A 55772-nucleotide genomic window follows, 5' to 3' on the forward strand; every position below is an offset into this window, starting at 1 on the left:
CCGCCACCGGCCGCGGCTCGTGCGGCAGCCGGTATTCGGGCCCCTTCGCCGGCGTGTCACGACAGATTCGGCAGGACGCGATCTCCCGCCGCAACGTCTCCAGCGTGGCTTCATCGTTCATGGCTTCACTCCCATCCGGAAATCTGCCCGATGAAGCGCAGGACGCCGTCGAAACCGGAACTGTGGCGCGCATGGTCGCGCACATCGCGCGGTCGCTCGAAGGTCCCGGCCCAGAGGCCCGCCTTCCGAGCCTTCGCCTCGGCCTCTTCTTTAGCATAACCGCCATAGGAGATGGCCATGCCCCGCCGCACCATGGCGGCATTGATGTCACCGTCCGCTTCGCTCCGGCAGACGACGAGCAGCCTGTCGTAGCGGTCGCGCCGGCTGCCCTGGCACAGCGTTCCGGATGCCAGCATCATGTCCTGCAGCGCCTCGCGCGCCGACCGGCCGCAGGCCCAAGCCTTCCCTGCCCGCTGGCAGCTCTGATTGAGTTCCGGCGCATCGATGCCTTCGAGGCGCAGACGTTCGGCTCCCAATGTCAGACTGTCACCGTCGGCCGCGTGGAAAGCACCCATATGCTCGATCTTTGCTGCGTCGTTGAGCTTGGCGGCGATCAGCGCCACGAGCACCAGCAGGGCAAAAGCGGTCACGCCGTCGCGAATCAGGCGCAGACCCCGTGTCACGCTTTTGCCTCCTTAAAAAACAAATCCTTGGCAAAGATGGCAAACATCTTCTTAAGAATTGCCGGTTAAGCTCTTATCCACCCTGGGATGAAGTTTCAACGTGCACATGAGTACCGGCGTAAGCACATCGACCGACAAGATCATCGTCGACAGGTCGCGCAGCCACCGCAACAAGGCCGTTTCCAAGGCCGTGCGGCAAACGCGCGAACGTCTTCAGTCCGGTCATGCGTCCAATTCCTCCTTCGACCGTGACGTGCTCAAGATGTATGTGACGTCGATGCTGCAGGGCGCGACGATCATGCCGCTGTTTGTTGTCATCATCACCGCGCTTGGCGTCTATTTCACCCAGAACACCCAATTGCTCTTCTGGGCGCTGCTGACGCTCACCTGTCACACCGGCAATATCCTGCTCGCACGGCGCGCGCGCCGGCAGGAAATCACCCCCGAGAGCGCCCGCAAATGGCGCCGCATGCTGCTGCTCGGCCAGTTCCTTCTCGGCTGCTGCTGGGCCGTCTTCGCCCTGCAGGGCTGCGACACTTGCGAGCCGTCGAGCTTCATTCTTTATAAGGGCGCCACGCTGCTGATCGCGCTCTCCGTCACGGCGATGTCGAACTTCATGCTGACGCCTGCCGTGCTCGCCGCCTTCTCGCCGGCGGTCCTGGCGCTCGCCGCCAAGAGCGGCCTGTCGCGCGACTTCCTCGAAATCAGCCTGACGGGGCTCTTCACCACCACTCTCGTCTTCTTCAACTATATCAGCGACCGGCTCTTCAAGTCGAACCTCAGGATCCTCTCCTACCAGTCTGAAAAGGACGACCTGATCGCCGAGCTCGAGGTGGCGAAATCGATGTCGGACGAGGCTCGCCGCCGCGCCGAAGAGGCGAACCTCGCCAAGTCCCGCTTCCTTGCCTCCATGTCGCACGAGCTGAGGACCCCACTCAACGCCATCCTCGGATTCTCAGAGGTGATGTCGGCCGAAGTCATGGGACCGCTCGCCAATCCGACCTACAAGGAATATGCCGGCGATATCCACCGCTCCGGCCAGCATCTGCTCGATCTGATCAACGAGATTCTCGACCTGTCGCGCATCGAAGCCGGCAAATACGAGCTGAGCGAGGAGGCGATCTCGCTTCTCGATATCACCGAAGATTGCATCGGCATGGTCCAGCTGCGCGCCCGCGGCAAGAATATTGCCATTTCGGACCAGTTCGAGCGGCAGCTGCCGGCCATCTGGGCGGATGAAAAATCGATGCGTCAGGTGGTGCTCAACCTTCTCTCCAATGCCGTAAAATTCACGCCGCAGGGTGGCGAGATCCATGTCAAGGTCGGCTGGACGGCCGGCGGCGGTCAGTACATCTCGATCAAGGACAACGGCCCCGGCATTCCGGAAGAAGAGATCCCCGTCGTCCTGTCGGCCTTCGGCCAGGGCTCGATTGCCATCAAGAGCGCCGAACAGGGTACCGGTCTCGGCCTGCCGATCGTCCAGGCGATCCTTGCCAAGCATGACGGACAGTTCCTGCTGAAATCGAAGCTGCGCGAGGGCACCGAGGTCATCGCCATCCTGCCCGCCAAACGCGTGCTTCAGAGCCTGCCGGCCGTCGAGGAGGCCCAGGCCGTCGCGCGCAAGCGCAAGAGTTTTGCCTGAATCAGCTAAAGAATAGGTGCTTGCCGAGAACGAAGCCGAGATAGAGGCAGCAGGCGGCGATCATGCAGCTTACCGCGAAAGAGCCGAGATCCTTGGCATGTTTGCCGACGATGGAAACCTCCGGCGAAATCCGGTCGATCACCTCTTCGACGGCGGTATTCATCGCCTCCATCGAAAAGAGTGCGAGAAACAGAAGCACCGCGACGACGATCTCGCCGACACTTGCACCAACGAGCGCCAGCGCTGTGATCGAAACGACGAAGAAACCAAGCTCCTGGCGGAAGGCCGCCTCTTTCAGCACCCGCAGGAAGCCCGCCCAGGAGTAGCTGGCCGCGGCGAAAAAATGCCGAAATCCGGTCTCTTTCGTCACCGCAGGCTTCGTCAAGACACCCTCTCCTCTTGCCGTTGCGTCACAGACCCGGGAAAGCTTGCCGTCTCCCCTTCGATGAGCGAATACGCAAATACCGAATCCCCTTGGGCGGCGCAAGCAAAGGCGGGCGGATCGGCCGCGCCGACCGCGGGATCGGCGGCACCGGCCGCGGCCTCAATGCTTGTTGGTCACACCCGCCTGGGCGAAGGTCGCCATGCCGGAATGGCAGGCGGCGGCCGCCTTGACGATACCGGCGGCGAGCGCCGCACCGGTGCCTTCGCCGAGCCGCATGCCAAGCGCCAGAAGCGGCGTTTTGCCGAGCATCTCAATTGCGCGCAGATGTCCTGGCTCGCCGGAGACATGGCCGATCAGGCAATGATCGAGTGCGGACGGATTGGCGGCCTTCAGGATCGCTGCCGCCGCGGTTGCGACATAACCGTCGATCAGCACGGGAATGCGCTCCATGCGGGCGGCAAGAATGGCGCCGGCCATCGCCGCGATCTCGCGGCCGCCGAGCCGGCGCATGATCTCCAGCGGATCATCGAGATGGTCGCTATGCAACGCCACCGCCTTTTCCACCGCCGCGATCTTGCGCTCCAGCATCTCGCCTTCCGAACCGGTGCCGGGTCCCACCCAGTCGCGTGCCGAACCGCCGTAAAGCGCATAATTGATCGCCGCCGCAATCGTCGTATTGCCGATCCCCATCTCGCCGATGCAGAGCAGGTCGGTGCCGCCGGCGATCGCCTCCATGCCGAAGGCCATGGTCGCGGCGCAATCGCGCTCGGAAAGTGCGGCCTCTTCGGTGATGTCTCCGGTGGGATAATCGAGCGCCAGATCGAAGACTTTCAGCCCGAGATCATAGGCGACGCAGATCTGGTTGATCGCAGCCCCCCCGGCGGCAAAATTCTCGACCATCTGCTGCGTCACCGCGGGCGGAAAGGGCGTGATGCCCTGTCTGGTGACGCCGTGATTGCCGGCAAAGATCGCCACCAGCGGCCGGTTGACGGCAGGTGTGCGGCCCGTCCAGGCGGCAAGCCAGAAGGCGATCTCCTCAAGCCGTCCAAGCGCGCCCGGCGGCTTGGTCAGTTGCGCGTCGCGTTCGCGCGCCGCCACCAGCGCGCGGGCATCCGGGCCCGGCAGGTCACGAAGCAGGGTACGGAAATCGTCGAACGGCAGGCCTGAAACGCTCATCTGTGCGGTTTTCCTATGAATCCGGTATTCTTGTCTTTTCCACGCAAATCAGCTTCCTTGCGGGTGGCAACTCTCTTAAAGCGGGCGGACGAGGCGAACAACTCCAAAAGCGCCGCCGCGACCATAAGCCGAAACCTCTGGCAGAACGAAGCAGAATGAAGATCAAGGACCATGCGGTCGACACCGCCCGCGCCGTCGCCTTCCTCAGCCGCATTCCGATGCCGCAATCGCTGTTCAAAGGCTATGACGGCAGGCTCGGCCGGCTGGTGCGCGCCTTTCCCTTCGCCGGCCTGGTCATCGGCTTCGCCCCCGGGCTCGCGCTCCTCCTGCTTTTGGGGCTCAGGGCCGACCCGCTGATGGCAGCTCTGATCGCGCTTTCCGTCCAGGCTCTCGTCACCGGTGCGCTGCACGAGGACGGCCTGGCCGATACGGCCGATGGCATCGGCGGCGGCAAGAGCCGCGAGCAGAGCCTCCTCATCATGAAGGACAGCCGGATCGGCACCTATGGCGCGATAGCATTGATCCTGTCTTTCGCGATCCGCGCAGCCGCGCTTGCCGCCATCGCCCGACATTCCTCGCCGCTCGCTGCCGCCCTTGCCATTCTCGCCGTCGCGGCACTGAGCCGCGGCGCCATCACCTGGCACTGGCAGCGGCTGGCACCGGCAAAGGCCGATGGCGTGGCTGCCTCGACCGGACAGCCGGACGAGGCGGCGATGCAGTTTGCGCTCGCCGCGGCCGGCCTCGTCGCAGCGCTTCTGATCTGGCCTGCCTTCGGCCTGAGGCCGCTGGTCGCAAGCCTGCTCGCCACCGGGATCGCAGGGCTTTCCTTCACCGTTTTCATCCGCCGCAAGCTTGCCGGCCACACCGGCGATACGCTCGGCGCAACCCAGCAAATTTGCGAGATCGCCACCCTTTGCGCTCTTGCCACCGCTCTTTGAAACTCCGATATATCGCTCATGCAAACACCCTGCATTCACGTCTGCTCCATGGAGCCCTCCGCCGGATTTTGCGCCGGCTGCGGCCGGACTCTTCAGGAGATTGGCAGCTGGATGACCTACTCCGACGCCGAGCGAAGACGGATCATGGCGCTGCTGCCGGCAAGGCTTGCAGGCATCGCCGCGGTGCCGAACCATATGGAAACAAGCCTCGCCAGTCGGTCGGAGCGGCCTTTATGATCCGTTTGACCGTATTCCTCGTCGTGATCGGCATCGGCCTTGCCGTGTTGATCGTCAACAATGACAGCGGCCATATCCTCGGCCTGCAGAGCGATGACTTCGGCCGCGTCGTCTATCTGTTGCCGATCGCGCTGATGCTTTCGGCCGGCATCTGGGCCAGCCGGCGCAGTGTCGGCGAAACGATGCGCCAGATGATGATCTGGCTGGTCATCATCCTGGCGCTCGCGACCGTCTATCTCTATCGCCAGGAGGCGCTCGGCGTCGGCAACAGGCTGCTCGCCGGCCTCGTTCCCGGCCACGCCGTCGTCGTCACGACAAGCGAGGGCGGCCAGGAGATCATCCTGCACAAGCTGCTGAACGGCCATTTCGAAGCCGATGTCGCTGTCAACGGCCAGACGATCCAGATGCTCGTCGACACCGGCGCCAGCATGGTGGCGCTGTCGCGCGAAGATGCCGAGCGGATCGGCATCGACCTCTCCGGCCTCACCTATTCCATGACCGTCATGACCGCCAACGGCCGCGGCCGCGCAGCACCCGTCACGCTCGACCAGGTGGCGATCGGCCCGATCGTCCGCAACAATGTCGCAGCCAGCGTCGCCGAGGACGGCCGGCTCGACCAGAGCCTGCTCGGCATGAGCTTCCTGGAAACGCTGGGCTCCCTGCAGATGCAGACCGATGAACTGCGCATGCGCGATTGAACCCGGCGCCGAGGCGCTCACGATCCGTTGTCAGCCGTTCGCCGATCGACGAGTGCCGCGAAAAGCGCTGCCGACAATGCGAGCGAAGCCGATATCAGCAACAGGCCGAATAGCGTGTGAACCGCGCCCGGCCCACCGAGAAACAGCCCGGCGACCGAGGCGATGAGTGCTCCGCCGCCAATCGACATCGCGGCAGCAAGGCCCGCGGCGGTGCCTGCGAGATTGCCGCGCACGGACATCACACCCAGATTGGCGGCGGGAAAGGTCAATCCGTTGCCGATGCCGATGAATATGCAGGGTCCGAAGAACGCAAGCACGTGGGTGGCGCCCGACATCGAGAAGATAAGCCCAAACAATAGACCCATACACGTCACCAGGCGCGCAATGACAAGGGTCGTGCCCGGCGAGTTCCTGGTGAAGCGGCCGGCGAGATAGCTGCCCAGAATGAACCCCGCAGGGATCATTCCCATGTAGAAGCCGAGCTTTGCGCTTGATCCGCCGAGCGACTCGCCAACGGCCGACGATGCTCCTCCCAGGAAAATATAGAGAGTGCCCGTCGAACAGGCCATGCACAGCGCATAGGCCCAGAACCGTGCCGAACCCAGAAGCTGCCCATAGGAGGCGAGATGGTTGCCTCTCGATCTCGATTTGTGTTCGGCGGTCTCCTTGAGCTCGCGCATGGAGATCGCGAGGATGGCGGCCCCGAGCAGCGCAAGGGCGACGAAAATCGACCGCCATCCGAACAACTCGTCCAAAGCTCCGCCGAAGGTGGGACCCAGCATGGGAGCAATTGCCCATCCCATGGCGGCGTAACCAATTCTGTTGGCGGCCTGACCTTCGCCCGCCGTCTCCTTGATGACGACGAGGGCGACACAAAAACATGCGGCGATGGACGCTTGCATGGCGCGAAACAGAAGGAAGATGCCGATATTTGGAGCAAGGGCGCAACCGACGGAGGCGACGATGAAAATGGCGACGGCGATCAGTGCGACCGGTCTGCGCCCATATCGATCCGACATTGCGCCTGCGACGATCTCTGTCAGCGCGTTGACGATCGCATAGCCCGCAACCGACAGATTGACGAGCGCGAAATCGGCTTGGAACGTGGCTGCGATGTTCGGCAGCGCCGGCAGATATATGTTCACCGGCAATACCGAAAGCGCCGTGAGCAGGAGGAGGATCGTGCGCCGGGGCGCCGCCGCGGTCGATGTCGCAACCGTCGTGTCGGTCATGCGGCTGCTGGAGTTCTGAACAGCATTGTCGCGAGTCATGGTCTTGCCCGTCTTGTCAGCGAGATGTCGTGGGAAATCTGACGAGGCGCAGCCAAATTCAGGGCATAAAAAAAGCCCCGTCAGGAGCTCGATTCCGCGCATGGGGCTGTTTGCCGGATGGTTACACCATCCTGCCCATGCGCTCTATCACTACGACAAGAACCATTGCGATCTTCATGGCCGCTACAGCTAGAGAGAAATTCGCACTCCGTCAATGTGCCGCTTTTTGACGGGCGGAGCGGCTTTACGGCAGCGTTCGGATCTGTCAGCTTCAAGCGCAACAACAAGACCACAAAGAGCAAAAAGAAACTTCCTCTGCATAGTTCCTGAAATCGGAATCGATTTCAGGAACTATGCAGCAATTCAAAGTGCTACAGCGTCCTTTGCGCGTCTGAAAGACGCGCGGCGCTGTAGTCTGGTGGCACCGCATGTTCGACCGGCCTTCGCCTTGGGCGAGGCCTTAATCCATGGGTGCGACAGGAGTTTCGCGATGAATTCACTTTGGCCGATCGTCATCGGCGGGGTTCTGCCGGCTTTCTTCTGGGGCATCACTGCCATCTTCCAGAAACAGAGCGCCACATCAGCCACCGGCTCCGCCGTCTATCTGATCGCCTTTGGCGCTGTCTGCGCACTCGCCGGTCTGCTCGCCGCGCTGATCTGGCGCCCTGCCCCCTGGACTGCCGAGGGTCTCGGTTTTGCCGCCATCGCGGGCGCCTGCTTTGCCGTCGGCACCGGCCTCATCAGCTTTGCGCTTTTTGCTTATGGCGTCCCGGTTTCGAAACTCGCTCCGATCTGGAGCTGCAACGTGCTGGTGACGCTGGCAATCGGCGCCGTCATTCTCGGTGAAGCCTCCGAGGTCAACATAATGAGGCTCGCCGCCGGTACCGTCCTGATCATCTCAGGCGCTCTGCTCGTCAGCAGCGCCTGAGATGAAGCGGGCGCAACACGCAGCAGGAAAGACAAGCCTTCGTCGCCAAATGCACCTGCATTGCAGCACGTTCTGCTTTGTTGATATCCTGCGTCAAGGCGCCTCCACGCGTCGTACGGAGCCAACATGAACCTGCGACAATTGAAGACATTCCTTGCGGTGATCCGGCACGAAAATCTGACGCGCGCCGCCGCCGAGGTCAATCTCGCTCAGTCGAGCCTCAGCGACCAGATACAGGCTCTGGAAGAGGAATTGGGCGCAGAGCTCTTCCTCCGCTCCCGGCAGGGCGTGGTCCCGACACCGGCGGGCGCGGTCCTCAAGGCCTATGCCGAAGAGATACTGGCGCTGAACGACGAGGCGAAGGCCGCCGTCAGTGCTGCAGCCGGCAGCGCTGGACAGTCCATCACCTTGGGTACGCTCGAAACCATCGCCGCCGAAAGGCTGGCGCCGTGGCTATCACTCTTTCGCAAGAAGAACCCAGACGTCGGCCTCAAGCTCAAGGTCGGCGGCAGCGGCGAATTGGTTGAGCAGTTGCAGCAGGGCTCGATCGATGTCGCCTTCACCTTCGATCGCGGGCATCAGGACGAACGCTTCTTGACGCGCCGCATCTGCAGCGAACAGTTGGCGCTGATTGCCGGCCGCGATTTGCAAGCCCGACCACCCGCAAGCCTCGCCGCACTGAAGAACGCGCCCTTCGTCGCCACCGAAACCGGCTGCGTCTACCGTCACCTGTTCGAGACCGCCTTTGCCGACGCCGGCATCGCCACGCCACCGATCGTCACTGAGGCCGACAGCATCGCCACGATCATCCGCCTCGTTGCATCCGGCACTGGTTACGGCCTTGTGCCACGCCTTGCGCTCGGCCATGCGGCAACACGCGACGACGTCGTCGAACTGCCATGGCCGGGCAATCCACCTGCCGCTTCGCTGATCATGGTGTGGCGCCGCCGGCGCGTTCAGCCGCCGGCGCTTTCTCTCTTGCTGGCATCAGCGTCCGACAACCTTCAGCCCCTCAAACCAGCCGATGTCCGCCTTCAACGTGCAGGATAGTGCCTGTGGTGAAGCCGTTGCCGATCAGGAAGCGGATCGCATCGGCAATATCCGCGGGCCTGCCGACACGCCCGGCTGGCAGGCGTTGTGCCATGGCCTCAAGCGTCGCCTGCTTGGCGTCGCCGGCAACCAAGCTCCAAATCGGCGTGTCCACCCATCCCGGCGACACGGCGTTGACGCGGATCGGCGCCAGCTCGATCGCCAACGCCCTGACCAGGCCTTCGAGCGCAGCGTTAACCGCAGCGACGACCGATCCCCGCGCCGCCGGCCGATAGGCCGCAACGCCCGATGTATAAGTAATAGATCCTGATAGCGGCAGGAGCGGCGCACCGTATTTCGCCAGCAGCAACGGCCCATAGAACTTGCTCTCGACCACACGTTGTGCCGCCGCAAGTTCGATCGACGGCAGCAACTGGTAGGCGCCTTCGATGTCAGCGGCGGTGCTGACGATATGGTCAACGGGATCGCTATTGCGGAAAAGCGCCGCGACCTCTTCCTCTCGCGATATATCGACGGCAAGCGTCGCCAATCCAGGGTGATCGCCGAGATCGCGCCGCGCCGCCGCAAGCCTGTCGGCGCTACGTCCCGCGATCGTCACCGACGCTCCCTCCTCAAGTAGGCGTGCAGCAAGCGCCAGTCCCATGCCGGAACTGCCGCCAACAATAATGATCTTCGCGCCTTCGATCCTGATATCCGTCATCTGCCGTCTCCTTCTTGGCTGACCAGCAGATGCCCCAGGCCAAAACGGAAGAAAAACGGAAGAAATCGATGACATCATCGAAAAATCCGATGATGTCATTCAGGAAAACGGTCAGTTGCGCAGCCGATACCCCGTCTTGAATATCCAGGCGAGCGTTCCCAGGCAGATGCCCAAGAAGGCCGTGATCATCGCCAGGCTGATCGCCGGATTGACATCGGCGATCCCGTAAAAGCTCCAGCGGAAACCGCTGACGAGATAGAGCACCGGGTTGAGGTGGCTGACCGCCTGCCAGAAAGGCGGCAGCATGCTGACCGAATAGAAGCTGCCGCCGAGGAAGGTGAGCGGCGGCACGACCAGCATGGGAATAAGGTTCAGCTGTTCGAAATTGCCGGCCCAGATGCCGATCATGAAGCCGAACAGGCTGAAGGTGATCGCCGTCAGTAGGAAGAACAGGATCATCATGAAGGGATGCTCGATCCTGACGTCGACGAAAAGATTGGCGGTCAGGAGGATAATGAAGCCGATAATCATTCCCTTGGTTGCCGCCGCCCCGACATAACCGAGCAAAATCTCGGTCATCGCCACCGGCGCCGAAAGCACCTCGTAGATCGTGCCGGTGAATTTCGGGAAATAGATGCCGAAGGAGCCGTTGCTGATGCACTGGCCGAGCAACGTCAGCATGATCAGGCCGGGGGTGATGAAGGCGCCGTAGGACACGCCCTCCACCTCCTGGATGCGCGAGCCGACCGCGGCGCCGAAGACGATGAAATAAAGAGATGTCGAGATCACGGGCGAGATGACGCTCTGCAGCAGGGTGCGGCGCGTGCGCGCCATCTCGAAGAAATAGATCGATTTGACGGCCTCGACGTTCATTTGTCCGCTCCCACCAGCGCCACGAAGATGTCCTCAAGCGAGCTTTGCCGCGTCGAGAGATCCTTGAAATGGATATTGTTCTCGCCGAGCCGGGTCAGCAGTGCCGCGATACTTTCCTGCTCGTTGTCAGTGTCGAAATCATAAGTCAGCCGGTTGCCGTCAGCCTCCAGCGTCAATCCATTGCCGGCAAAACAATCCGGCAGCCGGTCGAGCCGTTCAGTGAGATCGAGGATGAGCTGCTTACGACCGAGCTTGGCCATCAGCGCCGCCTTGTCCTCGACGAGCAGCAGTTCGCCGCCGTTGATGACGCCGACGCGGTCGGCAATTTCCTCGGCCTCTTCGATATAATGCGTGGTCAGGATGATGGTGACGCCGGAGGCCCGAAGCTCTTCGACGACATGCCACATGTCCTTGCGCAGCGTCACGTCGACGCCGGCGGTCGGCTCGTCGAGGAAAAGAATATCCGGCTCATGCGAGAGAGCCTTGGCGATCAGCACTCGCCGCTTCATGCCGCCGGAGAGCTGGCGCAGCATATTGTCCTTCTTGTCCCAGAGCGAGAGTGCGCGCAGCACTCTCTCGATGTGAGCAGGATTGGCTTTCTTGCCGTGCAGACCGCGCGAAAAGCTGACGGTATTGAACACCGTCTCGAACTGATCGGTGGTCAGTTCCTGCGGCACCAGCCCGATCATTCCGCGGGTGGCGCGAAAATCCTTCACGACATCGTGGCCGGCGACCAACACCCGGCCGCCGCTCGGATTGGCGATGCCGCAGATAATCGAGATCAGCGTCGTCTTGCCCGCGCCGTTTGGCCCGAGCAGCGCCAGGATCTCACCCTTTTCGACGTCGAGATTGATGTCCTTCAGGGCCTCGAACCCATTGGCGTAGGTCTTGGTGAGGTTCTGAACGGAAATGATGGGGGCCATGCGGAACTCTTGAGGATTCTCGGAAGTTACTCGGCCGCTATATAGTCCCTTTGTAACGCTTTAACATCCTTAAGCGCTGAACACTGCATTCGCGCACTGCTAACATAGTTGGCCCGCTAGCGTAGGCGCCCACTAACACAGGGCGCCCGCTGACATTGTCAATCCGCTGGCGCGGGCGGGGTAGTTGGCATCGGGCTTCGTGACGAACCGCCCCTCGCGAAAAGAAAGGCAGCGGCCGGGCTCAGATGTCATCATCCGGTGATATTCATGCCCGATAAGAGAGTCGAGGCCAGCACCGGCATCCGCCCCCGCCGCCCATCCCTTTGCGGAGCCGTCTCCGGGCGTTCTCGTTGCGCCTCTTTTTGGCTGCCTCGGCATGTAGTGAAAGTTATTGTTCAGTTACGAAGTGCTTGGAACCGGCCAGTATCCCTGTCCAGCCGTGTTCGTCTTAAGCCGGCCCTGCGCCGGCTTTCTTTTTGTGGGTTATCCGTTGTTGCCCCTCGCTGGCGATCGGCGCATTCGGTCCTATCGTCGCTCGCCCTTACAACTCGTCATAAACAAACCAGTCGAAATCAGCAGTCTTCGCCCGGCCTGACGTATCGAAGGCAAATACGCCGGCGAATGCACCGGTGAAGGAGCCATGTTCGCCGCGTCCGCCCTCGTCGGAAATCACACCGGCGTCGAGGACCGGGCCGATCGGCTGCCATGCGCCCTTGCCTTCGGTCTGCCAGAAGAACTGCAGGTCGTTCTCGCGGATTTCCATGGCGAGCTGGACGCGGCCCTCGGCGGCAATCGAAACGCCGCTTTCGGCGGGAAAACTCAGCCGTCCGTTCGGGTAGTCGCCGTTGCAGGAGAGGATCGTCACGCAGCGGCCGAGTGTTTCGTGCAGCGTCACGGCAACGGCGTGGAACTTGTGCCGGTTGTAGTAATGCGTCAGCCCCGCCACCTGCTGATAGGTGTCGGGCGAGAACTCGATCACGGTCTCGGCGCGGAAACTGTGGTGTTCCTGCCGGCGGGCGATCAGCGACTGTTCGAACCAGGAACCGATGCTTTCGCGCGCAATCAGGCGCAAATGGCCGGGACGATCCGTCAGGTTGAAGATGCGCTCGGGCTGGGGCGTGCGCAGCCACTGAAAATCGGCAGGCAGCGTGCCGCCGTCGAAGCTGTATTCGCTGCGCATCGGCTTTTCCACAGGCGTCGCGCCGAAGAGACCGGGTACATCGACATCAGGTACGCTGGTACCATTTTCGAGATAAAGCCAGTCATCGTCGCGCCAGACGCATTTCTGCAGGCTTGTCTCTCGCCCCAGTGTGCATCGCCGTTTCGGCGGCAGCGGCCGGCCGCAGAGATGGGTGTGGTAGGCCTCGCCGTCGGGCGTCTCGACATACTGCCCGTGCCCTGCCCGCTGCAGCACCGCGCCCGGGTGGTCCTTGGAGGTGATCAGGTGCATGTTCGGGTGCATCTGATAGGGTCCGTCGATATCACGCGACCGCGCCATGGTGACGGCATGGTCGTAGCCGGTGCCGCCCTCGGCGGTCGTCAGATAATACCAGCCGTTGCGTTTGAAGAGATGCGGGCCTTCGACGAGGCCGAGCGGGCTGCCGGCGAAGATGTTCTTGATCGGCCCCTTCAACGCCTTTGTCGCCGGATCCCATTCCTGCAGCAGAATACCGTCGAAGGCCGGTGACTTCGGCGAGCCGCCGTAGCTTTCGGTGCGATGGTTCCACTGCATGTTGACGAACCACTTGCGGCCGTCATCGTCGTGAAACAGCGAGGGATCGAAGCCGGAGGAATTGACATAGACGGGGTCGGACCATTCGGCCTCGATCGAGGGTGCGGTGACGATGTAGTTCGGCGCGTCCTTGAAGCTGCCGTCGAAGCGCTTGACGTCGGTATAAACAAGCCAGAACTGCCCGTCGGCATAGGAAAGACACGGCGCCCAGATGCCGCAGCTATCGGGATTGCCGCGCATGTCGAGTTGCGACCTGCGTTCCAGCGGCCGGCGCACCAACGTCCAGTTCACCAGGTCGCGCGAATGGTGGATCTGCACGCCGGGATACCATTCGAAGGTCGAGGTGGCGATGTAATAATCCGCGCCGACGCGGCAGATCGACGGATCGGGGTTGAACCCCGGCAGGATGGGATTGCGGATCATGGACGGTCTCCTCCGAGCATCGGTGCTATTTGCTGCACGTACATCAGATCATAGCAGAAAAGAGCCCGGAAGAGTTTCCTCCCCGGGCCCGGCTTGATTTATGCGCGTTCGGCCGACTTGGCCCAGAGGTTGATGTCGGCCTCGCGGGCGTAGACGTCGATCTCGGCAAGTTCCTCTACGGTGAATTCGAGATTGTCGAGCGCCTTGACGCAATCGACGATCTGCGAGGAGCGGCTGGCGCCGATCAGCGCCGAGGTCACGCGGCCGCCGCGCAGCACCCAGGCGATCGCCATCTGCGCCAGCGTCTGGCCGCGCTTTTCGGCGATCCCGTTGAGCTTGCGGATATTGTCGATGATCGAAGGGCGGATGAAATCGCGCTTGAGGAAGTGGTTCTGCGCCGCGCGGCTGTCTTCCGGAATGCCGCCGAGATATTTCGTCGACAGCATGCCCTGGGCAAGCGGCGAGAAGACGATCGAACCCATGCCGACCTCATCCAGCGTATCGAGCAGCTTGTCGTCTTCGACCCAGCGATTGAGCATCGAATAGCTCGGCTGGTGGATCAGGCACGGCGTGCCGAGCTCCTGCAGGATCTTTGCGGCTTCGCGCGAGCGCTGCGAATTATAGGAGGAAATGCCGACATAGAGCGCCCGGCCGGAGCGGACGATATGGTCGAGCGCGCCGCAGGTCTCTTCCAGCGGCGTCTCCGGATCGAAGCGATGCGAATAGAAGATGTCTACATAGTCGAGGCCCATGCGCTTCAGGCTCTGGTCGCAGGAGGCGATCAGGTACTTTCGGCTGCCCCATTCGCCATAGGGTCCGGGCCACATGTCATAACCGGCCTTCGACGAGATGATCAGCTCGTCACGAAGCCCGGCAAATTCGGTGCGCAGGATCTCGCCGAAGGCGGTCTCGGCGCTGCCGGGCGGCGGGCCGTAATTGTTGGCGAGGTCGAAATGGGTGATGCCGAGGTCGAAGGCCGTGCGGCACATGTCGATCTTGCGGTCATGCGACGTGTCGCCGCCGAAATTGTGCCAGAGGCCGAGCGAGACGGCCGGCAGCTTCAGGCCGGAACGGCCCGTGCGATTATATTTCATTTTCGAATAGCGGTCTGCGGCTGGTTGCCAGCTCATGATCCCAATCCTTTAAAAGCAATTCCTGGAAAAGTATGCAGCCTTTTTCCCAGGAATCGCGCGTAACAAACGATCGAAGTAAAAAGGCGCGGGCCTATCGCCCGCGCCGACAATAGAGCTTCGCAGACCTACTTCAAGAGCGCCTGTGCTTCTTCGATACCGAGGGCGGCCGGCTGCGTGCAGGTTGTCGTCAGGTCGATGAAACGGCCCTCCTCGCCCGATTTCAGGATCGAGGTCATGACGTCGACGCCGTGCAGCGTGCGGTCGAGCGAGCAGCGCGCATCGCGCCCTTCGATCAGCGCCGACACCATGTCGGCAAGGCCGGCGGTGCGGTAGTTGGCGCGCGCGCCGTTCGGGTTTTCCTGGTTGATCTTGCCGAACGGATGCTCCCAAGCCTCCAGCGGCTTGATGTCCTTGTCGCGGCCGCTGGCCTCGACGACGCCGCCGAAGAAGTTCGGGTCCGGTACGTAGAGCGAGCCATCGGTGCCGTAGAGCTCCATATTGGCATGGCGGTGAGACCACACGTCCCAGCTCGCCGTCAGCGTCACCGTGGCGCCGTTGACGAATTCGAGCAGCGCCTGGATCGTCGTCGGGGTCTTGACCGGGATGATCTCGCCATTGCGCGGCTCGCTGGTGATCGTGCGGGTCGGCGACGCCATCGAGGTCATGCCGCCGACGCGTTTCACCGGGCCGATCAGATTGATCAGATTGGCGATGTAATAGGGGCCGAGATCAAGGATCGGGCCGCCGCCCGGCAGAAAGAAGAAATCCGGGTTCGGATGCCACATCTCCATGCCGGGGCTCATGACGTAGCAGGCGCCCGAAGTCACCCGGCCGATGCCGCCGTCGTCGATGAACTTGCGGGCGAGTTGGTGGGCGCCGCCGAGGAAGGTGTCGGGCGCGCAGCCGACGGCAAGCTTCTTCTCCTTGGCGATGCGCCGAAGCTCCTCGCCCTCTTCGAGCGAAAGCACTAGGGGCTTTTCCGAATAGACGTGTTTCCCAGCCTCGAGGATCGCCTTCGACACCCGGAAATGAGCATCCGGGATCGTCAGGTTGACGACGACGTCGATCTCGTCATTGGCGAGAAGCGCGTCGATCGTCTGCGCCTTGACGCCGTATTCCTTGGCGCGCGCCTCGGCGGCCTGCACGTTGATATCGGCGCAGGCCAGCACCTTCAGCCCCTTGAAGAGCGGTGCCAGTGAAAAGTAGGTGGTGGAGATGTTGCCGCATCCAATGATGCCGACGCCAAGTTCCCTGGTCATGATGTGCCTCAATAAGTCTGAAAGGATGCAATCGAGCGGCTGATGTTGCGGTCGATATCCTTGGGGTTGTCATGTTCTACGACGAAGTGTTTCGCCCTTGTGGCACGCAGCGCCGTGATCAGCTTCGCCCACTCGACCTTGCCATGCCCGACATCGGCCCAGCCGTCCTCATCCGTCGCTTCGCCCGCCGGCGCGATGTCCTTGACGTGCACGGCGGTGATGCGCGGTCCGAGCTTTTCGACCCAGGCGAAGGGATCGGCACCGCCGCGGATGACCCAGGCGATATCGGCCTCCCAGGAAATATCGGGTGCGCCTTCGAAGATGCGCTCGATGGGCCGCGAACCGTCCTGCAGCTTGAAGAACTCGAAGTCATGATTGTGCCAGCCGAATTCGTAACCGGCATCCTTGTAGGGTTTGCTCATTTCCTGCAGGCGCTTGCCGAAGGCGACCCAGCCGGCGGCGTCTGACGGCCGCTGGTCAGCTGCCAGATGCGGCGCATAGATCGAATCCATGCCGAGGATCTTGGCAATGTTCAGCGACTTCTGAACGTCCTTCTCCAGGAAGTCTGGGCTGAAATGGCCGGTCGCCATGACCAGGCCATTCTTGTCGAGGTCGGCGCGAAGGCTGTTCAGCCCGGCATCGTCGAGATCGGCGTAAATGCCGCCGAAGCCTTCGACTTCGGCATAGCCCGCCTTGCCGAGCTTTTCGAAAATCACAGAATAGGGCTGGAAGTTGCGGGCGCTATAAAGCTGATAGCTGAGTTTCGTCATCATGTTCTCCTTGGGCCTCGTGCCCATTCTTGCAAGATCAATCCGCCGACTGGCAGGAATGCAGGTCGTAGAACCGGAACGCCGGAAGCGCGCCGCGATCAAGCGGCCGTGCCGGGGTAAAGGTGATGCGGCGGCTCTCGCCGGCCGCAAGGTCGAAGGCGTTGTCGGAATATTTGCCGTCCGTCTCGGTCTCGATCATCACGAAGAGCGCAAGTCCTCCAGCGGTGACGTTGATGTCGACCGAACCATTCCCCTCGACATATTCGTGGGTGACGGTAAGCCCCGCGGGCTCCAGCTCCAACGCCTTGTAGGTGCCGTTGACATAGTGCCCCTCGCCGCCCGTGCCGTTAGACGCGGTGAAATGCCAGGCCAGCAGCGTTCCGTCGGGAATGTCGGAGACGTCGATGCTCGTGGCCGTCACCGCCGCATCCGGCGAGCACATGGCCTGCACGTCCTTGAGGTGCCGCCGTTCGCCCTTCATCGTCAGCAGCGAGATCGAAAGGTCGATGCTGACATCGGCAAGCGTGTCGTTGACCAGCGAGAAGCGGATCGTCTTTCCGTCGTCGGAAGGAATGGCGGCGACCGCGACAGGCTGGAAGAAGCGCTTGACGAGATAGTGCATCGCCTTCCAGCGGCCGCCATAATCGAGGCTCGACCAGGAGGCGACCGGCCAGGTGTCATTGAGCTGCCAGTAGATCGTGCCCATGCAATGGGGTTTGAGCGACCGCCAGTATTCCACTGCCGTCTTGATGGCGAGTCCCTGCTGGATCTGTGAGAGATAGACGAAGTTCGGAAAATCCTTGGGGAAGCGGAAATAGCGGAACATCGTGCCGGCGATGCGCTCATTGCCGCCGGCATTCTTCTGGTGCAGCTCCATCACCGGGGAAGCGACGTTCATGTCCTTCTCCTCGGCATAGGTCTTGATTACCGGCAGCGACGTATAGGACTGGAAGCCGAATTCCGAGCAGAAGCGCGGACGCACCGAACGGTAATTGTCGAACGACTTGTTCTCGTGCCAGACCGACCAGTAATGCATGTCGCCGGATCCGTCGGCATGCCAGGCATCGCCGAAATCGAGATAGCCGGAGGCCGGGCTCGACGGCCACCAGAGCGCGCCGGGCAGCGCCTTCTTCACCGCTTGCTCGATGGTGCGGTTGAGGCGATCGTAGGAGACGAGATAGCGGTCGCGATCCTTGCGGGATTCCTCGAACCAGGTGAGTGCGCCCACCAGCTCGTTATCACCGCACCAGAGCACGATCGACGGATGCGAGGAGAGCCGGCGCACCTGGTAATCGACCTCGATCGTCACATTGTCGAGGAAGTCCTCGGTCGAGGGATAGAGGTTGCAGGCGAACATGAAGTCCTGCCAGACCATGAGACCCAGCCGGTCGCAGAGATCATAGAAATGATCCTGCTCGTAGAAGCCGCCGCCCCAGACGCGGATCATGTTCATGTTGGCGGCTTTGGCCGATTGCAGCAGATCCTCGGTCTTCTCAGGCGAAGACAGCGAAAACAGCGCGTCGGCCGGGATCCAGTTGGCGCCGCGGCAGAAGATCTCATGGCCGTTGACCTTGAAAGCGAAGCGACTGCCTGATGCATCCGGCGTGGTGATCAGTTCGACGGTGCGAAGGCCGATCTGCTTGATCACCTCATCCGTCGACGTTTCGACCGACAGCCTGTAGAGCGCCTGCTCGCCGCTGCCGGAAGGCCACCAGAGGCGCGGATTGTCGATATGGAAGAGGTGGTTGACATGGCTCTCGCCGTTGACGCCGACATCCAGGCGCACGCGCTCGCCGTCGAGTTCGAAATAGACCTGGGCAATGCTCGGCCCCTTGGAAAACAGCGTCGCCGTCACTTTGAGATCGACCGAGCCGTCATTGTTGTGGGTCTGACGGGTGACCACATGCTCGATGCGCGCGGTCTCGAGCTTTTTCAGCGCGATCGTGCCGTAAAGGCCGAGCGGCGCAATGGCGATGTTCCAGTCCCAGCCGAAATGGCATTGCGGCTTGCGCAGCATGTTGCCGTCGGGGATCGGCGAATTGCCGGTGCTGTAGGGAATGTAGAAGGGCTGCTGCTTCTGCCGCGCAGCAGCGACGGCGACGCTGGAGGCAAAGACGATGCGGATGCTGTTGTCGCCTGCTTTCAGCATGCTGGAGACATCAGGCCGGTAGCGGCGGAAACTGTTGTCGGCCTCAAGCGCCAGGAAGCCGTTGACGTGAACGCTGGCGACCGTGTCGAGATAATCGATATCGAGATACCAGTCGCCCTCGACCTCCTGAAGCGTGAAGCTGCGCTCGACCGCCCATTCGCGCTCGGCGACCCATTGCACCTTTTCCTCGTTGCGGCCGAAATAGGGATCGGGGATCAGGCTTGCGCGATGGAGCGCGGTGTGCACGTCGCCCGGCAGAATGATCGCAGTGCGGATCTCGCCATCGACGGAGGCAAGCTGCCACGAACCGGAAAGGTCGATGTTGAAACCGTTCTTCGGCAAGGATGTCATTAGTAGTATCCCGATCGGACCGCTCCTGGGGATCGCCGGACAAGCCGGACCGCGGCCGAATTTGGCTGGCCTGACGGCCGATTGGAGATAGGGCGGCGCCATTTCGGCCCCGCCCGCATTGTTCTCTAGAGACGCAGCTCGGTTTCCGCATCGAAGACCGAGGCGACCGTCATGTCGAAACTGAGCTTCACCTTGGCGCCGACATTGAAGCGGCGCGCGCCGTTGACGCGTACCGACATCGTGTGACCGGCATGTTTCAGCCACAGCAGATTGTCCGCGCCCATCGGCTCCTCGATATCGACGGTGGCGTCATGTTCTTCGCCGCCGGCATTCTCGTTGACCTTGATGTGTTCGGGACGGACGCCGAGCACCACCTTGCGGCCGGGCTGCAGCGTCTCGTTGGCGTCGTAAGCCGCGAGCGAGAAAATGACGCCGTTGGCAGAAAAGGCAATGCCGTCGCCTGACTTGACCAGCTCGCCGTGCAGGAAATTCATCGAAGGCGAGCCGATGAAGCCGGCGACGAAGAGATTGCGCGGCCTGTTGTAGATCGTCGTCGGATCGTCGAGCTGCTGGATGATGCCGCTCTTCATGATGGCGATGCGATCGGCAAGCGTCAGCGCCTCGATCTGGTCGTGGGTGACGTAGATCATCGTGTTCTTCAGCGACTGGTGCAGGCGCTTGATCTCGACACGCAGCTCCGAGCGGAGCTTGGCGTCGAGGTTGGACAGCGGCTCGTCGAACAGGAAGACGTCGACATCGCGCACCAGCGCCCGGCCGATCGCCACGCGCTGGCGCTGGCCGCCGGAAAGCTCGGCCGGCTTGCGTTTCAAAAGCGGCTGGATCTGCAGGATTTCGGAGGCGCGCGCCACGCGCTTGTCGATCTCGGCCTGTGGCACCTTGGCGACGCGAAGACCGAAGGACAGGTTCTTCTCGACGGTCATCTGCGGATAGAGCGCATAGGACTGGAACACCATGCCGATGCCGCGATCCTTCGGCTCTTCCCAGGTAACGTTCTTGCCCTTGATGAAGATCTGCCCTTCCGAGGCGTCGAGCAGGCCGGCGATGCAATTCAGCAAGGTCGACTTGCCGCAGCCGGACGAGCCGAGCAGCACGAGGAATTCGCCGTCGTTGATATCGAGGTTGAGATCCTTCAGCACGCTCACCGCACCGAAGTTCAGGGACAGATCCTTGATGGAGACGCTTGCATTCATATTCATGAGATCAACCCTTCACTGCGCCAGCGGCGATGCCGCGGACGAAAAGCCGTCCCGACACGAAGTAGACGATGAGCGGCACGAGACCCGTGAGAATCGTTGCCGCCATGTTGACGTTGTATTCCTTCACGCCCTGGACGGAATTGACGATGTTGTTGAGCTGCACGGTCATCGGATAAGTATCCGGACGGGTGAAGACCACGCCGAACAGGAAGTCGTTCCAGATGCCGGTCACCTGCAGGATCATCGCGACGACGAAGATCGGCAGCGACATCGGCAGCATGATCTTCAGGAAGATTTGCCAGAAACCGGCCCCGTCGACGCGCGCCGCCTTGAACAGCTCCTCCGGCAGCGACACGAAGTAGTTTCGGAAGAGCAGCGTCAAAATCGGCATGCCGAAAATCGAATGCACGATGACGAGGCCGCTCAGCGTGCCGTAAATGCCGATTTCGCGTAGGATAATGACGATCGGATAGATCATCACCTGATAGGGAATAAATGCCCCGATGATGAGGATCGAAAAGAAGAGCTCGGATCCCCGGAAGCGCCAGTTGGCCAGCGCATAGCCATTCACCGAGGCAATCGCGATCGAGATGATGACCGACGGCACCGTGATGCGCACCGAATTCCAGAAGCCGCGCGACAGGCCATCGCAGTTGAGCCCGGTGCAGGCCTGCGCCCAGGCCTTCACCCAGGGCTCGAAGGTGATCTCCATCGGCGGCGAGAAGATGTTGCCGAGACGGATTTCCGGCATGCCCTTCAGCGACGTCACGACCATCACATAGAGCGGCAGCAGATAATAAAGTGCTGCGACGATCAGCGTACCGTAGAGCATGATGTTGCGCGCCGACAGCGCCGGGCGCGGCCTCGGGCCGCTGGGGCCGTCGCCAAGCTTCGGGGCAACGGCGTCGATGCCGGCAGCAACGGTGTTGAGAGCTTCTATATTAGCCACGCTTGCGCCCTCCACCAAATTCCAGATAGGCCCACGGAACGATGATGATCGCGACAGTGACGAGCATCATGGTCGAGGCGGCAAAGCCCTGCCCCAGGTTCTGCGCCTGGAACATGTAGTCGTAGACATATTTCGCCGGCACTTCCGAAGAAATACCCGGTCCGCCCGACGTCTGAGCGACCACAAGGTCGTAGACCTTGACGATGCCGGAGGCGATGATGACGATCGTCGTGATGAACACCGGCCGCATCATCGGGATGACGATGAAGAGATAGGTCTTCCACATCGGAATACCGTCCACGCGCGCCGCTTTCCAGATGTCCTCGTCGATCCCACGCAGGCCGGCAAGCATCAGGCACATGACGAGACCCGTTCCCTGCCACAGCGCCGCGATCAGAATGCCGTAGATGACGATTTCAGGCGTATAGAGCGGATTGAAGGTGAAACTCGTCCAGCCGACCGAGCGCACCACCGCCTGAATGCCGAAATCGGGATTCAGAACCCATTGCCAGACGAGGCCCGTCACGATGAAGGACAGCGCAAAGGGATAGAGGAAGATGGTGCGGAAGGTGTTTTCGAAACGGATCTTCTGGTCCATCAGTGCGGCGAGCATGAAACCGATGACCAGGCTGAAGATCAGCGAGAGGATGCCATAGACAGCCAGATTCTGGATCGCCGTCACCCAGCGGGGTGCCGCCCAGAGGCGCTCGTACTGATCGATGCCGACAAAGCTCAACCGCGGAAGGAGTTTGGAATTGGTGAAGGAATAAAACACCGTCCAGAACGTGCCGCCGACAAAGATCACCAGCGCTGTCAGGATCATCGGGATGGACGCAATCTTTGCATTCAGATTGCGCAGTAACTTGTTTGGCCGGCCTGCTTTCGCTTGACCCGTCATGAACACTTCTCCTCAAATCGCGACTGCGACCCGTGACAGAACAGCAAAGCGCCACCTGTCGTCCCCACCTCCGAAACCTGCTGAAGATACCGGAGAAACCTCGCTGCGGACCGGACCATCACCGATCGCCCGGAACGATCCGGCTCACCAAGAGCCGGATCGCAAGGCAGCGAATCTGCTGATCAGTCAGCAGAAGCGATGATCCCGGCGAAACGCTTCTGAGCGTCTTCCGGCGTCATCGATGGGTTGGCGAAGAATTCGGAGAAGAGATCTTCCTTCTGCTTCTGGCTGTCTGCCGAAAGCAGCTGGTCGGTGCCTTGGATCACGTTGCCCTTGGCCAGAATGTCGAGACCCTTCTTCATGCAGTCGTTGGCGGCGGCGAGATCGACGTCGCCGCGAACCGGCAGCGAGCCCTTCTTCAGGTTGAAGGCAACCTGGGTCTTGGGATCGAGCAGGGTCTTGGCAAGCACAGCCTGAGCCTTGGACTTTTCCTCATCCTTCAGCAGCGGGAAGTAGAAGGCGTCGCCACCGGTCGAGATGATCTCGTTCACGCCGAGGCCCGGCAGGCAGGTATAGTCGGTACCGGCCTTCTGACCGGCGAGCGCGAATTCACCCTGCGCCCAGTCACCCATGATCTGGCCCCCGGCCTTGCCGGTGATGACGAGGTTGGTCGCCTGGTTCCAGTCCTGGACGTTGCTGCCTTTGGCCATGCGCCGTGCATCGTCGGCTGCCTTGAACACCTTGGCGATTTCAGGACCGGCGGCAACTTCCGCATCCTTGTCCTTGAAGACCTTGTTGAAGGTATCCTTGCCCGCGACCGCAACCATCAGCACGTCGAAGGCGCCAGTCGCCTGCCACGGCTGACCGCCGACGGCGAGCGGAATGATGCCGGCCTTTTCGAGCGCCGGAGCGGCGGCAACGAACTCGTCCCAGTTCTTCGGAACTTCGACGCCGGCCTTCTTGAAGGCGGCGTTCGAAAGCCACAACCACTGCCAGGAATGGATGTTGACCGGAGCGCAGTAGATCTTGCCGTCGATGGTGCAGGAATCGAGCAGGCTCGACGGACGAACGATGTCCTTCCAGTGCTCGGCGGTCGCCACGTCGGTCAGATCGCGCATCAGACCGGCCTGAACGAGTTCCTCGGCCTGGCGGCCATGGTTGAACTGGGTGGCGCCCATCGGGTCGCCGCCGGTGATGCGGCTGATCATGATCGGACGGGCCGTGCCGCCGGAACCGGCGATAGCGCCGTCGACCCAGTGGTTGCCGGTCGCGTCGAATGCCTTGGCCAGTTCGGCGACGGCAGCGGATTCACCGCCCGAAGTCCACCAATGGGTGACTTCGAGATCGGTGGCGTTGGCGGCGCCGAACGGAAGCGCGACCGAAGCGGCAAGCAGGCTTGCCATAATACGGATTTTCATGAGTTCTCCTCCCTCACTGAAACGTTGCCGGAAAAACTTAGATCAATCGATTTCTCCACGCAACTGTCCGCCTGCAAATTTTTCCGCGAACATCCAAATTGCTACTTCTGCCTGTTTTCCACCGAACCGATGCATTCCATGGATCGATATGTAGCAAAGCTTTCTCGCATGTGCGTCATTGATTTATATCATTGATAGAAAACATTAAATTTTATAACACATTCTCGCCTCTCGCATTACCTCCTTCGCAACTGCAGAAAAACAAGCCACAAACCATCGATTCAACCTATGGCTATAATGCTGCTGCGCACACAAGAAAAAGCACTCGACATTTCTACTGTATCGTTACAGATTGCATTCCTTAGGGAGGCGCGATTTTGGCAGGCGGCGGGCTTACGGCGCTGGAAAAAGCCTCTATAAGCGACACCAATTCGCGCGAGGCAGGCCTAAGGGATGGAAAACAAGGGAAATTTCGGGCAAACGGCATCGACGCCGGCAGCGCGTGAGCGCCCGACATTGAAGACGATCGCCTTCATGACCGGCCTTGGCGTGACCACGGTGTCGCGCGCGCTGAAAGATGCGCCTGACATTGGGGCGGAAACCAAGGAGCGGGTGCGCATGGTCGCCCGCCAGCTGGGCTACCAGCCGAACAGGGCGGGTGTGCGCCTGCGCACCGGCAAGACCAACGTCATCGCCCTTGTCCTCAGCATCGACGAGGAGATCATGGGCTTCTCGAGCCAGATGGTCTTCGGCATCTCCGAGGTACTGTCCGGAACGCCCTATCATATCGTCATCACGCCGCATTCCCATAGCAAGGACCCGATGCTGCCGGTGCGCTATATCCTCGATACCGGCTCGGCCGACGGGGTCATCATCTCGCGCATCGAGCCGGACGATCCGCGCGTCAGGCTGCTAAGCGAACGCGGCATGCCCTTTGCCACGCATGGGCGCACCGATGCGGGTCTCACGCACCCTTTCCACGATTTCGACAACGAGGCCTTCGCCCATCAGGCGGTGCAAAAGCTCGTCAAGCGCGGCCGGCGCCGCATCGCCCTGCTGCAGCCGCCGAGCAAGCTCACCTACTATGCCCATATCCGCATCGGCTTCCAGACCGGCCTGCACGATTACGGCGCCGAGGAAGTGCCGCTGCGCATCAACACCGACGCCCCGCTCGCCGACATCCGCGACGTCGTCGAAGTGATGATGCGCTCGGCCAATGCGCCGGACGGCATCGTCTGTTCGGCCGGCAGTGCAGCCATCGCCGTCAATGCCGGCATTGAAGCCGCTGGCAAGGCGCTCGGCCGCGACCTCGATATGGTCTCCAAGCAATCGGTGCCGATCCTCAATTGGATCCGCCCCGAGATCATCACCGCCCAGGAAGACGTGCGCCAAGCCGGCCGCGAAATGGCCAAAGCCGTCATCGCCCGCATCGACGGCGTCGAACCGGAGCTGCTGCAGAGCATCAGTCAGCCGACCTGGCCGGAGAGCGGGAGATAGGGGGCAGCGGATGGAGCGCGGCATCGTCCGACACTCGGCATCCTTGTACGCGTAAGCCAAAGGCCGGCGCCTCGAAAGACACCCCGCGACGCGGCGTCACGCGACGGCCGTCACCAACGCATCAAGCACCGCTGCAATCTTCGGATTGCGCCCCTCGCCGTGCCGCGTGATCGCATAGATGTTGCGGTAGACGGCTGGCGACAGTGGCTTCACGACCAGCGATCCACCGAAATCCCGAAGCGCCAGTCCAGGCATCACCGAAATCGAACAGCCGGCCTCGACAAGCGCGAAGACCACTTCGAAGCTGTCGCTGAAGCCGTTGATAACAGGCTCGAAACCGATATCGCGGCAGGCCTGGCGGATGGCCATGGAATAGGCGCTGGAGGCGACGTCGAGCGCCCAATGTTCATCCCTCAACTGTCCCAGTTCGATGACGGGCTCGCTCTCCAGCCTGTGGCCGGCGGGCAGCAGCACGAAGAGCTGATCGCGGCACAGGAACAGCGTATCGAACGGGCCTTGCAAGGTATGGGGATCGAAGGATATGTCGTCGGCAACGACGATATCGGCCTGCCAGGATCTGAGTGCTGCAACCCCGTCGGCAGGTCCCATCGTCGTCATGACCATGCCAAGATGCGGGTGATCGTTTGCCAGTTGGCGCATCGCAGCCGGGATGAAGGAGGACGCCGCCGAGGGTTGAGCGGCGATCCTGAGATCCCCCGCGACGATATTCTGCAGCTCGGCAATATCGGTCTTGGCCTCCTCGACAACGGCGAATATCCGGTCGGCATGCACAACCAGCCGCCGGCCGGCCGGTGTCAGCGTCACCCCTCGCCCACGCCGCTCGACCAGCGCAATTCCGACTTCATCCTCCAACTGGGCGATCTGCTGGGAAACGGCCGAGGACGAAATGCCGAGCGCATCGGCAACCGCGGCCATCGTCTCACGGCGTGAGAGCTCGCGAAGCGTGCGCAATCGGAAAAAATCCAAATCCGGCTCCCTTCAATCGTATCAATCAGCCATATTTTCTAATCTATATACTTATTTTAATTAAGTAGACCTGCAGAAAAACGCATCCTACCCTCGGATTCGGAGGCGGGCATCGGCTCGAAAAAGCCAAGATTGCCAGCCATCTCATGAGGTGAATCACGGGGATATCGACAGGATGCAGCAGAGTGGCGTGCCCTATTTCAGCCAATGGGAAACACCCGGCATGACGCTGCCGGTGCTTGCCGAGGGACCACAGGCCCTGCTCGGCGACCCGCTCTGGCATCAATCGGGGGCCGCGACGATCGAGGAATATGCGCGCTGGGCAGTCAATGTCTGCGGCATGGCCTGCCTGAAGATGATTCTTGCCGCGCGCGGCGAGATCCACCCGACCCTCGAGCTTGCTCGCGCCTGCACTCGCCACGGCGGTTATGTCGTCGACGAGATCGATGCCTCGATCAAGGGGCTGATCTACGCGCCCTTCGTTCGATTCGTCGCCGAACACTTCGGGCTTGGCGCGGAGACGGTGACCGGCGTCGAGACATCGGCCCTTCCGGAGCTTCTGTCGAAGCGGCGCTTTTTCATCGCATCGGTGAACTCGGGCATCCGCTGGCCGGAACGCGAGCCACCGTCGAAGGGCGGGCATCTGGTGCTGGTAACGGCCGCCTCGCAAGAGGTAATCCGCTTCCACAACCCGTCCGGCCACGACGCGGCGAGCCAGGCTGATGTCACGCTGCCGCCTGCCGTCTTCGATCGCTTCTTCGCCAAGCGCGGCATTTCGGTCAGCGCCTGACCTTTTCAACACCAGATCGTTTCGGAGGCTTTCATGACCCCTTCCCCAAACCGGCTGCGCATTGCCGTGCTCTTCGGCGGCCGCTCGGCCGAGCACGAGGTCTCCGTGCTCTCGGCAACCAATGTCATGGGAGCGCTCAAGCCCGAGAAATACGACGCCGTGCCCATCTTCATCACCCGCGATGGACAATGGCTGCTGAGCAGTTTTGAGGGCGACACGCTGGCGACACCTTCGTCAGGAACGGAAATCTGCCTCGTGCCGGGCGGACGGGGCCGGATGCTGGCAATGCCGGCCCATGGCGCGCCGCATGAGTTGGCAAGGATCGATATCCTGTTTCCGGTGCTGCACGGCCCGCATGGCGAAGACGGCTCAGTCCAGGGCGTAGCGGAGGTGGCCCGCGTTCCGCTTGTCGGCTGCGGCATCCTCGGCTCCGCCGCGGCGCTCGACAAGGACATCGCCAAACGTCTGCTGAGAGCCGCGGGCCTGCCGGTGGCGCGCGCGGTGACGATCCATGAGGGCGCAGCACCATCGCTGGCAGCCCTCGAAGGCGAGCTCGGCCTGCCGCTCTTCATCAAGCCGGCGCGGCAAGGATCGTCGGTCGGCGTCGCCAAGGTTCATGCCAGCCAGGAATTCGCGCCCGCCCTTGCCGAAGGCTTCCGTCATGATCGTACGCTGCTTGCCGAAGAATTCGTGCGCGGCCGCGAGATCGAATTCAGCGTGCTGGAGGATACGGCAGGAGAACTCTTCGTCTCACGGCCGGGAGAGATCGTGCCGGCGGAAAGCCACGGCTTCTACAGTTATGATGCCAAATATATCGACGAGAAGGGCGCGGCGCTGAAAGTCCCGGCCGAGCTGCCGCAAGAGGTCGAGGCGGCCATGCGCGACGTGGCCGCCCGAGCCTTCCGGGCCGTCGGCTGCGACGGCATGGCCCGCGTCGACTTCTTCCTGACTGATGACATGCGGTTCCTCGTCAATGAAATCAACACCATCCCCGGTTTCACTGATATCAGCATGTATTCCAAGGCGATGGCGGCAAGCGGCGTCGGCTATGCCGAGATCATCGACCGGCTGGTGGATCATGGACTGGCGCGCGCCGGCCGGGCCGCCTGATACAGCAATCTGAGACTGGAGCTTGAGCGTGAACAGGTCGGTCCTGATTTCGGGCTGTTCCGGCGGCGGAAAATCGACGCTGCTTGCGGAACTTGCCGCTCGCGGCCATGCCGTCGTCGAAGAGCCCGGCCGGCGGATCGTGAAGCAGGAGCTAGAAGGCGGCGGTGCGGCCCTGCCATGGGTCGACATGGTGGCCTTCGCCCACCGCGCCATCGCAATGGCGATCGCCGACCACACGGCGGCGCAGGAGCAGGCCGGCTGGACGTTTTTCGACCGTGGGCTGCTCGATGCGGCGGCAGCGCTTCAGCATCTGACCGGAGACCCGGTCCTGGAAAAATTGAGTGCCGTACACCGCTACCACGAGACGGTTTTTCTGACGCCGCCATGGCCGGAAATTTACACGACCGACCCCGAGCGGCGCCACGGCTTCCATGAGGCGGTCGCCGAATATGACCGGCTTGCCGCGATCTATCCGGCACTCGGCTATGCGGTCGTCATACTGCCGAAAATCGCGGTCGCCCACCGAGCGGATTTCATCCTTGAATGCCTCTCGCAGCAGTAGAAGAGGTCGTCGGGTGTCTCTCGGCCGCCTTCTCGGAGAGCCCTGAGCGCCTGCGAAAGACGCACCACTGGAACGACTGCCGGCCACCAGCGGGTGTTGCGTGCTCCTCGCGCCACTCGCGCTGAAGCGCAAACGCGGACGAGAATTCGGTCGCAAGCGCTTCCGCGTCGTAACGCTGGACCGGCAGGCCGCTGCATCGTTCGGGCCCGTCCGGCGCAAAGGTCGCTATGATCACGATACTGTCCGGCGCCGTCCCGGTTTCGAGCGCGCGTCGATAGGCCAGCCGCTGCTCGGGCTCGCTCAGGAAGTGAAAGACGGCGCGGTCATGCCACACATCGTAATGGCGGTCGGGTTGCCATGCCGTAACGTCGGCAACCACCCAGGCGATCCGGGCGGCTTTATCCTGCAGCCGCACCTTGGCGACCTCGAGCGCCGGGGCGGCGATGTCGAGAACGGTGAGATCAGACCAGCCGCGCTCAATAAGACGGTCGACAAGATTTGATGCGCCGCCGCCCACATCGATCAGCGAGGCCGTGACCGGCAGTTGCAGCTCGTCAAGCGCCTGCAAGGAAGGCCCGGGCGTCGACTGATACCAGCTGACACTGTCGGCAGATTTCGTGCGGTAGACCTCGTCCCAGTGTTCCCGTTTCGCGCTTGTCATCCGATATCCCCATCTCTTGCGGAGCCCGACATCCTAACTGATCGACATGTAGGGACTGAGACGTCGGCAACCAGTCGCAGTGCGCCTCAGTGTTCTCCGTTCAGGGCGCCAAGTGACGATAGACCAGATCCTTAGGGTCATCTCGGGGTGCTGTGAGATCGAGGCGCGCGCCCAGCCGCTCCGCAACGGCAGCGGAAGCAGCATTGCCGGGAGCGATATAACTGACGAGCGACAGTAGCTTGAGTGCCGCAAAGGCCCAGTCGCGCAGCGCCGAGGCTGCTTCGGTGGCATAGCCCTTGCCCTCATATTCCTCATAGACGAACCAGCCGAGTTCCTTCTCGGGAAAGAGCGGTCCGTGATTGATCCCCACCTGACCGATGCATTCGCCGGTTTCGCCAAGCTCGATCATCAGCGCTCCATGCCCGAAAAGCTGCCACAGGGCGACGTCGTGACAGAACATCCCCCAGGCCGCCCGCAGACCGAACGGCCCGCCCATTCCAACCGATCGCGGCGACGCCATCAGCTGCGCATAGGCGGCGAAATCGTCGATCTCGGGCATGCGGAGCCTAAGACGCTCGGTTCGAATGGTCAGCGCGCCCGTTTCGGACATGTCATCGCCTTCTCTGTCAGATTGGCTTTGGAGTTTTGGCCGTTGAACGGACTATTCTAGCCTTCAAATGCCGGGGCGAATTGCAACGTACCGCCTGGCGGGGATCCGCGAAAAACAATTCGCTGCACGAGCCGCGTATCGAGGTCGAGATATTTCAGTTGCCCATCGCTGCTGAAACCGACACGGCTATAGATGTCGGGATTGCCGATCAACGCGCATCCGCTGGCACCCATCGCGTTCAGCAGTTCGAGCCCCTTGGTAATCAGCGCCATGCCGATGCCCTGCCGTTGCCGCTCCGGCTTCACCGATATCGGCCCGAGACCGAACCAACCGCCATGCGCGCCGTCAATCGTCACCGGTGAAAAGGCGACATGCCCTAGAATCTCGCCACCCTCTTCGACGACCAACGATATCGTCAAATCGCCCGCCGCGCGAAGTCTCCGGATGATCTCTGCTTCCGTACCGTTGCTGTATGGCATCGGCTTGAATGCGGTCGAGGTCAGATCGTGGATCGCGTCGAAATCATCAGGCGCTTCGTATCGGATCAGCATCTCTGTCATTTTCCCCCAGCGCTATTCAAGGTTGGCATCGATTAAACACCACTCCGCGACATCGATGGCATTATTCTTCGTAGAGGCGCAACTCCTGCCCTGGGTCGACATGGCGGCCTTCGTTAGTGGCGAAAGTATCCATTCCTTCATGACAAAAACCGCGCTCAGTTGCGCCGAGGTCGGCGGCAGGTGTGGTACCGGACGCCAGCATTGAAGTCTCGGAGAAGCCAAGACTGCGATGCCCCCGAGAAAAGTGGCTGCCGCCGAGACCTGTGCGACGGCAGCCGAGGTGCCCCGGGAGGAGGCTGGGAGTTCGAAATCTCGTCTTCAACATTCGCATGTTATGGTTTCAAGTCGGATCGCCGTCGGTATGGCACTGAGGCCGAGGGGTTCCTCCTCGAATTCCGTTGTCACGTCGGCGGTTGTGGAATTGCAGCACGCCTACTCTTTCCGGTGCTGCTAGCTGTACACGAGAGCCGAAAGCCTCAATAGCGGATGACTCTCATTTGCTGCACCGCGCTTGCTGCGACGTCGAATGGACGAACACTTTAAAATGGAGCTTTGAAACGCCGGTCGCGAGATTCGCGTAAACCGTGAAAATTCATGAGGGCGTTCCCTACGGATGAATTCTCACGATCTCTCGAAACGCAGTCGGCCGTGCGTCTCCTTATATCACCCTGTTGATGGCTCAAGCCACCACGATACCCTGCTCGGCGCGGACGCGTGCATTGCCAATCGTCTCAGCCAGCATCTTCTCGTCGAGCTGGCCTTCCCACTTTGCGACCACGACGGTGGCAAGCGCATTACCGATCAGATTAACAAAAGTCAGTCCCTCGGCGAGGATGCGGTGAATTCCGAGGATCAGCGCGATGCTGGCGACCGGGATGGTTCCGGTGGTATTCAGGGTTGCCGCCAGCACAACGAACGCCGCTCCGGCGATGCCCGCCGCTCCCTTCGAGGTGAGCAGCAGCACCGCGATCAGGCCGAGTTCATGCCAGAAGGTCAGATGTGTGTTCGTCGCCTGTGCCAGAAAGACCGCAACGGTGGTCAGATAGAGGCATGTGCCGTCGAGATTGAACGAATAGCCGGCCGGGATGACGAAGCCCACCACGCTTTCCTCACAGCCGGCCTTGCGCATCTTCTGGATGAGGCGCGGCAGCACCGTTTCAGTCGACGTGGTCGCAGCGACGATCACGATTTCATCCCAGAGATAGCCTAGCAGCCGCCACAGACTGACACCGCACCAATGGGCGACGCTGCCGAGGACGATTGTTGTGAACAATGCGCAGACGACGAAGAACTCGATGATCAACTCGCCCAGCGACCAGAGCGAGGCGGTGCCGAACTGACCGACGGTAAAGGCAATTGCGCCGAAGGCGCCGAGCGGCGCGAAGTACATGATATAGCCAATGATCTTGAAGAACCCTTGCGAGGCGCTTTCGATCACCTGGAACACTGGGCGTCCGCGCTCTCCGATGGCGGCGACGGCGATACCGAACAGGACAGAGATAAAGAGCACCTGCAAAACGTGTCCTTCCGTCAGTGCACTGGCGAAGGTGTCCGGGATGATGTCGAGGAAATAGCCGGAAATGGACTGGTCGTGCGCAGTCGCAAGATAGGTCTTGATCGATGCGGTATCGATTGCGGCAGCGTCGATGTTCATGCCCTCGCCCGGACGCCACAGATCGACTGCGATCAGTCCGAAGATCAGCGCCAAGATCGTGATCGCCTCGAAATAGATGAGGGATTTCAGCGCGACACGCCCGACGCTCTTCATGTCGTTCATGCCGGCGATACCATGCACAACGGTGACGAAGATGATCGGCCCGATCATCATGCGGATCATTTTGATGAAGGCATCGCCGAACGGTTTCATTGCCACCGCTGCGGCGGGTGCGAAGTGTCCAAGCAGAATGCCGATCAAGGTTCCTGCCAGCACTTGAAACCATAGCTGGCCCAAGATGCCGAACCGACTTGCTGGTCTTTTCGTCTCTCCTGAATACGTCATCGTCTTGCTCACTCCCAAAAAACGTCACGCTTCCAATGACCTGTTGCCCGGCTGCTCAGCCAAACAAAGTGCCGTCGAACAGTTTCCGGGCAGTACGCAGCATGCCCGCTCCTTTGATCACGCCCTGACCGTTCATCTCGATGACGCAGCCGGTCATGCCGGTCGGATGCTCGACTTCGAGCATCTTGGATTCTCCGTCGGGGATCGCGGCCAACACCTGTGCCGGCGAGCCGTTTATAAGGCAGGCAGTGGCGACGCTGACCGCGCCAAGCACGCCGATGGACGCATGGCAGCGATGCGGAATGAAGGAGCGGACACTGATCGCTCCACCGGTCCTCGGGGCGGCGAGCAGCATCATCTTGGGCACTGATTGTTCGGCGACATCGCCCAGGTTCATCAACGGCCCGGCCTTGAGACGGATCGCCTCGATCCGCGCTTTCAGTTCGGCATTGGCATCAAGCGTCGCCCGATCCTCATAGCCGGTGATCCCGACATCGCTGGCCCGCAAGATCACACAGGGCATGCCGTTGTCGATCAGTGTCGTCTCGACACCTTCGATCACGTCCACCGGGTTGCCCGTGGGAAGCAGAGCGCCGCAGCTCGACCCGGCGATGTCTGCAAAGGCGAGCGGGATTGGAGCCGCCGTTCCCGGAACACCGTCGATCCGCGTGTCGCCCTCGTAGGTAACCTCACCGCCCGGCGTCGACACCGTCGCGATGGCCATCTTGCCGGTATTGACCATGAAGATCGCGACCGGGGTCTCGCCGTTCTTCGCCGCGACCAGCCCGCGCTCGATCGCAAACGGACCGACGCCGGCCAGCATGTTGCCGCAGTTCTGCGCATCGCTGACGATTGCCTGATCGACGAAGACCTGCAGAAACAGATAATCGACGTCCACGCCCTCCCGTGAGGAGCGGGAGACCACAGCGACCTTGGAAGCCAGCGGATCGGCGCCGCCCATGCCGTCGATCTGGCGTGGATCGGGAGAGCCGAAGGCACGCAGCAAGAAGGTATCCCGCTTGGCGATGTCGGCGGGAAGGTCATCGGCAAGGAAGAAACCGCCCTTTGACGTTCCGCCCCGCATCCACATGGCGCGCACGGCTTTAGACATAACGCAGCCCCTTGTCCGTCAGGCGCTCGCGCATGGCGTAAATATCAAGACCGAGTTCACCCTTTGCCAGCCGTTCGCGCTTCTCGGCTTCCTTGGCTTCGCGCGCCTGCGACTGTTCGAGGACGTCTGCGGCATCAGCGCGGCGGACGACGCAGACGCCGTCATCGTCGGCAATAATGACATCGCCAGCCTGGACCAATTCTCCAGCACAGACAATCGGCACGTTGACAGATCCGAGTGTCTCCTTGACGGTTCCCTGTGCAGAGATTGCCTTTGACCAGACCGGGAATCCCATGGCGGTGAGATCGCGCACGTCGCGCACGCCGGCATCAATGATCAGGCCGCGGCACCCTCGGGCCATCGCCGATGTGGCGAGCAGATCACCGAAATAACCGTCCTCGCAGGGTGAGGTAGGGGCGACCACCAGGATATCGCCATCTTTCAATTGTTCAATGGCAACGTGCATCATCCAATTGTCTCCGGGCGGCACGGAGACGGTGACCGCGGAACCGGCGATACGGGCACCGGCGTAGATCGGCCGCAAGCGGCTGCCTAGCAATCCAATGCGTCCTTGCGCCTCGTGGACCGTGGCAACACCGGCCTTTGCCAAGCCGTCAATGACGGCGGTATCGGCGCGATCGATTTGCGTGATAACTGCGGGCATGTTTGATCCTCAATCCATATTCTATTGCATCTATGGAAGGGGAATTTTGGCCGGCAAAGCAAACTGGATTTGCGCACGCCCCATAAGCTATGCTGAAGTGTGGCCATGATTATGCACAGAGAACTCAACCTGCGGCACCTCGAAGCCGTTGCCGTTGCCGGACGACTGGGAAGCATCAGCAGCGCGTCCCAGGTTATGAACCTGTCGCAACCGGCGCTAACCCAGGCCGTCGCCAAAGTGGAGGCCCAACTTGGCCATCTGCTGTTCGACCGCCAACCAAGCGGTGTGATTGCCACCGAGGCGGGGCGATTGATAACAGCCCGCATTGAACGCGCGCTTGCCTACGTGGCGCGCGGCGGGCAAAGCGTGCGACGTGGCGCCCGCTTGCCGCCGCTACCCCATATCGAACGGCGCATCACCTTTGGACAGTTGCGGGCGCTGATCGCGGTCGACAAGGCGGGCAGTTTTGCACTTGCCTCCAAACGAACAGGCCTCTCGGAACCCGCTTTGCACCGGGCGAGCCGCGATCTGGAGCAGTTGCTGGGCGTGCCGCTTCTCACCCGCCAGGGACGTACCGTTCAGCCGACCCCGGCGGCCGTTCTGTTGCTGCGTTTCGCGCACTTGGCACAATCGGAGCTGAATTCCGGCTTCGACGAACTGGATGCACTTCGGTCAGAAGGCGCCGGACGTGTCACCGTCGGCACCATGCCACTGGCGCGTGCAATCCTGCTGCCACAGACATTGGCCCGATTTGCCCGCACCTATCCGGTGGCATCGGTCAACGTCATCGAAGGCCCCTATACGGAATTGCTGGCGAGACTGCGTGAAGGCGAGATGGATCTCCTAATCGGGGCAATGCGCGACCCACCGCCGGTAAAGGATATCGCTCAGGAGCCCTTGTTCATCGATGACCCGGTGATCGTCGGTCGTGCGGGCCATCCCCTGCTGACGGAGCCGGGATTTCCCTTCTCACGGCTATTGGATTTTCCGTGGGTCATTGCCACGACGGGCGCCCCGGTGCGCCATAGGTGGGAAGAAATGTTCACGGATCAGGGGCTGGAGCCGCCCCGGCTGCGGATCGAATGCGGTTCTGTTCTGGTGGTCCGCGGACTGATGCTGGAGGACGACTGGCTGACGCTGATGTCGCGCGACCAGTTCCTGTTCGAGCGACGGGCTGGGCTGCTCCACGAGATCGCTGGCACAGGGCCGTCATTGCGTCGCCAAATCGGCCTTACGACACGCGATGACTGGCGCCCGACGCAGCTTCAGACGGCTTTCATGGACACTTTCCGCGCCGTGTGTGCGGACTGGACTTCAGGAAAAGCAATGGAGCGTCAACCGTTCCGATATGCCTGATCGGCCTATTGTCCATTAGAACGGGGGCATGAACAAACACCAGACAGTCGCATTCATCGGTTTCGGCGAGGCCGCACAGGCCTTCTGCGAAGGTTGGGGCGACACACCATCTTTTGGCTTGCGCGCTTACGACATCAAGACGGATGACGTGTCTTCCGCTGGTGCCAAGCGCGACGATTACCGCCGCTTCGGTGTGGTGGGTTGCGAAGCCACCAGCGCCGCCGTTGACGGAGCGGATGCAGTCATCAGCGTTGTGACCGCCGATCAGGCGCTTGCTGCCGCAAGGGACGTGGCAAGGTGGATTTCGCCCGGCACGTTCTTCTTTGATTGCAACAGCGTCGCACCGGCCACCAAGCAGGCTGCAGCAGATGTAATTTCGACGGCCGGTGGACGCTATGTGGATGTCGCGGTCATGGCACCTGTCCGCCCGGCATTGCTCGCCGTCCCCTTGCTGCTATCCGGTCCGTTTGCCGAAGAGGGCGAGAGGTTGCTCGCAGCGCTCGGCTTTAAGGGGCGGGTTATCGATGGCGGGGTCGGCGTAGCGAGCGCAATCAAGATGATCCGCTCCATCATGATCAAGGGGATCGAGGCTTTGACCGCCGAGTGCCTGCTGTCGGCACGCGCAGCAGGCGTCGAAGAGGAGGTTCTCGCGTCACTCGATGCCAGCTTCCCCGGCTGGCCCTGGCGTACCCGCGCCGACTACAATCTCGACCGCATGCTTGTGCACGGACTTCGCCGCGCTGCCGAAATGCGCGAGTCCGCCGTTACAGCTGCCGATTTAGGCCTGGCGGGAACGATGGCGAGCGCCACCGCGGACTGGCAGCAACGGCTCGGCGCCCTTCATCTTTCCCCTCTGCCGGATGGCTTCACCGCCAAGGCCGACGCCATCCTTGCTGCCACAGGAACCTCGAAGCCATGATTATCGACTGCCACAGCCATTATACCACCGCTCCCGCGCCCCATGGCGAATGGCGAGCGCGCCAGGAGGCTGCCATCAAATCGGGAGGCGATATCGATCCTGCCTATCCGGACATTTCCGACGACGAGATCCGTGAGACGATCGAGGCGAACCAGTTGCGCCTGCTGCGTGAGCGCGGCGCCGATATGACCATCTTCTCGCCTCGCGCCTCGGCCATGGCGCCGCATATCGGCGGCGAGGCGGTGGCGAAGGTCTGGGCGCGCCGCTCGAATGACTTGATCAAACGCGTGGTCGATCTTTATCCAGAGAGCTTTGCCGGCGTCTGCCAGCTACCACAAACGCCGGGCATCTCGATTGCCACCGCCATCGACGAACTGGAGCGCTGCGTGAGCGAGCTCGGCTTCATCGGCTGCAATCTCAATCCCGATCCCTCCGGCGGCAAGTTCGATTCGCCGCCGCTGACGGACCGGGCCTGGTACCCCTTCTTCGAGAAGATGGTGGAACTCGATGTTCCGGCGATGATCCACGTTTCGGGCAGTTGCAATTGCGCGATGCACGCGACCGGTGCCTACTACATTGCCGCCGACACCATCGCCTTCATGCAATTCATCGAGGGCGACCTGTTCCGCGACTTTCCGACACTGCGTTTCATCATCCCGCATGGCGGCGGTGCAGTCCCCTATCACTGGGGTCGTTATCGCGGCCTCTCCGACATGCTGAAACGCCCTCCCCTCAGCGAGCATGTGATGAAGAACGTCTATTTCGATACCTGCGTCTACCACCAGCCCGGCATCGACCTGTTGTTTGAGGTGATCGACGTGGAGAATATCCTGTTCGGTTCGGAAATGGTCGGTGCCGTGCGCGGGATCGATCCGCAGACCGGCCACTATTTCGACGACACCAAGCGCTATGTCGATGCGCTGCAGATTCCGGACGAAGACAAGCGAAAAGTCTTCGAGCTCAACGCCCGCCGCGTCTATCCGCGTCTCGATGCACAGCTCAACGCAAGGGGGCTGTAATGGCCGATTTCCGGATGGATGCCGACTGGCTCTGCTACGATCCCGCGCCCAGCAAGCCGACCTATGCACCGCCTCCGGGCGCTGTGGACGCCCATTGCCACGTCTTCGGCCCCGGTGATGTCTTTCCCTATGCATCCGAGCGGAAATACACGCCGTGCGATGTCGGCAAGGAGCAATTGTTCGCGCTGCGCGACTTTCTCGGCTTCGAACGCAATGTCATCGTCCAGGCGACCTGTCACGGCGCTGACAACCGCGCACTGGTCGATGCGCTGCGGGCGGCCGGCGATCGTGCCCGCGGCATCGCGACAGTGCGCGATACGGTGACGGACGAGGAACTCACGGACCTGCATGACGCCGGCGTGCGTGGCGTCCGCTTCAACTTCGTGCGCCGCCTCGTCGATCCCAAGCCCGACGCCTATTACCGCACGATCATCGAGCGCATCGCGCCGCTCGGCTGGCAGGTGGTGATCTACTTCGAAGCGGCCGATCTGGAGGAGCGTTGGGATTTCTTCACCTCGCTGCCGACAACCGTGGTGGTCGATCATATGGGCCGGCCCGACGTTGCGAAACCGGTCGACGGTCCGGAGTTCGGTAGGTTTATCCGGCTCATGACCGAGCACGAGAATGTGGTCAGCAAGGTGAGTTGCCCGGAACGGCTATCGCGATCGGGTCCGCCGAACTACGACGATGTCATCCCCTTCGCGCGCACACTGGTCGAGCGCTTCCCCGATCGCGTTCTGTGGGGCACCGACTGGCCGCACCCCAACATGACGAACCATATGCCTGACGACGGAGCACTGGTGGACATCATTCCACGCATCGCGCCGACCGAAGAGCTTCGGCAAAAGCTGCTCGTGGACAATCCGATGCGGCTCTACTGGCGATAGCCGGACATCGTGGATCGCTGGGCGAAGCATCTCGAACACGAGGAAAACATCAATCCAGACGCACTGGGCATTCATGCCTTGGCTGTGCGTGCTCGCCTTGCATGACTGACATCAATCAAGAGGAGGAGACTATGAACATACAACACCAACGGAATATGCTATCGCGGCGGATGCCAACATTGATGAAATCACTGATCCCCGCGTGCCTTCTGACACTTGCGATGACAGGGGCCGCCGCGGCGCAGGAGGACGACTATCCGACCCGCGAGATCAGTCTCGTCATTCCCTTCGGTCCCGGCGGAATTGCCGACATTACCGCGCGCATCGTCGGCGATTCGCTTGGCAAAAAGCTCGGGAAACAGATCGTTATCATGAACCAGCCAGGTGCCGGCGGATCAGTCGCCGCTCGGGTTGCGCTGAATGGTGAACCCGACGGATATACGCTGGCATTGCTTTCAAACGGCACCGCAATCAGTGTCCCGCTGTTCAAGAACCTGCAGTTCGACCCCGTCGCCGATTTCGTGCCGGTATCCAGCCTGGCTTACTTCGACTTTGTATTCGTCACCAAGGCAGATAGTAAATTCAAATCCCTCAAGGATATTCTCGAAGCTGCCCGCGCCAATCCAGCCGCGCTCAACGTCGGGACGATCAATGTGGGGAGCAGCCAGAACCTTGCGGCCGAACTCTTCAAGTCGACCGCCGGAGTCGATTTTACCATCGTCCCCTATAAGGGTACGCCGGATCTTCAGGTTGCCCTGCTCGGTGGGGAACTCGACATGATCATCGACAGCCAGACCGCGCTGAAGGCTGCCCTCCAGCAAAACCAGGCGGTTGCGATTGCATCCTCTGGCCCTACCCGCTCGATCCTCCTGCCGGATGTGGCGACGGCCGAGGAAGAAGGTGTGAAGGGGTTCGACGTCACGTCCTGGAACGGCATTTTCGCGCCCGCTGGCACGCCGCAGGCCGTAGTGGACAAGCTCAACGCAACGCTCGTCGAGGTGCTTGCCGATCCCGACGTGAAGAAGCGGTTTGCCGAGCTCGGCGTCGAAGCCCGTTCCAGCACGCCACAGGAGATCGGAGATCGTCTAAAAGCGGATATCGAGAAGTGGTCAAAAGTCATCGAGGATTCGGGCATCGTGCGGCAATAGGCGGCAACACAGCGACACCGATGTTCGGCCTATTTTCCAATGCCTTAGAACAGGGATGAACCGGCCATCCGGCCAAACTGGTTTGACGTCCGCCGAGGGCCTCACCTTTCCGAGTTGAGATTCGACCAGGACGCCGGATGCTCCATTCGCCTTCCATTTTGCATCCTTCTCCCTTCTCTGAGGGGGGAAGCTTTCGGAACGGCCCGCGATAACAAGTATCGGCGGCGATCGAATGTATCCCGTTCCTATTATCAGGGAAGCGGAGAATATTGATCGCACCGCCTTCAATTTTCGGAGCTATCATGAAATCCGTTTCCTTCGATTCCACGAACGCCACCTGCGGAGCGATCTTCGTCGCGCTCGGGGTATTCTTCGCCTATCAGTCCTTCAATCTTGACCTCGGCACGGCGTTCCGCATGGGTCCGGGCTATTTTCCGTTGGTCCTGGCGATCATCCTGACGCTCCTGGGGACCATTATCGTGATCCAGTCGGCACGGGTCGAGGGTGAGCCGATCGGGCCGATTGCCTGGCGAGGCCTGCTGTTCATCCTGCCGGCGCCGATCTTCTTCGGTCTCACCGTTCGTGGGCTCGGTTTCGTTGTGGCGTTATTCTTCGCCGCGTTGATCGCCTCCTTTGCCTCGCAGAAGATGCGCCCGCCCATGGCGGTGGCTCTGTCGTTCGGCATCACCGTCTTCTCCGTCGCCGTGTTCAGCTATGGGCTCGGCCTGCCGTTCGAGCGCTTCGGCCCCTGGGTCCGGTTCTAGGAGGCGATGATGGATCTTTTCAGCAATCTCGCGCTCGGTTTTGCGACAGCCGGCACTCCGGAAAATCTGCTCTTCTGCCTGATCGGCGTGCTGCTCGGCACGTTGATCGGCGTGCTGCCCGGCATCGGCGCCACGGCGACGATCGCCATGCTCTTGCCGATCACCTTCCAGCTCGAGCCGGTCTCCTCGCTGATCATGCTCGCCGGCATCTATTACGGCGCGCAGTACGGCGGTTCGACGACGGCGATCCTCATCAACATGCCGGGCGAATCCTCGTCTGCGGTGACCGCAATCGACGGCTACCAGATGGCGCGCAAAGGCCGGGCCGGCGTAGCGCTCGCGATCGCAGCCCTGGGTTCGTTCTTTGCCGGCACGGTCTCGACCTTCCTCGTCGCAATCTTCGCACCGCCGCTGACCGCGATTGCCCTCCAGTTCGGCGCGGCGGAATATTTCTCGCTGATGATCGTCGGCCTCGTCTCCTCGATCGCGCTGGCGCACGGCTCGATCGTCAAGGCGCTGGCGATGGTGGCGCTCGGGCTGCTGCTCGGCCTCGTCGGCACCGACATCTATACCGGCACGCCGCGCTTCACACTCGGCATCCGCGAATATGCCGACGGGCTGAACTTCGTCGCTGTCGCCGTCGGTGTCTTCGGCGTGGCGGAAATCTTGCGCAATCTCGAGGGCGAGAAGACCCGCACGGTGCTGATGGCAAAGGTCAGCGGCCTGTTGCCTACACGACAGGACTTCAAGGAGATGATGTGGCCGGTCATTCGCGGCACCGGCATCGGCTCGGCGCTCGGCATCCTGCCGGGCGGCGGCGCAATCCTGGCGGCTTTCGCCTCCTATACCGTCGAGAAGCGCTTGTCGAAAACGCCAGAAGAATTCGGCCACGGTGCGATTGCCGGCGTCGCCGGTCCGGAATCGGCCAACAATGCTGGCGCGCAGACCTCGTTCATCCCGCTTTTGACGCTGGGTATCCCGGCCAATCCTGTGATGGCGTTGATGGTCGGCGCAATGATCATTCAGGGCATCGTTCCCGGTCCGAACGTCGCCGTGGAGCAGCCGGCACTGTTCTGGGGCATCATCGCCTCAATGTGGATCGGCAACTTAATGCTGGTGGTGCTCAACCTGCCCCTGATCGGGCTCTGGGTGAAACTACTCACCATCCCCTACTATGTGCTCTTCCCGATCATCATGGCCTTCTGCGCAATTGGGGTCTACAGCGTCAACTCCAATGTCTACGATCTCTACGCGGTCGCCTTCTTCGGCCTTGCCGGTTACGCGCTGGTCAAGCTGCGTTGCGAGCCGGCGCCGCTTCTGCTCGGATTCGTGCTCGGGCCGTTGCTGGAGGAAAACCTGCGACGGGCGATGATCTTGTCGCGCGGCGATCCGACGACCTTCGTCACCAGGCCGATCAGCGCCATCCTGCTGTTGCTCGCATTAGCCGTTCTCGTCGTCGTTTTCCTACCGAGCATCAAGGCGAAGCGCGAGGCAGTGTTCCAGGAAGAGGATTGAGAACACTGTCAACTCCCCCAGCGCTATTCAAGGTTGGCATCGATTAAGCACCACTCGGCGACATCGATGGCATCATTCTTCGTAAAGGCGCAGCTCCTGCCCACCGGACATGATCCTGAGGATATAGACGGTTTCACCCTCAACGGTGAAAGCAATGCTCAGGCTTCGTTCGAAGCCGACGATCCTCAGGCCATCCCGAATCTCGCTCCGAACCGTTCCTCGCTTTGGAAAGCTTTTGCACCCTTATCCCACAGAGCACGATTAAATCCTACACTTTCCGAAAGTCCGCCATTTGGCATCCTGCAAAATGGAGCAGCGCGACACACCTCACGAAAAAGCCCGGCGCGACGGCCGGGCTTCTTCTCGATCTCTACTCGGCAGACCTTAGAAGGTTGCCGCACCACTGCCCCATGGGCCGTGGTGGAAATCCTTGCCATCGAGGCGGTCGAAGCCGTGGGCGCCGAAGAAGTCGCGCTGGGCCTGGATGAGGTTCGCCGTTCCCCTGCCCTGACGGTAAGCATCGAAATAGGTGAGCGCCGAGGTTAGCGCCGGCACCGGCAGGCCGGCGGAAATCGCAGCCGCAACGACGCGGCGAAGCGCCGGGATCGATTCCTTGACCATGTCCGAGAAGGCGGGCGTTACGATGAGGTTGGCGGCATCAGGCGCCTTGGTGAAGGCCGAGGTGATCTCGTCGAGGAACTGCGAGCGGATGATGCAGCCGGCGCGCCAAATACGGGCGATCGTCGGCATCGGCAGCGACCAGTTGAACTCGCGCGAGGCTTCCGCCATCACCGCGAAGCCCTGCGCATAGGCGCCGATCTTGGCGGCAAACAGCGCCAGTTCCAGATCCTTGTTGAGCTCGGGGCCGTAGGCGATCGGGAAGGATACGGCCTGCGTGCCGAAGATCTTTTCGGCGGCTTCGCGCTGCGATTTCATCGAGGAGAGACTGCGGGCGGCGACCGCGGCTTCGATCGCCGTTGCCGGAATGCCCATGTTCTGCGCCTCGATCGCCGACCACTTGCCGGTGCCCTTCTGGCCGGCCTTGTCGAGGATCATGTCGACCATCGGCCCGCCGGAGACGGGGTCGTTGGCGGCAAGCACCTTTTCGGAGATCTCGATCAGGTAGGAGTTCAGCCGGCCCTTGTTCCATTCGCCGAAGATGCCGGAGATGTCGGAGGCACTCTTGCCGAGGCCGTCGCGCAGGATGCCGTAGATTTCGGCGATCATCTGCATGTCGGCATATTCGATGCCGTTATGGATGGTCTTGACGAAATGGCCCGCGCCGTCATTGCCGAGCCAGGCGACGCAGGGCTCGTCATTGTAGCGGGCGGCAATCGAGGTCAGCACCTTTTCGACGCGCTTCCAGGATTCCTCGGTGCCGCCGACCATGATCGACGGGCCGTGACGCGCACCTTCTTCACCGCCGGATACACCCATGCCGATGAAGGTCAGATCGGTATCCTTGAGGCGGTCGAAGCGGGCGACGGTGTCGCGGAAATTGGCGTTGCCGGCATCGATCATGATGTCGCCCTTGGAAAGATGCGGGCGCAGCGCTTCCATCTGCTGGTCGACGGCATCACCCGCCTTGATCATGATGATGATCGGGCGCGGCGGCCGGATCGCCTCGACGAATTCTTCGATGGTCTTGCAGGGAATGATCTGCTTCTTCAGATCGCCGGCGCTCTCGTAGAATTCGTCGGTTTTCTCCGGCGTGCGGTTGAAGACCGCGATTTTATTGCCTTTCTCCGCGATGTTGAGCGCCAGGTTGGAGCCCATGACCGCAAGGCCGATCAGTCCGATTTCTGCCTTTTCCACGACAAACCTCCGATGTGTCATTTGGACCGGTGTTGTGGCACTGTCTCAGCCAAACGGCAAGTCTCGCAAGGGTCTAATCGGTTCGCAAAAGCCAATGAAATGAAGCTTGCACTGCTGACTTGTCCGACAACCCCAGACGGCGGCCGGCCGATCGGCAAGCGACGAGTTTTCGCGCGGCCTGCCCGTAATGCCCTATCTCATGTTATCATCATTGCCTCGGGAGATATCGCATTGGCATCAGGAAGACGAAAAGATACGGCTCTCCTGGCGGCCCGCGCCGGCCGCTACCGCGAACATGCCTCGCCGCCGGCGCTGCGGCGCCATTTCAGCCGCCTCTGGTCGCATACGCTCCATGACGGACCGCCGGCAATGGTGGCAATCGTGCCGGACGGCTATTGCGACCTTCTCTGGATCGACGGCCGGCTGATCGTCGCCGGCCCCGACAGGACGGCAGCCTTTCCCATCATCCGGCCGGGCGCAACCGTCATCGGCGCACGTTTTGCACCGGGCGCCGCGGCACCCTGGCTGAGGACACCGCTCTCGGCCCTGGTCGGCTGCTCGGTGCCCCTGAGTGACATTGGCCGGGAGGACACGGCCGAATTCGAGGCGCGGCTTGGGGATTGTCCCAATCCCTCGGCCGCTATGGCGCTCTTCAGCCGCCTGCTCGAAGAAGCCGCACGCCATGAGGAAGAACCCGCCCGGGACGCCGCCGTGATCTTCGCCGCCGCCGACAGCGCTCGCCCGGCATCCGGCCTGCTCGACCGGCTCGGCATGAGCGAAAGGCAGCTGCGCCGTCGCTGCCACCATCATTTCGGCTATGGCGCAAAGACACTGGAACGGATCCGCCGGTTCCAGCGTTTCCTCGACCTCTGCCGCAGGTCGGGCACGATGCCGCTTGCCCGCCTGGCGTTCGAAGCGGGCTTTGCCGACCAGCCCCACATGACGCGCGAGGTCGGCGAGCTTTCGACTCTGACGCCTGCCGTCATTCTCGACCAGTTCAGCATGCGCAAAAGAGCTGACTGACCGTTTTGTTCAAGACGCTGCCGGCTGGTTTGTTATTCTGACGAAACCAAATGCCAAGGACCTGCAAGCCATGTCGACAATGCCCGCGAAAATCATCCACCTGTCGATCGAGCGCGACTGGCGCGACGTCTACGATTTTGCCGGCAAGCCGGAGAACATGCCGCTCTGGGCCTCCGGCCTTGCGACCGGTTTCGAGCCCGACGGCGCCGACTGGATCGCCCACGGTCCTCTCGGCACGGTCAAGGTGAGCTTCGTTCCCGCCAATGAATTCGGCGTGATCGACCATACGGTGACGATCGAATCCGGTCTCAGGGTCTATAATGCCCTGCGCATCGTGCCGAACGGCGATGGCTGCGAGGTCATGTTCACGATGCTGCGCCTGCCCGGCATGACCGACGCGCAGTTTTCCGCCGATGCCGCCCATGTCGAGAAGGATCTCGCCATGCTGAAAGCCCTGATGGAGAGATAGATGGCCGATAAAGCAGAAAACCACGACCGCCGTATCGATTATGTCGAATTCAACGTCGCCGACATCGCCGCCGCCAAAGCCTTTTACGGCTCGGCCTTCGGCTGGCGTTTCACCGACTACGGCCCGAACTACTGCGAATTCGACGATGGCCGGCTGAAGGGCGGCTTCACCGATTTCGGCCCCGTGCGGCCCGGCGGCCCGCTTGTTGTCGTCTATGCCAAGGACCTGGAAGAAGTGCTGACCTCAGTGGAAAGAGCCGGCGGCACGATCTGCCGGCCGATCACCGATTTTCCCGGCGGCCGCCGCTTCCACTTCCTCGACCGCGACGGTTACGAACTCGCCGTCTGGGCGACTGCCTGACGGTAACTTGATTGGTCAGGGCGCGCCTGAATCAGCCGGCCGGGGTCAGGCAGCCTGCCGCCGCCGATCGTGATCTTCCATGACGATCAGCGCACCGATGACAGTACCGCCCGCATCGCGCAGCGGCGACATGCGACAGCGCACCTGCCGCGATCCGACACTGCCGGCCGGGCGCTCATAGGTATAGTCGATCTGGTCCCCGGCAAAACAGGCGTCGAGCTTGTGCTTGGCGCATTCGGCAAACCGCTCCTCACCGATGAATTCGGAAAGGTGGCGGCCAATGAGTTCCATCGGCTTTCTATCGAGATGGGCGCTGTTGGCCGGATTGGAATAGAGGTAGCGATAGTCTCTCGTCAGCACGGCCACGCGGTCCGGCAGGCTTTCCAAGATCGCGGCATTGAGGAACTGGCCGTTGTCTGTATCCGGCACATAGGCCGCCGGCGGTTCGATGCGCACATCCCGCGGCGAAGGCGTGCGCCAGTCCGGCCCATGCGCCCCGAAATAACGGTCGAGCAGGTAGGAAAGCACCGTCGTGTGCTCGGTGACGCTGGCGCTATCGTCGGCGTCCTGGCCGATCAGATGGGTCACAAACTGCAGTTGCATGTAGACTTCGAGCAGGTTCATCGCCTTGTGGGCGAGAATCGCTTCGACCAGCGGCTCGACATGGCGGTCGAGCGCCGTAACGCGCTGATCGTCGCCGAGACGAATGGCTTCCTCGATTTGAACGCAACGCAAGGAAAAGGCCCGAAAAAGCTCCAGCAAGACGCTCCAACTCCCATTGTCCCAAGAACGAGTCCGAAACCGGCTAAGGCTGCATCTCCCCAAAATGCGCCCTGCAGTAGACTTTATTCGCGTCTTGGTGGTGACGGGTAACATGAAGTGCCCTCAGTTTCAATCCGAGGGCACCTGCCGCTTTTCACCGCTGATAATTGAGGGTGGACCTTTTTGCAGCACGATGCCGAAAGTGTAAGCGTTTTTTAGACCGGCCCACCTAAAATCAATCTGTCTTAAGGCGCGAGCGTCTGCTTGATCTGCCAGCGGTCGTGATACCAGAGCCACTGTTCCGGGTATTCCCGTACCCAGCTTTCCACCTTGTCGTTGAGCAGCTGGGCGGCTGCCGGCAGGTCGAGATTGCCCTTGGCGTCGCGCGGCATGTCCAGCCGCGGCTCGATCTCCAGCCGGTAGCGATTTCCCGGCAGCCGGATGCAGCGCGCCGGATAGACCTCGCAGTCGAACTGGCGCACCAGCTTCGGCAGCAGCGGATTGGTCTTGACCTCGCGCCCGAAGAAGGTGCCTTTCAGCCCCTTACGGAATTTCTGGTCGACGAGCACGCCGACCCCCTGGCCTGCTTCCAGCTGGCGGGCGAGCGCAAAGGAGGAACCGGCATGCGAAGGCACCAGCTTGCCCATGCGCGCGCTCCTGAAGTCGAACACCTTCTTGGCGACATAGGGATTGTTCGGCGGCCGAAAAAGCACGGTCACGGTGAGCCCGAAGGCGGCCCCTGCTACCGGCAGCAGTTCAAAGTTGGCGGTATGGCCGGTAAAGACGATGAAGGGGCGTGGATTGTCGCGCAGGTCGAGGAAGATCGGGACGCCAGACACCTCTACCCTGCCCGGCTCCGACTTTTCGGGATCGTAGTCGAACAGTTGGTCGAGGAAGACGTATTCGGCCGCCAGCCGGCCCATATTGCCCCAGCTGTCGAGCGCGATCTCCTCGATCTCGGCCTCGCTCTTCTCGGGGAAGGCGTTGCGCAGATTGGTCAGCATCAGCCGGTGGCGGCGAGTGCGCCGGCCGAGGCGACGCATCATCCTGTCGGCGAAGCGGATCGCGCCATCGGCCGGAAACAGCTTCAGGAAATTCAGGAAGCCGAACATCACCTGCGCCACCAGCCATTGCTGGAAATTTCTGAGCGCCAGCACGATCCGGGTGATGAAGAGCTTCACGCGGTCAATCCATCTTCAGGATGATCTTGCCGAAGATCTGGCGCGATTCCATCCGCTCCAGCGCCCGGTCGATATCGCTGAAGCTGACTTCGGTGTCGATGACCGGATGCACGAGCCCGCGGCCCATCTTCTGCATCGCATCCGCCATGTTCTCCATGCGGCAGCCGAAGGAGCCGAGAAGCTTCAGCTGCTGCTGGAACAGCATCATCAGGTTCATCTCTGTGGAAACACCCGAGGTCGAGCCGCAGGTGACGAGCCGCCCGCCGCGCTTCATGCAGAGCATCGAGCCCGCCCAGGTGTCCTTGCCGACATGTTCGAAGACGACGTCGACGCCCTTCTTCTTGGTGAGCTTGCGCACCACGCCCTCGAAGCGGTCGGTGCGGTAGTTGATGACGTGATCGGCGCCAAGCGCCTTGGCCTTCTCGATCTTGTCGTCGGAACCGACTGTGGTGATGACGGTGCAGCCGATCTTCTTGGCAAGCTGGATCGCCGCCGTGCCGATGCCGGAACCGCCGGCATGGACGAGAATCGTCTCGCCCGGCTCGAGCTTGGCATTGTCGAACAGCATGTGCTCGACCGTGCCGAAGGTGACGGGCGCAAGTGCTGCACCGATCGCATCGACACCGGGAGGAGCCGGCACCAGCAGGCGCGCCGGCAGGTTGACCTTCTCCTGCGCAAAGCCGTCGAGATGGAAGCCGTGCACGCCTGAGACATGTTCGCAGAGATTGTCGCGGCCCTCGCGGCAGGGGCGGCAGAGACCGCAGGTGCGCGCGCCGTAGATCGAGACGAGCTGGCCCGGCAGCACGTTGGCGACGCCCGGCCCGATCGATTCCACGACGCCCGAAGCTTCCGCGCCGATGACCAGCGGCATCTTGCGCTTGGCGAAGGCCATGCCGCGCCAGCCCCAGACGTCGATGTGATTGAGCGCCACCGCCTTGACCCGCAACGTCACCTCTCCGGCGCCAGGTGCGTCCGGTTCCGGCAGATCGGTGATCTCAAGCTTGCGGTCGTCGATCAGTTGCAAAGCGCGCATGGCAAAATCCCTCGCCTGAAGGCGTCATCTCTCTCAAAAATTTGTCGGGAACCGCTTAAGCCGGTTCGAGCGCCATGACAAGGCTGGCATTCTGCCCGCCGAAGCCGAAGGAGTTGGAAAGCACGGCTGAAACCTGGGCTTCCCGCTTCTTGTTCGGCACGACATCGAGAACGATCGACGGATCGGGGTTGGTGTAGTTGATCGTCGGCGGCAGCGTCCCGGTCAGCATCGTCTGCAACGAGAACACCGCCTCGACGGCACCCGCTGCCGTCAGCGTATGGCCGATCATCGACTTGTTCGACGAGACCGGGATGCCGACGAGCCGCTCGCCGAAGACGGCCGACATCGCCCCATATTCCATCTTGTCGTTCTCCGGCGTCGAGGTGCCGTGGGCATTGATGTAGCCGATGCCGCTCTCGTCGATGCCGGCATCGGCAAGCGCCGCGCGAATCGTCGCGATTGCCGGGCCGCCATCCGGCGACGACCGGGTGCGATGAAAGCTGTCGGCCTTGTCGCCGGCGCCCTTCATGATGCCGAGCACCTTGGCGCCGCGGGCGACCGCCGCTTCCAGCGATTCCAGCACCAGCGTCGCGGCACCTTCGGCGATGACGAAGCCGTCGCGATCCTTGCTGAATGGCTTGGAGGCCTTGGTCGGCGGATCGTTCTGCGTCGAAAGGGCAGACAGCAGCGAGAAGCGGATCAGCGCTTCGGCGCTCAGCGATCCGTCGGTCGCAACCGTCAGCGCCCGGGTCGTGCGGCCCTGGCGGATCGCCTCGATGCCGAGTTGGATGGCCGTGACGCCGGAAGCGCATGCGGTCGACAGCGTCACGGGAAGGCCGCGCGTGCCGAACCGGTCTGCCAGGCGTTCGGAAATCGCGCCGAACAGTGCCGCCTCGTGGAAGGCCGGGTCCGGGCGCTGGCGCAGCGCCGTCAGGAAGCGCTCATAGGCATCGCCCGGATGGTCGGAGGCCGGTGAACGGTCGGCAAGCTCGAAACGCGCGCTCCATTCCGGCTCGATCGGCGGGGCGGCGAGGAACAGCGGGCCGTTGAAATCGCCGGAAAGGCCGGCATTAGCAAGCGCCTCGATCGTCGTTTCGCGGGCAAAGGCATAGGAGCGCTCAACGGCATTCGGCACCGGGATGCCAATGAAATCGACAGTGCCGGCGATCCGCGTCGACAGGCCCTCGGTCGGGAAACGGTTGATCTCGTGGATACCCGACGTGCCAGACGAGAGCGCTGCCCAGTTGTCGCTGAGGCCCTGACCAAGCGAGGTGATGATGCCCATGCCGGTCACCGCCACGATCGGACGGCCGAGATGATCCCTGTAAGCGGAAGCTGTCATGTCCTTACTCCTCACGCATCTGCGGAAAGAACGGCAACACCTTCGCCGCGCTGATGTCCGACCGTGGTTACGACGGCGGCGGTGGCGCCTGCCCGCATCGGCGCCTCATGAGCGGCATCGAAGGGCGGAACCTTGGCCTTGCCATCGACGGCAAGGGCTGCAAGCGCCAGCCCCAGCGTGAACTGCGTCTCGATCGTATGGCCGGTGACGCCGCCGAAGCCGCGGATCGCAACGTCGGGCAAATGATGTTCGAGCACCGCCCGTTCACGGGCGGCAAGATCGTGCATACCGGTCGAGCCGGAAAAGACCGCCGTGCTCTCGGCGGCAAGTCCGACGGCCGGTGCCAGGAGCCGCTCCAGCCGGACCTCGAGATTGCCGGCATTGCGGTTGCCGCGGTCACCCTCGACCGCGTCGATGACGGCGTAGATATGGGCACCGCGGGCTTCGGCATGCTTGCGCGATTCGAGCACCAGGAAGGCGCCGGCCGAACCGGTGATCATGCCGCCGCCGTCGCTGGGTCTCCGCGACCAGAGCGGCACCCAGTCGCCGCGCGCATGCGCGCCGATCGCTTCGGTGAGCAGGATCATATCGGGCCGTTCGGCCGCGAAGGCGCCGCCAACCAGCGCATGCGAGGATTCGCCTGACTTGATGCGGTAGAAGGCGGTCTCGACGGCTGATATGCCGGCCGCTTCCTCGCCCATGAAGGTGCGCGAGGAGCCGGTGACCTTGTGCACGATCGAGATATTGCCGGCGAGCAGGTTGGAAAGCTGGGCAAGGAACAGCGTCGGCCGGAGCTCCGTCGTCAGCTTTTCGTTGAGCAGCAGCTCACGGTCGTTGCGCTTCAGCGCTTCGTCGACGATCAGCGTATCGACATTGATGTCACGCTCGCCGCCGCCGGCCGCCACGATCATGTCCATGGCGCCGCAGGCCTCGATATCATCCTTGAAGCCGGCATCGTCGAGCGCAAGGCCGGCAGCGAAAACGCCGATGCGCTGCCAGTTCTCCATCTGGCGCTGGTCGCCGCGCTTGGCGATCTGCTGCGACCAGTCGATCTCGGGCAGCGGATGCACCGGATAGGGCTTGAACTTCTCGGTCTCGACGATCGCCTTCGGGGTAGTGCCGGCCGAAAGCAGCGCGATATGCGCATCCTTGCCGACGCCCTGACAGGTGACGATGCCGATGCCTGTGATGACGACGTCGTTTGCAGCCTTGCTCATCCAATCACTCCCTGCGCCGCGATCGCTTCGAGAAGCCCGATCTCGCCGGCACGTTTCTTCACGATATCGCCGAGCGGCACCTCGGAAAACGGCATGGTGCGAAGCTTCAGCTGCGCATCGCAGACCTTCTTGCCGGCGCTGGTGATTTTAGCCTTGGTGACCGCAAAACCCGAACCGTCATGCTCCAGAACCGCCTCGATGTCGAGCACCGCTTCCGGCTCGACGAAGGTGCGCATCTTGGCGCCGTCGACAGTCATCAGGAAAGGCATGGCGGCAAAATCGGTGACGGCAAGCACCAGCATGCCGGAGGCCTGCGCCATGGTCTCGATCAGAAGCACGCCGGGGACCAGCGGCATTCCGGGAAAATGGCCTTCGAAAACGGGGCTCTTGGCCGGCACGACGGATCGCGCCTTAAGCGTGCCCTTCTTCAGGTCCACCGCTTCGACGCGGTCAATCATCTGGAAATATTCCAGCAGCATTCGGATCCTCCGGCCCGACAGGCCAGATCCGCCCGCCGGTGACGCCTGAAGCGCGTCGCATAGAAGCTGGTCGCACTTTAGGTCTTTGTTTTGTGCACGTCGTCGCCCCAAAACCGCTGCACGCTTTTGGGCGACATGCACTAGTTAGGAACGAAACCGCCCGGCCGCCATATTCACGGCGGCAGGGCGTTCAAAAAAGACTTTTATGTCGCTCAGGCCTTGGCTGCTTTGAGCTCGTCGATCTTGGCGCAGAGGTTCTTCAGCACGAAATATTCTTCGGTGGAAACCTTGCCTTCGTTGACTTCCTGCGTCCACTTTTCGAGCGGAATCTTGATGCCGAATTCCTTGTCGATCGCAAAGACGATGTCGAGGAAATCGAGGCTGTCGATACCGAGGTCGTCGATCGTATGGCTCTCCGGCGTGATCGTCGCGCGGTCGATCTCGCTGGTTTCTGCAATAATGTCGGCAACTTTATCGAATGTAGCGGTCACGCGCTGTACCTCATGAAATGACGATTTAAACCTCCTCATAGGCAAATCCATTTCAAAAGCCAATGCTTTCGTCCCGGCGTTGCGGCAATTTGCCGGTTGGGTGTTGCCTAAACAGCAATGGAATGCCGGTCTTTGCCGTCCCCGGGACGGGCGCCGAGGCGCGCGGCGATGCCGCACCCGAAAGCCCGCCCAGCCGGAAGGCGAAAAAGCCGTCCGAATCAAACCCGCGAACGGCCCTCGCATCGCGGCAAACGCAACTTCCGGCAAAACCGGCGGGCGGGGATGCTTTGATCTAAATCAAACAGCGATCCCGGCGAAATTGATAATCCTCAAGGCGCGCTGGGGGCATGCGCGGGCATGGGCCATGCCGGACGCGCCAATCCTGCCGGCCATACGAAGATTTCAAAAGGGATCAGGACATGGATGTTGCACGCAGTGAGCTTTTCGAGACCAGCACTCCTGTCGCTTGCGCTTCCTGCCAGGCACGGCACGGCGTCGTCTGCGGCGCCCTGTCGAGTGGTCAATTGAGAGAGCTCAACCGCCACTCTCTGCGCCGCAAGATCGAGGCCGGCTGCGAAATCATCGCCCAAGGGGCGGAAAGCTCTTTCTATTCGAACATCATGCGCGGGGTGGTGAAGCTCTGCAAGGTGATGCAGGACGGGCGCCAGCAGATCGTCGGGCTGCAATTCGCCCCCGATTTTGTCGGCAGACCTTTCGTGCGTGAAAGCACGCTATCGGCTGAGGCTGCGACCGACGCCGAAATCTGCGTCTTTCCCCGTAACCTGCTCGACCGCATGATATCCGAGACACCAGAGCTGCAGCGCAGCTTGCACGATCAGGCGCTGAAGGAGCTCGATGCCGCGCGCGAGTGGATGCTGACGCTCGGCCGGCGCACCGCAGGCGAGAAAGTCGCAAGCCTGCTTTACCTTATCGCCACACATGCCGAACCGCAGACCGCCACGAGCACCGCCTTCGATCTGCCGCTATCGCGCGCCGAGATCGCCGATTTCCTCGGGATGACGATCGAAACCGTCAGCCGCCAGATGACCAAGCTGCGCAAGCGGGGCGTCATTCACATCGAGAACTTTCGACATATCGTCGTCCCCGATATGGATGAGCTGCAGAGCATGACCAGCGCGTAAAAAAGGGATCAAATGCCGCATTCGGCTTTCCGGTCCGGGATCAGCGCGTGATTATGACACGGGTATTGGCAAGGCCGGCCTGTCGTGCCAGCGAGAAGAACTGGGCAGCATTGTCCGGATGTAAGCGAACGCAACCATGCGAGGCCGGCCGGCCCAGCCGCTTCAGGTCGAAGGTGGCGTGAACGGCGTAACCGCCGTTGAAAAACACGGCGAAGGGCATCGGCGCATTGTCGTATTTCCTGGAGCGGTGATCGCGCGACAGCCATTTGGCGCTCCACGAACCGGTCGGCGTGACATAGCCGTTGCGCGCGGTCGAAACCTTCCAGCGATATTTGACGAAGCCGTTCTCGGTAACGGTCATCGTCTGCTTGCCGATGCTGATATTGGCGACCAGCGTTGCGGCCTGAGCGGCAACCGGAGAAAACTGCAGCAATAAACTTGCGGCCGCAGCCGCCAAAATCGTCTTCATGATAACCCCTCTTCGGCCCGCGCAGCTTCATTGCGCCCTCACGGAAGAGAGACTACGGCAATACTTATTATATTGCTTTAATCCGAATGGTAATCACAACTCTAACGAGCCAAGGCGGGAGTTACCGGAGTAAGACACCGGCCTCTGCTTCACTGGAGCTTGCGCGCCGCCGAAGGCTGCTTGAGCTGTTGGTAGGCCTTGTTCATCTTCTCGCGGATCGAGGCCATTGTGCCGAGATTATGCCCGCAGGCCGCACAGGTGATGATGTCGGTCTCCCGGATCTCGGGACGTTCGAACTTCATCTTCGTGCTCTTGCACTTCGGGCACGGTAACTCAACCTGAACTGTCATCGCTCTGCTTCCGGTCTGATAAGATATGAGGCGGTTCGAATAAACCTTTGCGGCGGCCATGTCCACCGGGCGTGATGTACCCTAGAGAAAACACAAGAACAGCCCGAAGATGATGCCCGTAAGCACCATGCAGCTGGCATAGAACACCGAAACGCCGTCCTCGATATCGGCCGCAGTGGCCATATCGCGCCCGGGATTGTTGATCATCGGCTCGGCCACGATGACGCCGCCATAGACCCGAGGGCCGGCGAGTTGGACATTGAGCGCACCTGCCATTGCCGCTTCCGGCCGGCCGGAATTCGGCGAGCGGTGGAGGCCGCCATCGCGCATCGCCACCCGAACCGCTTCTCGGCTGGCACTGGTGCCGCGCCTGATCCAGGCGCCGGCGGCGATCAGCAGGATCGAGAGGCGGGCGGCCGGCCAGTTGGCGACATCGTCGAGCCGGGCGGCCGCCCAGCCGAAATCGATGTATTTTTCCGACCTGTGGCCGATCATCGAATCCGCGGTGTTCAGCATCTTGTAGGCAAGCAGTCCCGGCAGGCCGAAGACGGCATACCAGAGCGCCGGCGCCACCACGCCATCGGAGAAATTCTCGGCAAGGCTTTCGATCGCCGCGCGGCAGACGGCCGGCTCGTCCAAAGTCTCGGGATCGCGCCCGACGATGCGGGAAACGGCGGCCCGCCCACCGGCAAGCCCTTCGTCGCGCAGCGCAATAGCGACGGCCGCGACGTGATCGGCAAGGCTCTTCTGCGCCAGGAAGATCGCCACCAGCCCGGTCTCCAGCAGGATGCCGGCAAGGCCGAACAGCGCGAAGAACCGGTCGAACACCAAGCCTGCGGCCACTGCCAGAAGAAGCAGCGCCAGGATGGCGGCGACGCCGTTCATCCGGCGTTGCGAGCCTGTCAGGCTTGATGGGTTGAGCTGCTGGTCGGCATAGGAAATCACCGCGCCGAAGATGGCGACGGGATGCGGCACCCGCGACCACAGCCATTGCGGATCGCCGAGGATCCGGTCGAGCAGCAGCGCCAGAAGCAGCACGAGAAGGTTTTCGTCGATCGTCATCGCTCAAATCTCTGAAGGGCTTCGATAAGCCGCCTGTCCGCCGCCCCATCGGGCGTCAGCCCGAAACGCAGCCACTCCGGCGCATAATCGAACTTGCGGACGAGAATATGATGGCGGCAGAGATGCGTGTAAATGTCGCCGGCTCTCGCATCGGCGACAAGGGTAAACAGCGCCGTTCCCCCCGCCGTCCGTAATCCCGCTCCCATCAGCGCCGCATGCAGACCGGCGCAACGTTCATCGATACGGCTACGGATCGAAGTAACATCCGAGCGCAGCAGCGACGCTGCAATCGAAAGCGCCGGGCCGGAAACCGCCCAGGGGCCGAGCCAATCCTCGAAGCGCGCGAGAATATCGCTACGCGCAATCGCAAAGCCGAGCCGCAGGCCGGCAAGTCCGAAGAACTTGCCAAAAGAGCGGAAGATGATGAGGTTGGAAAGTTCTTGCACGCGAGCCGCCAGGCTCAGCGCCGGATCGGTATCCCCGAAAGCCTCATCGACGACGAGCAGCCCATTTGCCGCTTTCATCCTGTCGTGCAGTGCGACCAGCGTTTCCGTCGACCATATGCGCCCATCCGGATTGTTCGGATTGACCACAACCGCGAGCCGATGCTCGATC

57 protein-coding genes (2 of these 57 cut by a window edge) are annotated in these 55772 nt (G+C 61.8%); 21 read left to right on the plus strand and 36 right to left on the minus strand.

The features are described from left to right. Positions 1 to 121: the start of a uracil-DNA glycosylase family protein gene (locus EEQ99_RS19500; RefSeq protein WP_047610204.1), read on the minus strand. The gene continues 512 nt to the left of window position 1, outside the view; the window shows 121 of its 633 coding nt (coding positions 1–121); it begins with the start codon at positions 119 to 121; its stop codon lies beyond the left edge, outside the window. A gap of 4 nt (positions 122 to 125) precedes the next feature. Continuing rightward, positions 126 to 683 carry a thermonuclease family protein gene (locus EEQ99_RS19505; RefSeq protein WP_097543688.1) on the minus strand — a complete coding sequence of 186 codons (558 nt, stop codon included), beginning with the start codon at positions 681 to 683 and terminating at the stop codon, positions 126 to 128. Positions 684 to 789: 106 nt separating this feature from the next. On the opposite strand from EEQ99_RS19505, the gene EEQ99_RS19510 reads away from it, so the two are divergent. After that, a complete protein-coding gene (locus tag EEQ99_RS19510; protein ID WP_063475041.1) occupies positions 790 to 2325 on the plus strand; it encodes a sensor histidine kinase in 1536 nt (511 codons plus the stop codon). A 1-nt stretch (position 2326) separates the two neighbouring features. Here the strand turns inward: EEQ99_RS19510 and EEQ99_RS19515 are convergent, their stop codons facing one another. Continuing rightward, positions 2327 to 2710: a diacylglycerol kinase gene (locus EEQ99_RS19515; RefSeq protein WP_097543689.1), complete on the minus strand. Its 384-nt coding sequence runs from the start codon at positions 2708 to 2710 to the stop codon at positions 2327 to 2329. A 159-nt stretch (positions 2711 to 2869) separates the two neighbouring features. Continuing rightward, positions 2870 to 3886: a nicotinate-nucleotide--dimethylbenzimidazole phosphoribosyltransferase gene (gene cobT, locus EEQ99_RS19520; protein WP_047610212.1), complete on the minus strand. Its 1017-nt coding sequence runs from the start codon at positions 3884 to 3886 to the stop codon at positions 2870 to 2872. A 155-nt stretch (positions 3887 to 4041) separates the two neighbouring features. Between cobT and EEQ99_RS19525 the strand changes: the two genes are divergently transcribed. From EEQ99_RS19525 to EEQ99_RS19535, 3 genes are read left to right on the plus strand one after another with little or no spacing between them, the layout of a single operon-like run. Continuing rightward, the gene (locus EEQ99_RS19525) at positions 4042 to 4824 is read left to right on the plus strand and encodes an adenosylcobinamide-GDP ribazoletransferase (RefSeq protein ID WP_097543690.1); all 783 of its coding nucleotides are present in this window, start codon (positions 4042 to 4044) and stop codon (positions 4822 to 4824) included. Positions 4825 to 4842: 18 nt separating this feature from the next. Further along, positions 4843 to 5061 (plus strand): DUF1289 domain-containing protein, encoded by a 219-nt coding sequence (locus tag EEQ99_RS19530; protein WP_097543691.1) that lies wholly within the window; start codon positions 4843 to 4845, stop codon positions 5059 to 5061. Beyond that, positions 5058 to 5759, plus strand: coding sequence for a TIGR02281 family clan AA aspartic protease (locus tag EEQ99_RS19535; protein WP_047610219.1), 702 nt, complete (start codon positions 5058 to 5060; stop codon positions 5757 to 5759). The genes EEQ99_RS19530 and EEQ99_RS19535 overlap by 4 nt, the downstream gene beginning before the upstream one ends. A 17-nt stretch (positions 5760 to 5776) precedes the next feature. Here the strand turns inward: EEQ99_RS19535 and EEQ99_RS19540 are convergent, their stop codons facing one another. After that, a complete protein-coding gene (locus EEQ99_RS19540) occupies positions 5777 to 7030 on the minus strand; it encodes an MFS transporter (RefSeq protein WP_127430943.1) in 1254 nt (417 codons plus the stop codon). Positions 7031 to 7520: 490 nt separating this feature from the next. Between EEQ99_RS19540 and EEQ99_RS19550 the strand changes: the two genes are divergently transcribed. Continuing rightward, complete coding sequence (locus tag EEQ99_RS19550; protein ID WP_063475044.1) at positions 7521 to 7958, plus strand: EamA family transporter; 438 nt, start codon at positions 7521 to 7523, stop codon at positions 7956 to 7958. Positions 7959 to 8084: 126 nt separating this feature from the next. After that, entirely contained in the window at positions 8085 to 9008 is a 924-nt protein-coding gene (locus tag EEQ99_RS19555; protein ID WP_063475045.1) for a LysR family transcriptional regulator, read from the plus strand. On the opposite strand, the gene EEQ99_RS19560 is transcribed toward EEQ99_RS19555, so the two are convergent. The 12 genes from EEQ99_RS19560 to EEQ99_RS19615 form a co-directional block, all read right to left on the minus strand. Next, entirely contained in the window at positions 8971 to 9708 is a 738-nt protein-coding gene (locus EEQ99_RS19560) for an SDR family oxidoreductase (RefSeq protein WP_047610228.1), read from the minus strand. The two genes, EEQ99_RS19555 and EEQ99_RS19560, sit on opposite strands and share 38 nt — an antisense overlap. 111 nt (positions 9709 to 9819) lie before the next feature. Continuing rightward, a complete protein-coding gene (locus EEQ99_RS19565; RefSeq protein WP_063475046.1) occupies positions 9820 to 10581 on the minus strand; it encodes an ABC transporter permease in 762 nt (253 codons plus the stop codon). Then, on the minus strand, positions 10578 to 11504 hold the full coding sequence (locus EEQ99_RS19570; RefSeq protein ID WP_127430944.1) for an ABC transporter ATP-binding protein: 927 nt from the start codon (positions 11502 to 11504) through the stop codon (positions 10578 to 10580). Before EEQ99_RS19570 ends, EEQ99_RS19565 begins: the two co-directional genes overlap by 4 nt. A 541-nt stretch (positions 11505 to 12045) precedes the next feature. Continuing rightward, complete coding sequence (locus EEQ99_RS19575) at positions 12046 to 13659, minus strand: glycoside hydrolase family 43 protein (RefSeq protein WP_063475048.1); 1614 nt, start codon at positions 13657 to 13659, stop codon at positions 12046 to 12048. Positions 13660 to 13757: 98 nt separating this feature from the next. Beyond that, positions 13758 to 14789, minus strand: coding sequence for an L-glyceraldehyde 3-phosphate reductase (mgrA, locus tag EEQ99_RS19580; protein WP_063475049.1), 1032 nt, complete (start codon positions 14787 to 14789; stop codon positions 13758 to 13760). A gap of 128 nt (positions 14790 to 14917) precedes the next feature. After that, on the minus strand, positions 14918 to 16051 hold the full coding sequence (locus EEQ99_RS19585) for a Gfo/Idh/MocA family protein (RefSeq protein ID WP_063475050.1): 1134 nt from the start codon (positions 16049 to 16051) through the stop codon (positions 14918 to 14920). An 8-nt stretch (positions 16052 to 16059) separates the two neighbouring features. After that, on the minus strand, positions 16060 to 16821 hold the full coding sequence (locus EEQ99_RS19590; protein ID WP_063475051.1) for a sugar phosphate isomerase/epimerase family protein: 762 nt from the start codon (positions 16819 to 16821) through the stop codon (positions 16060 to 16062). Between the two features lie 37 nt (positions 16822 to 16858). Then, positions 16859 to 19321 (minus strand): beta-mannosidase, encoded by a 2463-nt coding sequence (locus tag EEQ99_RS19595; protein WP_063475052.1) that lies wholly within the window; start codon positions 19319 to 19321, stop codon positions 16859 to 16861. A gap of 125 nt (positions 19322 to 19446) precedes the next feature. Further along, positions 19447 to 20538, minus strand: a complete 1092-nt coding sequence (locus tag EEQ99_RS19600) for an ABC transporter ATP-binding protein (protein ID WP_174824474.1) — start codon at positions 20536 to 20538, stop codon at positions 19447 to 19449. Positions 20539 to 20542: 4 nt separating this feature from the next. After that, positions 20543 to 21487, minus strand: coding sequence for a carbohydrate ABC transporter permease (locus tag EEQ99_RS19605; protein ID WP_047611637.1), 945 nt, complete (start codon positions 21485 to 21487; stop codon positions 20543 to 20545). Further along, positions 21480 to 22385, minus strand: a complete 906-nt coding sequence (locus EEQ99_RS19610) for a carbohydrate ABC transporter permease (RefSeq protein WP_097543698.1) — start codon at positions 22383 to 22385, stop codon at positions 21480 to 21482. Before EEQ99_RS19610 ends, EEQ99_RS19605 begins: the two co-directional genes overlap by 8 nt. Before the next feature lie 182 nt (positions 22386 to 22567). Next, entirely contained in the window at positions 22568 to 23803 is a 1236-nt protein-coding gene (locus tag EEQ99_RS19615) for an ABC transporter substrate-binding protein (RefSeq protein WP_063475053.1), read from the minus strand. A gap of 453 nt (positions 23804 to 24256) precedes the next feature. On the opposite strand from EEQ99_RS19615, the gene EEQ99_RS19620 reads away from it, so the two are divergent. Further along, complete coding sequence (locus EEQ99_RS19620) at positions 24257 to 25300, plus strand: LacI family transcriptional regulator (protein ID WP_127430945.1); 1044 nt, start codon at positions 24257 to 24259, stop codon at positions 25298 to 25300. A gap of 96 nt (positions 25301 to 25396) precedes the next feature. On the opposite strand, the gene EEQ99_RS19625 is transcribed toward EEQ99_RS19620, so the two are convergent. Next, positions 25397 to 26287, minus strand: coding sequence for a LysR family transcriptional regulator (locus EEQ99_RS19625; protein WP_127430946.1), 891 nt, complete (start codon positions 26285 to 26287; stop codon positions 25397 to 25399). A gap of 175 nt (positions 26288 to 26462) precedes the next feature. Here EEQ99_RS19625 and EEQ99_RS19630 point away from each other — a divergent pair, with 175 nt between their 5' ends. Genes EEQ99_RS19630 through EEQ99_RS19640 form a run of 3 tightly spaced genes read left to right on the plus strand, consistent with a single transcriptional unit; the run spans position 26463 to position 28749 of the window. Further along, positions 26463 to 27077 carry a C39 family peptidase gene (locus EEQ99_RS19630; protein ID WP_063475056.1) on the plus strand — a complete coding sequence of 205 codons (615 nt, stop codon included), beginning with the start codon at positions 26463 to 26465 and terminating at the stop codon, positions 27075 to 27077. A gap of 33 nt (positions 27078 to 27110) precedes the next feature. Continuing rightward, on the plus strand, positions 27111 to 28187 hold the full coding sequence (locus tag EEQ99_RS19635; protein WP_097543701.1) for a D-alanine--D-alanine ligase family protein: 1077 nt from the start codon (positions 27111 to 27113) through the stop codon (positions 28185 to 28187). Between the two features lie 28 nt (positions 28188 to 28215). Further along, the gene (locus EEQ99_RS19640; RefSeq protein ID WP_127430947.1) at positions 28216 to 28749 is read left to right on the plus strand and encodes an AAA family ATPase; all 534 of its coding nucleotides are present in this window, start codon (positions 28216 to 28218) and stop codon (positions 28747 to 28749) included. Here the strand turns inward: EEQ99_RS19640 and EEQ99_RS19645 are convergent. From EEQ99_RS19645 to EEQ99_RS19670, 6 genes are all read right to left on the minus strand, one after another. Continuing rightward, positions 28721 to 29410: a class I SAM-dependent methyltransferase gene (locus tag EEQ99_RS19645; protein ID WP_373289103.1), complete on the minus strand. Its 690-nt coding sequence runs from the start codon at positions 29408 to 29410 to the stop codon at positions 28721 to 28723. The two genes, EEQ99_RS19640 and EEQ99_RS19645, sit on opposite strands and share 29 nt — an antisense overlap. 100 nt (positions 29411 to 29510) lie before the next feature. Further along, entirely contained in the window at positions 29511 to 30020 is a 510-nt protein-coding gene (locus EEQ99_RS19650; RefSeq protein ID WP_047610252.1) for a GNAT family N-acetyltransferase, read from the minus strand. A gap of 56 nt (positions 30021 to 30076) precedes the next feature. Continuing rightward, a complete protein-coding gene (locus tag EEQ99_RS19655) occupies positions 30077 to 30571 on the minus strand; it encodes a GNAT family N-acetyltransferase (RefSeq protein ID WP_063475060.1) in 495 nt (164 codons plus the stop codon). A 688-nt stretch (positions 30572 to 31259) separates the two neighbouring features. Next, entirely contained in the window at positions 31260 to 32579 is a 1320-nt protein-coding gene (gene dctA, locus EEQ99_RS19660) for a C4-dicarboxylate transporter DctA (protein ID WP_063475206.1), read from the minus strand. Positions 32580 to 32634: 55 nt separating this feature from the next. Beyond that, positions 32635 to 33690 (minus strand): 4-oxalomesaconate tautomerase, encoded by a 1056-nt coding sequence (locus EEQ99_RS19665; RefSeq protein WP_127430948.1) that lies wholly within the window; start codon positions 33688 to 33690, stop codon positions 32635 to 32637. After that, positions 33683 to 34354 carry a 4-carboxy-4-hydroxy-2-oxoadipate aldolase/oxaloacetate decarboxylase gene (locus EEQ99_RS19670; RefSeq protein ID WP_063475062.1) on the minus strand — a complete coding sequence of 224 codons (672 nt, stop codon included), beginning with the start codon at positions 34352 to 34354 and terminating at the stop codon, positions 33683 to 33685. The genes EEQ99_RS19665 and EEQ99_RS19670 overlap by 8 nt, the downstream gene beginning before the upstream one ends. Before the next feature lie 111 nt (positions 34355 to 34465). On the opposite strand from EEQ99_RS19670, the gene EEQ99_RS19675 reads away from it, so the two are divergent. From EEQ99_RS19675 to EEQ99_RS19705, 7 genes are all read left to right on the plus strand, one after another. Beyond that, a complete protein-coding gene (locus EEQ99_RS19675; protein WP_244604826.1) occupies positions 34466 to 35710 on the plus strand; it encodes a LysR family transcriptional regulator in 1245 nt (414 codons plus the stop codon). A 28-nt stretch (positions 35711 to 35738) separates the two neighbouring features. Further along, positions 35739 to 36629 carry an NAD(P)-dependent oxidoreductase gene (locus EEQ99_RS19680; protein WP_063475064.1) on the plus strand — a complete coding sequence of 297 codons (891 nt, stop codon included), beginning with the start codon at positions 35739 to 35741 and terminating at the stop codon, positions 36627 to 36629. Then, positions 36626 to 37648: an amidohydrolase family protein gene (locus EEQ99_RS19685; protein WP_127430949.1), complete on the plus strand. Its 1023-nt coding sequence runs from the start codon at positions 36626 to 36628 to the stop codon at positions 37646 to 37648. The genes EEQ99_RS19680 and EEQ99_RS19685 overlap by 4 nt, the downstream gene beginning before the upstream one ends. Beyond that, entirely contained in the window at positions 37648 to 38535 is an 888-nt protein-coding gene (locus tag EEQ99_RS19690) for an amidohydrolase family protein (RefSeq protein WP_127430950.1), read from the plus strand. The genes EEQ99_RS19685 and EEQ99_RS19690 overlap by 1 nt, the downstream gene beginning before the upstream one ends. A gap of 155 nt (positions 38536 to 38690) precedes the next feature. Beyond that, positions 38691 to 39683: a Bug family tripartite tricarboxylate transporter substrate binding protein gene (locus tag EEQ99_RS19695; protein WP_373289111.1), complete on the plus strand. Its 993-nt coding sequence runs from the start codon at positions 38691 to 38693 to the stop codon at positions 39681 to 39683. Between the two features lie 302 nt (positions 39684 to 39985). Next, entirely contained in the window at positions 39986 to 40447 is a 462-nt protein-coding gene (locus tag EEQ99_RS19700; protein ID WP_063475067.1) for a tripartite tricarboxylate transporter TctB family protein, read from the plus strand. A 9-nt stretch (positions 40448 to 40456) separates the two neighbouring features. Beyond that, entirely contained in the window at positions 40457 to 41962 is a 1506-nt protein-coding gene (locus tag EEQ99_RS19705) for a tripartite tricarboxylate transporter permease (RefSeq protein ID WP_063475068.1), read from the plus strand. A gap of 384 nt (positions 41963 to 42346) precedes the next feature. On the opposite strand, the gene gndA is transcribed toward EEQ99_RS19705, so the two are convergent. Then, complete coding sequence (gndA, locus tag EEQ99_RS19715; protein WP_174824475.1) at positions 42347 to 43798, minus strand: NADP-dependent phosphogluconate dehydrogenase; 1452 nt, start codon at positions 43796 to 43798, stop codon at positions 42347 to 42349. Positions 43799 to 44008: 210 nt separating this feature from the next. Here gndA and EEQ99_RS19720 point away from each other — a divergent pair, with 210 nt between their 5' ends. The 3 genes from EEQ99_RS19720 (at position 44009) to EEQ99_RS19730 (ending at position 45629) form a co-directional block, all read left to right on the plus strand. Continuing rightward, a complete protein-coding gene (locus EEQ99_RS19720; RefSeq protein WP_047610261.1) occupies positions 44009 to 44800 on the plus strand; it encodes a helix-turn-helix domain-containing protein in 792 nt (263 codons plus the stop codon). A 70-nt stretch (positions 44801 to 44870) separates the two neighbouring features. After that, positions 44871 to 45269 (plus strand): SRPBCC family protein, encoded by a 399-nt coding sequence (locus EEQ99_RS19725; RefSeq protein WP_047610263.1) that lies wholly within the window; start codon positions 44871 to 44873, stop codon positions 45267 to 45269. After that, entirely contained in the window at positions 45270 to 45629 is a 360-nt protein-coding gene (locus tag EEQ99_RS19730) for a VOC family protein (protein WP_047610265.1), read from the plus strand. 45 nt (positions 45630 to 45674) lie between these two features. On the opposite strand, the gene EEQ99_RS19735 is transcribed toward EEQ99_RS19730, so the two are convergent. The 7 genes from EEQ99_RS19735 to EEQ99_RS19765 all read right to left on the minus strand — a co-directional run bounded on the left by EEQ99_RS19735 (position 45675) and on the right by EEQ99_RS19765 (position 52134). Continuing rightward, on the minus strand, positions 45675 to 46391 hold the full coding sequence (locus EEQ99_RS19735) for a PAS domain-containing protein (RefSeq protein WP_063475070.1): 717 nt from the start codon (positions 46389 to 46391) through the stop codon (positions 45675 to 45677). 245 nt (positions 46392 to 46636) lie between these two features. After that, positions 46637 to 47572 (minus strand): lipid A biosynthesis lauroyl acyltransferase, encoded by a 936-nt coding sequence (locus EEQ99_RS19740; RefSeq protein ID WP_097594284.1) that lies wholly within the window; start codon positions 47570 to 47572, stop codon positions 46637 to 46639. A 4-nt stretch (positions 47573 to 47576) separates the two neighbouring features. Beyond that, positions 47577 to 48605, minus strand: a complete 1029-nt coding sequence (locus tag EEQ99_RS19745) for a zinc-binding dehydrogenase (RefSeq protein WP_063475072.1) — start codon at positions 48603 to 48605, stop codon at positions 47577 to 47579. Positions 48606 to 48660: 55 nt separating this feature from the next. Further along, on the minus strand, positions 48661 to 49947 hold the full coding sequence (locus EEQ99_RS19750; RefSeq protein ID WP_028756572.1) for a beta-ketoacyl-ACP synthase: 1287 nt from the start codon (positions 49945 to 49947) through the stop codon (positions 48661 to 48663). Between the two features lie 11 nt (positions 49948 to 49958). Then, positions 49959 to 51164 carry a beta-ketoacyl-ACP synthase gene (locus EEQ99_RS19755; RefSeq protein WP_028756573.1) on the minus strand — a complete coding sequence of 402 codons (1206 nt, stop codon included), beginning with the start codon at positions 51162 to 51164 and terminating at the stop codon, positions 49959 to 49961. Next, positions 51161 to 51643 carry a 3-hydroxyacyl-ACP dehydratase FabZ family protein gene (locus tag EEQ99_RS19760; protein ID WP_003564235.1) on the minus strand — a complete coding sequence of 161 codons (483 nt, stop codon included), beginning with the start codon at positions 51641 to 51643 and terminating at the stop codon, positions 51161 to 51163. Before EEQ99_RS19760 ends, EEQ99_RS19755 begins: the two co-directional genes overlap by 4 nt. 212 nt (positions 51644 to 51855) lie before the next feature. Next, positions 51856 to 52134: an acyl carrier protein gene (locus EEQ99_RS19765; RefSeq protein WP_003540486.1), complete on the minus strand. Its 279-nt coding sequence runs from the start codon at positions 52132 to 52134 to the stop codon at positions 51856 to 51858. Positions 52135 to 52553: 419 nt separating this feature from the next. Between EEQ99_RS19765 and EEQ99_RS19770 the strand changes: the two genes are divergently transcribed. Continuing rightward, a complete protein-coding gene (locus EEQ99_RS19770; protein ID WP_028756574.1) occupies positions 52554 to 53276 on the plus strand; it encodes a Crp/Fnr family transcriptional regulator in 723 nt (240 codons plus the stop codon). A gap of 40 nt (positions 53277 to 53316) precedes the next feature. Here EEQ99_RS19770 and EEQ99_RS19775 read toward each other — a convergent pair whose 3' ends face one another. The 4 genes from EEQ99_RS19775 to cobD all read right to left on the minus strand — a co-directional run. Beyond that, positions 53317 to 53745 (minus strand): L,D-transpeptidase, encoded by a 429-nt coding sequence (locus EEQ99_RS19775; RefSeq protein ID WP_028756575.1) that lies wholly within the window; start codon positions 53743 to 53745, stop codon positions 53317 to 53319. A gap of 149 nt (positions 53746 to 53894) precedes the next feature. Next, entirely contained in the window at positions 53895 to 54095 is a 201-nt protein-coding gene (locus EEQ99_RS19780; RefSeq protein ID WP_028756576.1) for an ECs_2282 family putative zinc-binding protein, read from the minus strand. A gap of 81 nt (positions 54096 to 54176) precedes the next feature. Then, a complete protein-coding gene (cbiB, locus tag EEQ99_RS19785) occupies positions 54177 to 55157 on the minus strand; it encodes an adenosylcobinamide-phosphate synthase CbiB (protein WP_028756577.1) in 981 nt (326 codons plus the stop codon). Beyond that, positions 55154 to 55772, minus strand: partial view of a threonine-phosphate decarboxylase CobD gene (gene cobD / locus EEQ99_RS19790; protein ID WP_127430951.1) — the 3' portion only. 404 nt of this gene lie beyond the right edge of the window; the window shows 619 of its 1023 coding nt (coding positions 405–1023); its start codon lies beyond the right edge, outside the window; its stop codon occupies positions 55154 to 55156. The genes cbiB and cobD overlap by 4 nt, the downstream gene beginning before the upstream one ends.

This window comes from Rhizobium anhuiense (assembly GCF_003985145.1).
GTDB lineage: Bacteria > Pseudomonadota > Alphaproteobacteria > Rhizobiales > Rhizobiaceae > Rhizobium > Rhizobium anhuiense.

Bases quoted from the DNA above. Each gene is read 5' to 3' on its own strand.
- EEQ99_RS19510 (WP_063475041.1), top strand. From the start codon at position 790: ATGAGTACCGGCGTAAGCACATCGACCGACAAGATCATCGTCGACAGG.
- cobT (WP_047610212.1), bottom strand. From the start codon at position 3,886: ATGAGCGTTTCAGGCCTGCCGTTCGACGATTTCCGTACCCTGCTTCGT.
- EEQ99_RS19525 (WP_097543690.1), top strand. From the start codon at position 4,042: ATGAAGATCAAGGACCATGCGGTCGACACCGCCCGCGCCGTCGCCTTC.
- EEQ99_RS19530 (WP_097543691.1), top strand. From the start codon at position 4,843: ATGCAAACACCCTGCATTCACGTCTGCTCCATGGAGCCCTCCGCCGGA.
- EEQ99_RS19535 (WP_047610219.1), top strand. From the start codon at position 5,058: ATGATCCGTTTGACCGTATTCCTCGTCGTGATCGGCATCGGCCTTGCC.
- EEQ99_RS19540 (WP_127430943.1), bottom strand. From the start codon at position 7,030: ATGACTCGCGACAATGCTGTTCAGAACTCCAGCAGCCGCATGACCGAC.
- EEQ99_RS19550 (WP_063475044.1), top strand. From the start codon at position 7,521: ATGAATTCACTTTGGCCGATCGTCATCGGCGGGGTTCTGCCGGCTTTC.
- EEQ99_RS19555 (WP_063475045.1), top strand. From the start codon at position 8,085: ATGAACCTGCGACAATTGAAGACATTCCTTGCGGTGATCCGGCACGAA.
- EEQ99_RS19560 (WP_047610228.1), bottom strand. From the start codon at position 9,708: ATGACGGATATCAGGATCGAAGGCGCGAAGATCATTATTGTTGGCGGC.
- EEQ99_RS19565 (WP_063475046.1), bottom strand. From the start codon at position 10,581: ATGAACGTCGAGGCCGTCAAATCGATCTATTTCTTCGAGATGGCGCGC.
- EEQ99_RS19570 (WP_127430944.1), bottom strand. From the start codon at position 11,504: ATGGCCCCCATCATTTCCGTTCAGAACCTCACCAAGACCTACGCCAAT.
- EEQ99_RS19575 (WP_063475048.1), bottom strand. From the start codon at position 13,659: ATGATCCGCAATCCCATCCTGCCGGGGTTCAACCCCGATCCGTCGATC.
- mgrA (WP_063475049.1), bottom strand. From the start codon at position 14,789: ATGAGCTGGCAACCAGCCGCAGACCGCTATTCGAAAATGAAATATAAT.
- EEQ99_RS19585 (WP_063475050.1), bottom strand. From the start codon at position 16,051: ATGACCAGGGAACTTGGCGTCGGCATCATTGGATGCGGCAACATCTCC.
- EEQ99_RS19590 (WP_063475051.1), bottom strand. From the start codon at position 16,821: ATGACGAAACTCAGCTATCAGCTTTATAGCGCCCGCAACTTCCAGCCC.
- EEQ99_RS19595 (WP_063475052.1), bottom strand. From the start codon at position 19,321: ATGACATCCTTGCCGAAGAACGGTTTCAACATCGACCTTTCCGGTTCG.
- EEQ99_RS19600 (WP_174824474.1), bottom strand. From the start codon at position 20,538: ATGAATATGAATGCAAGCGTCTCCATCAAGGATCTGTCCCTGAACTTC.
- EEQ99_RS19610 (WP_097543698.1), bottom strand. From the start codon at position 22,385: ATGACGGGTCAAGCGAAAGCAGGCCGGCCAAACAAGTTACTGCGCAAT.
- EEQ99_RS19615 (WP_063475053.1), bottom strand. From the start codon at position 23,803: ATGAAAATCCGTATTATGGCAAGCCTGCTTGCCGCTTCGGTCGCGCTT.
- EEQ99_RS19620 (WP_127430945.1), top strand. From the start codon at position 24,257: ATGGAAAACAAGGGAAATTTCGGGCAAACGGCATCGACGCCGGCAGCG.
- EEQ99_RS19630 (WP_063475056.1), top strand. From the start codon at position 26,463: ATGCAGCAGAGTGGCGTGCCCTATTTCAGCCAATGGGAAACACCCGGC.
- EEQ99_RS19635 (WP_097543701.1), top strand. From the start codon at position 27,111: ATGACCCCTTCCCCAAACCGGCTGCGCATTGCCGTGCTCTTCGGCGGC.
- EEQ99_RS19645 (WP_373289103.1), bottom strand. From the start codon at position 29,410: ATGACAAGCGCGAAACGGGAACACTGGGACGAGGTCTACCGCACGAAA.
- EEQ99_RS19650 (WP_047610252.1), bottom strand. From the start codon at position 30,020: ATGTCCGAAACGGGCGCGCTGACCATTCGAACCGAGCGTCTTAGGCTC.
- EEQ99_RS19655 (WP_063475060.1), bottom strand. From the start codon at position 30,571: ATGCTGATCCGATACGAAGCGCCTGATGATTTCGACGCGATCCACGAT.
- dctA (WP_063475206.1), bottom strand. From the start codon at position 32,579: ATGACGTATTCAGGAGAGACGAAAAGACCAGCAAGTCGGTTCGGCATC.
- EEQ99_RS19665 (WP_127430948.1), bottom strand. From the start codon at position 33,690: ATGTCTAAAGCCGTGCGCGCCATGTGGATGCGGGGCGGAACGTCAAAG.
- EEQ99_RS19670 (WP_063475062.1), bottom strand. From the start codon at position 34,354: ATGCCCGCAGTTATCACGCAAATCGATCGCGCCGATACCGCCGTCATT.
- EEQ99_RS19675 (WP_244604826.1), top strand. From the start codon at position 34,466: ATGCACAGAGAACTCAACCTGCGGCACCTCGAAGCCGTTGCCGTTGCC.
- EEQ99_RS19680 (WP_063475064.1), top strand. From the start codon at position 35,739: ATGAACAAACACCAGACAGTCGCATTCATCGGTTTCGGCGAGGCCGCA.
- EEQ99_RS19685 (WP_127430949.1), top strand. From the start codon at position 36,626: ATGATTATCGACTGCCACAGCCATTATACCACCGCTCCCGCGCCCCAT.
- EEQ99_RS19690 (WP_127430950.1), top strand. From the start codon at position 37,648: ATGGCCGATTTCCGGATGGATGCCGACTGGCTCTGCTACGATCCCGCG.
- EEQ99_RS19695 (WP_373289111.1), top strand. From the start codon at position 38,691: ATGCTATCGCGGCGGATGCCAACATTGATGAAATCACTGATCCCCGCG.
- EEQ99_RS19700 (WP_063475067.1), top strand. From the start codon at position 39,986: ATGAAATCCGTTTCCTTCGATTCCACGAACGCCACCTGCGGAGCGATC.
- EEQ99_RS19705 (WP_063475068.1), top strand. From the start codon at position 40,457: ATGGATCTTTTCAGCAATCTCGCGCTCGGTTTTGCGACAGCCGGCACT.
- gndA (WP_174824475.1), bottom strand. From the start codon at position 43,798: ATGACACATCGGAGGTTTGTCGTGGAAAAGGCAGAAATCGGACTGATC.
- EEQ99_RS19725 (WP_047610263.1), top strand. From the start codon at position 44,871: ATGTCGACAATGCCCGCGAAAATCATCCACCTGTCGATCGAGCGCGAC.
- EEQ99_RS19730 (WP_047610265.1), top strand. From the start codon at position 45,270: ATGGCCGATAAAGCAGAAAACCACGACCGCCGTATCGATTATGTCGAA.
- EEQ99_RS19745 (WP_063475072.1), bottom strand. From the start codon at position 48,605: ATGCGCGCTTTGCAACTGATCGACGACCGCAAGCTTGAGATCACCGAT.
- EEQ99_RS19750 (WP_028756572.1), bottom strand. From the start codon at position 49,947: ATGACAGCTTCCGCTTACAGGGATCATCTCGGCCGTCCGATCGTGGCG.
- EEQ99_RS19755 (WP_028756573.1), bottom strand. From the start codon at position 51,164: ATGAGCAAGGCTGCAAACGACGTCGTCATCACAGGCATCGGCATCGTC.
- EEQ99_RS19760 (WP_003564235.1), bottom strand. From the start codon at position 51,643: ATGCTGCTGGAATATTTCCAGATGATTGACCGCGTCGAAGCGGTGGAC.
- EEQ99_RS19770 (WP_028756574.1), top strand. From the start codon at position 52,554: ATGGATGTTGCACGCAGTGAGCTTTTCGAGACCAGCACTCCTGTCGCT.
- EEQ99_RS19775 (WP_028756575.1), bottom strand. From the start codon at position 53,745: ATGAAGACGATTTTGGCGGCTGCGGCCGCAAGTTTATTGCTGCAGTTT.
- EEQ99_RS19780 (WP_028756576.1), bottom strand. From the start codon at position 54,095: ATGACAGTTCAGGTTGAGTTACCGTGCCCGAAGTGCAAGAGCACGAAG.
- cbiB (WP_028756577.1), bottom strand. From the start codon at position 55,157: ATGACGATCGACGAAAACCTTCTCGTGCTGCTTCTGGCGCTGCTGCTC.